The sequence below is a fragment of the Pseudarthrobacter sp. TE3704 genome (assembly GCF_056279405.1).
The window spans coordinates 172,273-226,929 of the sequence record NZ_JBWCCJ010000005.1 but is presented as its reverse complement, the minus strand read 5'-3'; the positions used below and the strand labels follow the sequence as shown (position 1 = coordinate 226,929).

At 64.2% G+C, this 54,657-nt stretch carries 61 protein-coding genes, 1 tRNA gene and 2 pseudogenes (2 of these 64 cut by a window edge); 43 read left to right on the top strand and 21 right to left on the bottom strand.

Annotation, left to right across the window (positions count from 1 at the left end; translation table 11 throughout):
• The 10 genes from ACZ9BC_RS15305 to pyk all read left to right on the top strand — a co-directional run.
• On the top strand, positions 1-1,137 hold the 3' portion of the coding sequence (locus ACZ9BC_RS15305) for an anthranilate synthase component I (RefSeq protein ID WP_476246690.1). The gene continues 426 nt to the left of window position 1, outside the view; only the last 1,137 of its 1,563 coding nucleotides appear in the window; its start codon lies off the left edge, out of view; the stop codon is at positions 1,135-1,137.
• Entirely contained in the window at positions 1,137-1,775 is a 639-nt protein-coding gene (locus tag ACZ9BC_RS15300; RefSeq protein ID WP_476246689.1) for a Trp biosynthesis-associated membrane protein, read from the top strand. The genes ACZ9BC_RS15305 and ACZ9BC_RS15300 overlap by 1 nt, the downstream gene beginning before the upstream one ends.
• 104 nt (positions 1,776-1,879) lie before the next feature.
• On the top strand, positions 1,880-2,167 hold the full coding sequence (locus ACZ9BC_RS15295) for an HGxxPAAW family protein (protein WP_476246688.1): 288 nt from the start codon (positions 1,880-1,882) through the stop codon (positions 2,165-2,167).
• Positions 2,167-2,988, top strand: coding sequence for an indole-3-glycerol phosphate synthase TrpC (gene trpC, locus ACZ9BC_RS15290; protein WP_476246687.1), 822 nt, complete (start codon positions 2,167-2,169; stop codon positions 2,986-2,988). Before ACZ9BC_RS15295 ends, trpC begins: the two co-directional genes overlap by 1 nt.
• A 120-nt stretch (positions 2,989-3,108) precedes the next feature.
• Entirely contained in the window at positions 3,109-4,428 is a 1,320-nt protein-coding gene (trpB, locus tag ACZ9BC_RS15285; protein ID WP_476246686.1) for a tryptophan synthase subunit beta, read from the top strand.
• A gap of 29 nt (positions 4,429-4,457) precedes the next feature.
• Complete coding sequence (trpA, locus tag ACZ9BC_RS15280) at positions 4,458-5,252, top strand: tryptophan synthase subunit alpha (RefSeq protein ID WP_476246815.1); 795 nt, start codon at positions 4,458-4,460, stop codon at positions 5,250-5,252.
• A 4-nt stretch (positions 5,253-5,256) separates the two neighbouring features.
• Entirely contained in the window at positions 5,257-6,423 is a 1,167-nt protein-coding gene (lgt, locus tag ACZ9BC_RS15275; RefSeq protein WP_476246685.1) for a prolipoprotein diacylglyceryl transferase, read from the top strand.
• Between the two features lie 261 nt (positions 6,424-6,684).
• Entirely contained in the window at positions 6,685-11,298 is a 4,614-nt protein-coding gene (gltB, locus tag ACZ9BC_RS15270) for a glutamate synthase large subunit (protein WP_476246684.1), read from the top strand.
• Positions 11,291-12,748 (top strand): glutamate synthase subunit beta, encoded by a 1,458-nt coding sequence (locus ACZ9BC_RS15265; RefSeq protein WP_079597062.1) that lies wholly within the window; start codon positions 11,291-11,293, stop codon positions 12,746-12,748. The genes gltB and ACZ9BC_RS15265 overlap by 8 nt, the downstream gene beginning before the upstream one ends.
• Before the next feature lie 70 nt (positions 12,749-12,818).
• Positions 12,819-14,309 (top strand): pyruvate kinase, encoded by a 1,491-nt coding sequence (gene pyk, locus ACZ9BC_RS15260; protein ID WP_476246683.1) that lies wholly within the window; start codon positions 12,819-12,821, stop codon positions 14,307-14,309.
• A 107-nt stretch (positions 14,310-14,416) separates the two neighbouring features.
• Here the strand turns inward: pyk and ACZ9BC_RS15255 are convergent, their stop codons facing one another.
• Positions 14,417-15,022, bottom strand: coding sequence for an ANTAR domain-containing response regulator (locus ACZ9BC_RS15255; RefSeq protein ID WP_009358190.1), 606 nt, complete (start codon positions 15,020-15,022; stop codon positions 14,417-14,419).
• A 203-nt stretch (positions 15,023-15,225) separates the two neighbouring features.
• Between ACZ9BC_RS15255 and ACZ9BC_RS15250 the strand changes: the two genes are divergently transcribed.
• The 7 genes from ACZ9BC_RS15250 (at position 15,226) to ACZ9BC_RS15220 (ending at position 20,518) form a co-directional block, all read left to right on the top strand.
• Positions 15,226-15,307, top strand: a tRNA-Leu gene (locus ACZ9BC_RS15250).
• Positions 15,308-15,394: 87 nt separating this feature from the next.
• Complete coding sequence (locus tag ACZ9BC_RS15245; RefSeq protein WP_476246682.1) at positions 15,395-16,525, top strand: tyrosine-type recombinase/integrase; 1,131 nt, start codon at positions 15,395-15,397, stop codon at positions 16,523-16,525.
• 127 nt (positions 16,526-16,652) lie between these two features.
• Positions 16,653-16,925 carry a hypothetical protein gene (locus ACZ9BC_RS15240; RefSeq protein ID WP_476246681.1) on the top strand — a complete coding sequence of 91 codons (273 nt, stop codon included), beginning with the start codon at positions 16,653-16,655 and terminating at the stop codon, positions 16,923-16,925.
• Between the two features lie 181 nt (positions 16,926-17,106).
• Entirely contained in the window at positions 17,107-17,820 is a 714-nt protein-coding gene (locus tag ACZ9BC_RS15235) for an HNH endonuclease family protein (RefSeq protein ID WP_476246680.1), read from the top strand.
• 319 nt (positions 17,821-18,139) lie between these two features.
• A complete protein-coding gene (locus ACZ9BC_RS15230; RefSeq protein WP_476246679.1) occupies positions 18,140-18,352 on the top strand; it encodes a helix-turn-helix transcriptional regulator in 213 nt (70 codons plus the stop codon).
• Between the two features lie 116 nt (positions 18,353-18,468).
• Entirely contained in the window at positions 18,469-19,605 is a 1,137-nt protein-coding gene (locus ACZ9BC_RS15225) for a tyrosine-type recombinase/integrase (RefSeq protein WP_476246678.1), read from the top strand.
• A 628-nt stretch (positions 19,606-20,233) separates the two neighbouring features.
• Positions 20,234-20,518, top strand: coding sequence for a hypothetical protein (locus ACZ9BC_RS15220; RefSeq protein WP_476246677.1), 285 nt, complete (start codon positions 20,234-20,236; stop codon positions 20,516-20,518).
• A gap of 131 nt (positions 20,519-20,649) precedes the next feature.
• Here ACZ9BC_RS15220 and ACZ9BC_RS15215 read toward each other — a convergent pair whose 3' ends face one another.
• From ACZ9BC_RS15215 to ACZ9BC_RS15205, 3 genes are read right to left on the bottom strand one after another with little or no spacing between them, the layout of a single operon-like run.
• Entirely contained in the window at positions 20,650-21,267 is a 618-nt protein-coding gene (locus ACZ9BC_RS15215) for a suppressor of fused domain protein (RefSeq protein WP_476246676.1), read from the bottom strand.
• The gene (locus tag ACZ9BC_RS15210; protein ID WP_476246675.1) at positions 21,264-21,662 is read right to left on the bottom strand and encodes a hypothetical protein; all 399 of its coding nucleotides are present in this window, start codon (positions 21,660-21,662) and stop codon (positions 21,264-21,266) included. Before ACZ9BC_RS15210 ends, ACZ9BC_RS15215 begins: the two co-directional genes overlap by 4 nt.
• On the bottom strand, positions 21,659-22,363 hold the full coding sequence (locus tag ACZ9BC_RS15205; RefSeq protein ID WP_476246674.1) for an SOS response-associated peptidase: 705 nt from the start codon (positions 22,361-22,363) through the stop codon (positions 21,659-21,661). Before ACZ9BC_RS15205 ends, ACZ9BC_RS15210 begins: the two co-directional genes overlap by 4 nt.
• 101 nt (positions 22,364-22,464) lie before the next feature.
• Between ACZ9BC_RS15205 and ACZ9BC_RS15200 the strand changes: the two genes are divergently transcribed.
• From ACZ9BC_RS15200 to ACZ9BC_RS15185, 4 genes are all read left to right on the top strand, one after another.
• Entirely contained in the window at positions 22,465-23,265 is an 801-nt protein-coding gene (locus ACZ9BC_RS15200) for a hypothetical protein (protein WP_476246673.1), read from the top strand.
• A 139-nt stretch (positions 23,266-23,404) separates the two neighbouring features.
• Positions 23,405-23,704: a DUF4193 domain-containing protein gene (locus ACZ9BC_RS15195; RefSeq protein WP_476246814.1), complete on the top strand. Its 300-nt coding sequence runs from the start codon at positions 23,405-23,407 to the stop codon at positions 23,702-23,704.
• A 202-nt stretch (positions 23,705-23,906) separates the two neighbouring features.
• Positions 23,907-24,092 (top strand): hypothetical protein, encoded by a 186-nt coding sequence (locus ACZ9BC_RS15190; RefSeq protein ID WP_476246672.1) that lies wholly within the window; start codon positions 23,907-23,909, stop codon positions 24,090-24,092.
• Positions 24,093-24,134: 42 nt separating this feature from the next.
• Positions 24,135-25,154 (top strand): NYN domain-containing protein, encoded by a 1,020-nt coding sequence (locus ACZ9BC_RS15185; RefSeq protein WP_476246671.1) that lies wholly within the window; start codon positions 24,135-24,137, stop codon positions 25,152-25,154.
• A gap of 307 nt (positions 25,155-25,461) precedes the next feature.
• On the opposite strand, the gene ACZ9BC_RS15180 is transcribed toward ACZ9BC_RS15185, so the two are convergent.
• Positions 25,462-26,532 carry a hypothetical protein gene (locus ACZ9BC_RS15180; RefSeq protein WP_476246670.1) on the bottom strand — a complete coding sequence of 357 codons (1,071 nt, stop codon included), beginning with the start codon at positions 26,530-26,532 and terminating at the stop codon, positions 25,462-25,464.
• Positions 26,533-26,735: 203 nt separating this feature from the next.
• Between ACZ9BC_RS15180 and ACZ9BC_RS15175 the strand changes: the two genes are divergently transcribed.
• Entirely contained in the window at positions 26,736-26,918 is a 183-nt protein-coding gene (locus tag ACZ9BC_RS15175) for a hypothetical protein (RefSeq protein ID WP_476246669.1), read from the top strand.
• Positions 26,919-27,277: 359 nt separating this feature from the next.
• Here the strand turns inward: ACZ9BC_RS15175 and ACZ9BC_RS15170 are convergent, their stop codons facing one another.
• The 3 genes from ACZ9BC_RS15170 to ACZ9BC_RS15160 all read right to left on the bottom strand — a co-directional run bounded on the left by ACZ9BC_RS15170 (position 27,278) and on the right by ACZ9BC_RS15160 (position 31,663).
• The gene (locus ACZ9BC_RS15170) at positions 27,278-27,703 is read right to left on the bottom strand and encodes a hypothetical protein (RefSeq protein ID WP_476246668.1); all 426 of its coding nucleotides are present in this window, start codon (positions 27,701-27,703) and stop codon (positions 27,278-27,280) included.
• A 109-nt stretch (positions 27,704-27,812) separates the two neighbouring features.
• The gene (locus tag ACZ9BC_RS15165; RefSeq protein ID WP_476246667.1) at positions 27,813-29,003 is read right to left on the bottom strand and encodes a hypothetical protein; all 1,191 of its coding nucleotides are present in this window, start codon (positions 29,001-29,003) and stop codon (positions 27,813-27,815) included.
• A gap of 188 nt (positions 29,004-29,191) precedes the next feature.
• Positions 29,192-31,663: a type IV secretory system conjugative DNA transfer family protein gene (locus ACZ9BC_RS15160; protein WP_476246666.1), complete on the bottom strand. Its 2,472-nt coding sequence runs from the start codon at positions 31,661-31,663 to the stop codon at positions 29,192-29,194.
• An 835-nt stretch (positions 31,664-32,498) separates the two neighbouring features.
• Here ACZ9BC_RS15160 and ACZ9BC_RS15155 point away from each other — a divergent pair.
• Complete coding sequence (locus ACZ9BC_RS15155; protein ID WP_476246665.1) at positions 32,499-32,927, top strand: hypothetical protein; 429 nt, start codon at positions 32,499-32,501, stop codon at positions 32,925-32,927.
• A gap of 191 nt (positions 32,928-33,118) precedes the next feature.
• Here ACZ9BC_RS15155 and ACZ9BC_RS15150 read toward each other — a convergent pair whose 3' ends face one another.
• The 3 genes from ACZ9BC_RS15150 to ACZ9BC_RS15140 form a co-directional block, all read right to left on the bottom strand.
• The gene (locus ACZ9BC_RS15150; protein ID WP_476246664.1) at positions 33,119-33,346 is read right to left on the bottom strand and encodes a hypothetical protein; all 228 of its coding nucleotides are present in this window, start codon (positions 33,344-33,346) and stop codon (positions 33,119-33,121) included.
• 100 nt (positions 33,347-33,446) lie between these two features.
• Complete coding sequence (locus tag ACZ9BC_RS15145; protein ID WP_476246663.1) at positions 33,447-33,575, bottom strand: hypothetical protein; 129 nt, start codon at positions 33,573-33,575, stop codon at positions 33,447-33,449.
• Positions 33,576-33,823: 248 nt separating this feature from the next.
• Positions 33,824-34,216 carry a hypothetical protein gene (locus tag ACZ9BC_RS15140; protein ID WP_476246662.1) on the bottom strand — a complete coding sequence of 131 codons (393 nt, stop codon included), beginning with the start codon at positions 34,214-34,216 and terminating at the stop codon, positions 33,824-33,826.
• Between the two features lie 153 nt (positions 34,217-34,369).
• Here ACZ9BC_RS15140 and ACZ9BC_RS15135 point away from each other — a divergent pair, with 153 nt between their 5' ends.
• The 10 genes from ACZ9BC_RS15135 (at position 34,370) to ACZ9BC_RS15090 (ending at position 42,124) form a co-directional block, all read left to right on the top strand.
• The gene (locus ACZ9BC_RS15135; protein WP_476246661.1) at positions 34,370-35,623 is read left to right on the top strand and encodes a hypothetical protein; all 1,254 of its coding nucleotides are present in this window, start codon (positions 34,370-34,372) and stop codon (positions 35,621-35,623) included.
• 592 nt (positions 35,624-36,215) lie between these two features.
• The gene (gene pnuC / locus ACZ9BC_RS15130) at positions 36,216-36,899 is read left to right on the top strand and encodes a nicotinamide riboside transporter PnuC (protein WP_476246660.1); all 684 of its coding nucleotides are present in this window, start codon (positions 36,216-36,218) and stop codon (positions 36,897-36,899) included.
• A gap of 1 nt (position 36,900) precedes the next feature.
• A complete protein-coding gene (locus tag ACZ9BC_RS15125) occupies positions 36,901-38,007 on the top strand; it encodes an AAA family ATPase (protein WP_476246659.1) in 1,107 nt (368 codons plus the stop codon).
• Complete coding sequence (locus ACZ9BC_RS15120; RefSeq protein ID WP_476246658.1) at positions 38,004-38,753, top strand: NUDIX hydrolase; 750 nt, start codon at positions 38,004-38,006, stop codon at positions 38,751-38,753. Before ACZ9BC_RS15125 ends, ACZ9BC_RS15120 begins: the two co-directional genes overlap by 4 nt.
• A gap of 27 nt (positions 38,754-38,780) precedes the next feature.
• A complete protein-coding gene (locus tag ACZ9BC_RS15115; RefSeq protein ID WP_476246657.1) occupies positions 38,781-39,203 on the top strand; it encodes a hypothetical protein in 423 nt (140 codons plus the stop codon).
• Between the two features lie 241 nt (positions 39,204-39,444).
• A complete protein-coding gene (locus ACZ9BC_RS15110; protein ID WP_476246656.1) occupies positions 39,445-39,597 on the top strand; it encodes a hypothetical protein in 153 nt (50 codons plus the stop codon).
• A 224-nt stretch (positions 39,598-39,821) separates the two neighbouring features.
• Positions 39,822-40,124, top strand: coding sequence for a hypothetical protein (locus tag ACZ9BC_RS15105; protein ID WP_476246655.1), 303 nt, complete (start codon positions 39,822-39,824; stop codon positions 40,122-40,124).
• The gene (locus ACZ9BC_RS15100; protein ID WP_476246654.1) at positions 40,117-40,875 is read left to right on the top strand and encodes a hypothetical protein; all 759 of its coding nucleotides are present in this window, start codon (positions 40,117-40,119) and stop codon (positions 40,873-40,875) included. The genes ACZ9BC_RS15105 and ACZ9BC_RS15100 overlap by 8 nt, the downstream gene beginning before the upstream one ends.
• Positions 40,868-41,608, top strand: a complete 741-nt coding sequence (locus tag ACZ9BC_RS15095) for a hypothetical protein (protein ID WP_476246653.1) — start codon at positions 40,868-40,870, stop codon at positions 41,606-41,608. The genes ACZ9BC_RS15100 and ACZ9BC_RS15095 overlap by 8 nt, the downstream gene beginning before the upstream one ends.
• 66 nt (positions 41,609-41,674) lie before the next feature.
• On the top strand, positions 41,675-42,124 hold the full coding sequence (locus ACZ9BC_RS15090) for a hypothetical protein (protein ID WP_476246652.1): 450 nt from the start codon (positions 41,675-41,677) through the stop codon (positions 42,122-42,124).
• Between the two features lie 275 nt (positions 42,125-42,399).
• On the opposite strand, the gene ACZ9BC_RS15085 is transcribed toward ACZ9BC_RS15090, so the two are convergent.
• Entirely contained in the window at positions 42,400-42,972 is a 573-nt protein-coding gene (locus tag ACZ9BC_RS15085) for a hypothetical protein (RefSeq protein WP_476246651.1), read from the bottom strand.
• Between the two features lie 168 nt (positions 42,973-43,140).
• On the opposite strand from ACZ9BC_RS15085, the pseudogene thyA reads away from it, so the two are divergent.
• A pseudogene (thyA, locus tag ACZ9BC_RS15080) lies at positions 43,141-43,464 on the top strand (thymidylate synthase); the annotation flags it as partial.
• Here thyA and ACZ9BC_RS15075 read toward each other — a convergent pair.
• The 3 genes from ACZ9BC_RS15075 to ACZ9BC_RS15065 all read right to left on the bottom strand — a co-directional run bounded on the left by ACZ9BC_RS15075 (position 43,461) and on the right by ACZ9BC_RS15065 (position 45,227).
• On the bottom strand, positions 43,461-44,144 hold the full coding sequence (locus tag ACZ9BC_RS15075) for a hypothetical protein (protein ID WP_476246650.1): 684 nt from the start codon (positions 44,142-44,144) through the stop codon (positions 43,461-43,463). The pseudogene thyA and the gene ACZ9BC_RS15075 overlap by 4 nt on opposite strands.
• A 362-nt stretch (positions 44,145-44,506) precedes the next feature.
• A complete protein-coding gene (locus tag ACZ9BC_RS15070; RefSeq protein ID WP_476246649.1) occupies positions 44,507-44,749 on the bottom strand; it encodes a hypothetical protein in 243 nt (80 codons plus the stop codon).
• A 10-nt stretch (positions 44,750-44,759) separates the two neighbouring features.
• Positions 44,760-45,227 (bottom strand): hypothetical protein, encoded by a 468-nt coding sequence (locus tag ACZ9BC_RS15065; RefSeq protein ID WP_476246648.1) that lies wholly within the window; start codon positions 45,225-45,227, stop codon positions 44,760-44,762.
• Between the two features lie 124 nt (positions 45,228-45,351).
• Between ACZ9BC_RS15065 and ACZ9BC_RS15060 the strand changes: the two genes are divergently transcribed.
• Both ACZ9BC_RS15060 and ACZ9BC_RS15055 read left to right on the top strand, forming a co-directional pair.
• Positions 45,352-45,813, top strand: a complete 462-nt coding sequence (locus ACZ9BC_RS15060) for a GatB/YqeY domain-containing protein (RefSeq protein ID WP_476246647.1) — start codon at positions 45,352-45,354, stop codon at positions 45,811-45,813.
• Complete coding sequence (locus tag ACZ9BC_RS15055; RefSeq protein WP_476246646.1) at positions 45,810-46,016, top strand: hypothetical protein; 207 nt, start codon at positions 45,810-45,812, stop codon at positions 46,014-46,016. Before ACZ9BC_RS15060 ends, ACZ9BC_RS15055 begins: the two co-directional genes overlap by 4 nt.
• Positions 46,017-46,179: 163 nt before the next feature.
• On the opposite strand, the gene ACZ9BC_RS15050 is transcribed toward ACZ9BC_RS15055, so the two are convergent.
• A complete protein-coding gene (locus tag ACZ9BC_RS15050) occupies positions 46,180-46,449 on the bottom strand; it encodes a hypothetical protein (protein ID WP_476246645.1) in 270 nt (89 codons plus the stop codon).
• Positions 46,450-46,616: 167 nt separating this feature from the next.
• Here ACZ9BC_RS15050 and ACZ9BC_RS15045 point away from each other — a divergent pair, with 167 nt between their 5' ends.
• From ACZ9BC_RS15045 to ACZ9BC_RS15035, 3 genes are all read left to right on the top strand, one after another.
• On the top strand, positions 46,617-47,276 hold the full coding sequence (locus ACZ9BC_RS15045) for a hypothetical protein (RefSeq protein WP_476246644.1): 660 nt from the start codon (positions 46,617-46,619) through the stop codon (positions 47,274-47,276).
• A gap of 156 nt (positions 47,277-47,432) precedes the next feature.
• Positions 47,433-47,894 (top strand): SOS response-associated peptidase, encoded by a 462-nt coding sequence (locus ACZ9BC_RS15040; RefSeq protein WP_476246643.1) that lies wholly within the window; start codon positions 47,433-47,435, stop codon positions 47,892-47,894.
• Positions 47,895-47,903: 9 nt separating this feature from the next.
• The gene (locus ACZ9BC_RS15035; RefSeq protein WP_476246642.1) at positions 47,904-48,050 is read left to right on the top strand and encodes a hypothetical protein; all 147 of its coding nucleotides are present in this window, start codon (positions 47,904-47,906) and stop codon (positions 48,048-48,050) included.
• On the opposite strand, the gene ACZ9BC_RS15030 is transcribed toward ACZ9BC_RS15035, so the two are convergent.
• The 4 genes from ACZ9BC_RS15030 to ACZ9BC_RS15015 form a co-directional block, all read right to left on the bottom strand.
• Positions 48,047-48,994, bottom strand: coding sequence for an ATP-dependent DNA ligase (locus ACZ9BC_RS15030; RefSeq protein ID WP_476246641.1), 948 nt, complete (start codon positions 48,992-48,994; stop codon positions 48,047-48,049). The two genes, ACZ9BC_RS15035 and ACZ9BC_RS15030, sit on opposite strands and share 4 nt — an antisense overlap.
• A 276-nt stretch (positions 48,995-49,270) precedes the next feature.
• Entirely contained in the window at positions 49,271-49,582 is a 312-nt protein-coding gene (locus ACZ9BC_RS15025; RefSeq protein ID WP_476246640.1) for a hypothetical protein, read from the bottom strand.
• A gap of 37 nt (positions 49,583-49,619) precedes the next feature.
• Positions 49,620-50,873 (bottom strand): Y-family DNA polymerase, encoded by a 1,254-nt coding sequence (locus ACZ9BC_RS15020; protein ID WP_476246639.1) that lies wholly within the window; start codon positions 50,871-50,873, stop codon positions 49,620-49,622.
• A 35-nt stretch (positions 50,874-50,908) separates the two neighbouring features.
• Positions 50,909-51,340, bottom strand: a complete 432-nt coding sequence (locus ACZ9BC_RS15015) for a LexA family protein (protein WP_476246638.1) — start codon at positions 51,338-51,340, stop codon at positions 50,909-50,911.
• Between the two features lie 360 nt (positions 51,341-51,700).
• On the opposite strand from ACZ9BC_RS15015, the gene ACZ9BC_RS15010 reads away from it, so the two are divergent.
• Entirely contained in the window at positions 51,701-52,630 is a 930-nt protein-coding gene (locus ACZ9BC_RS15010; protein ID WP_476246637.1) for an endonuclease NucS domain-containing protein, read from the top strand.
• Positions 52,631-52,662: 32 nt separating this feature from the next.
• Complete coding sequence (locus ACZ9BC_RS15005; protein ID WP_476246636.1) at positions 52,663-53,001, top strand: hypothetical protein; 339 nt, start codon at positions 52,663-52,665, stop codon at positions 52,999-53,001.
• 57 nt (positions 53,002-53,058) lie between these two features.
• Here ACZ9BC_RS15005 and ACZ9BC_RS15000 read toward each other — a convergent pair whose 3' ends face one another.
• Positions 53,059-53,268: a hypothetical protein gene (locus ACZ9BC_RS15000; RefSeq protein WP_476246635.1), complete on the bottom strand. Its 210-nt coding sequence runs from the start codon at positions 53,266-53,268 to the stop codon at positions 53,059-53,061.
• Between the two features lie 144 nt (positions 53,269-53,412).
• Here ACZ9BC_RS15000 and ACZ9BC_RS14995 point away from each other — a divergent pair.
• Positions 53,413-54,338, top strand: a pseudogene (locus ACZ9BC_RS14995) (ABC transporter ATP-binding protein).
• 228 nt (positions 54,339-54,566) lie between these two features.
• Positions 54,567-54,657, top strand: the 5' portion of a protein-coding gene (locus ACZ9BC_RS14990; protein WP_476246634.1) for an ABC transporter permease. It continues 920 nt past the right edge of the window; only the first 91 of its 1,011 coding nucleotides appear in the window; the start codon lies at positions 54,567-54,569; its stop codon lies beyond the right edge, outside the window.

The following is a 54,657-nucleotide window of genomic DNA, read 5'->3' as shown; positions in this document are numbered from 1 at the left end:
AGCCCGCCCGAGGACGACCTGCAGCTGCCGGAAATGGCGCTGAACCTGGTGACCGACATGGCGGTCCACGACAATGTGGACGGCACCGTGCTGCTCATCGCCAACGCCATCAACTTCGACAACAGCTCGGAGCGCGTGGACGAGGCCTGGCACGACGCCGTGGCCCGGGTCAAGGCACTCCTGGCCCAGGTCAGCACCCCGGTGGCGCAGCCTGTCTCGGTCCTGGCACCCGCTGCCCTGGACTTCGCCTCCAGCGTCCAGGAACGCTGGGACGAAGCCGAGTACCTGGCCGCCCTGGACCGCGGCAAGGAAGCCATCGTGGACGGCGAGGTGTTCCAGGTGGTCATCTCGCGGCGCTTCGAAATGGAGTGCAGCGCTTCGGCACTGGACGTCTACCGGGTTTTGCGGAACACCAATCCCAGTCCGTACATGTACATCTTCAGCCTCGAGGACGCCGACGGCCGGGAATACTCCATCGTGGGGTCCTCACCCGAGGCACTGGTCACCGTCACCGGTGAAGAGGTCATCACGCACCCCATCGCCGGCTCCCGGCCGCGCGGCAAAACCGTCGAGGCGGACAAAGCCCTCGCCGAGGAGCTCCTGGCCGACCAGAAGGAACGTGCCGAGCACCTCATGCTCGTGGACCTGTCACGCAACGATCTGTCCAAGGTCTGCATCGCAGGAACCGTGGACGTCACCCAGTTCATGGAAGTGGAGCGCTTCAGCCACATCATGCACCTGGTGTCCACCGTGGTGGGCGAGCTCGCGCCGCACGCGAAGGCCTATGACGTCCTGAAGGCCACGTTCCCGGCCGGCACCCTCTCCGGCGCACCCAAGCCACGGGCGCTGCGGCTGCTGGACGAGCTGGAACCGCACCGCCGCGGCATCTACGGCGGCGTGGTGGGCTACCTCGATTTCGCCGGCGACATGGACATGGCCATTGCCATCCGCTCTGCCCTGATCAGGGAGGGACGCGCGTACGTCCAGGCCGGCGGCGGCATCGTTGCAGACTCGGTGAACCCCACCGAAGCACTTGAAACCGTGAACAAGGCCGCCGCGCCGCTGCGGGCTGTCCATACGGCTGGCTCCCTGCAGAACATCTCGGCGGAATCCCTCCCCGGCGGGACGGACGCCTGATGCCCAACGCGGGACAGGCAGCAGGACAGGCGGCTGCCGCGGCCCAGGCGGCACCCGCCTGGGCCCGCAAGTCTTCACTGGTGCTGCTGATCGCTGTGCTGGCACTGGCCGTCTTCGGGGCCACCACGCAAACCTGGATGTCCGTCACCGTGAACCCCGACCAGGTGGGCCAGGCCGGGGCTGCACAGGAGGCGCTCGAGGTTCAGGGAAGCAAGGCTGCCACCGCCGTGACCGCCCTTGCCCTGGTGGCCCTCGCGGGCGGGCTCGCGGCCGCTATCGCCGGCAGGATCGCGCGCTGGATCATCACCGCCATCATCGTCCTTGCCTCGGCCGGCATCGTCGCCGCGGCGGCCACCGTCCTGGCCGACCCGCTCGCTGCGGCACAGGGATCCATCGCTGCCGCCACCGGCGTCACCGGCGCCCAGGCGCAGGTGGCGGTGACCGCGTTCCCCACGCTGGCCGTCGTCGCCGGCTGCCTGCTCGCCCTTGCCGCCCTGCTCATCATCCCGGCAGGCCGGTACTGGAAAACCAGGACCAAATATGACGCGCCCACAGCGGCAGGCAGCACAGCAACAGCAGGTCCCGTTGACGAAATCGATAGCTGGGACCGGCTGTCACGCGGTGACGATCCCACCTGAGCCCGCACTGGCCTTCACCGGGCAGCGGACGCGGCCGGCCGATGACCGGTAGCGGGCCAAAAAATGGCAGAATGTAAGCAGTATTCATCCTGAGGAGATTTTCCATGAGCAAAGCACCTGCGTCCGTTTCCAAGTCCGGCACCCGCACGGTAGCCCCCGGCGCCATCGACCACAGTCAGGAACTGGGCCACGGCAACAGCCCGGCAGCCTGGACCTGCGTCATTGTCATGCTGGTCGGCGCGCTGATCATGTCGATCGCCTTCGTCATCGCCAACACCCCCATCTTCATCGCCGGCGGCGGCGTCATGGTGCTCGGCCTGATCCTCGGCTACATCATGCGCAAGGCAGGCTACGGCGTCGAAGGCAGCAAGCTGAAGAACTCCGGCCACTGATGGCAACTGTTCTCGACGACATCAATGCCGGTGTCCGGGAGGATATGGAGGCCAGGAAACGGCTCGTTTCCCTGGCTGAACTGAAAGACCTGGCGCAGGGCGCTGCACCTGCCCGCGACGCCTGGGCAGCCCTCGGCGGCCCCTCGGCGTCCCGCGACCAGCTCAAGGTCATCGCGGAAATCAAGCGGCGCAGTCCCTCCAAGGGCGACCTCGCCAGCATCGGCGATCCTGCCTCGCTGGCCAGGCAGTACGCCGACGGCGGGGCTTCCGTCATCAGCGTCCTCACCGAGCAGCGCCGCTTCAACGGGTCCCTGGCGGACCTTGACGCCGTACGCGCCGCCGTCGACGTCCCCCTGCTGCGCAAGGACTTCACGCTCGACGAATACCAGATCTGGGAAGCCCGCGCCCACGGCGCGGACCTAATTCTGCTGATTGTTGCCGCCCTTTCCGACGCCCAGCTTGCCGATTTCAGCGCCCTCAGCGCCGAACTTGGCATGAGCGTGCTGGTGGAGACGCACACGGAAGAGGAAATTGAACGGGCCGCCGCGGCGGACGCGCGCATCATCGGAGTGAACGTGCGGAACCTGAAGACGCTCGACGTCGACCGTTCCGTGTTCGCGGCGCTGGCCGGGCAGATCCCGGCCGGGGCCCTCGTGGTCGCCGAATCGGGCGTACGGGACGTCCACGACGTCACCCACTTCGCCGCAAGCGGTGCCAACGCGGTGCTTGTGGGCGAGGCGCTGGTGAGCCACTCCACCCCCCGGGAGCGGATCGCGGAGTTCACTGCCGCCGGCGCTGCCGCCATCGCCGCACGCGGCTGACCGGCCGCCCTGTACGACGTGCGGCAGGGGTGCTGCGCGAAGAGCAATGGTGCCCGGGCATAACTCCCGGCTTCGGCCGGACCATACTTTTGACCGATCAACTTGAACAGGACGGGACTGATGGCCGACGCACCTTCAGGCAACGCTGACAACAACGCCGCGGAAGCATTCCTGCAGGGCGGCTCGCTCCGGCACGCCCCGGGACCGTACTTCGGAAACTACGGCGGGCGCTGGATGCCCGAGTCCCTCATCGCCGCCCTGGACGAACTAGAGGAAACCTTCGACAAGGCCAAGGACGATCCCGAGTTCCGGGCCCAGATCACCGACCTGAACAAGAACTACTCCGGCCGTCCCTCGCTGCTGACCGAAGCCAAGCGGTTTTCCCAGCATGCCGGGGGAGTCCGGGTATTCCTCAAGCGCGAGGACCTCAACCACACCGGCTCGCACAAGATCAACAACGTGCTGGGCCAGGCGCTGCTCGCCAAGCGCATGGGCAAAACCCGGGTCATCGCCGAGACCGGCGCCGGCCAGCACGGCGTCGCCAGTGCCACCGCCGCGGCCCTCATGGGCCTCGAGTGCGTGGTCTACATGGGTGCCGAGGACTGCCGCCGCCAGGCGCTGAACGTGGCCCGCATGGAGCTTCTGGGCGCCACCGTCATTCCCGTCACCAGCGGCTCGCAGACGCTCAAGGACGCCATCAACGACGCCCTCCGGGACTGGGTGGCCAACGTGGACAATACCCACTACCTGCTGGGTACGGCCGCCGGCGCCCACCCGTTCCCTGCGATGGTCCGCTACTTCCACGAGGTCATCGGCGAGGAAGCCCGCGCCCAGATCCTGGACCAGGAAGGACGCCTCCCGGACGCCGTCTGCGCCTGCATCGGCGGCGGGTCCAACGCCATCGGCATCTTCCACGGCTTCCTTGATGATCCTTCGGTCAAGATCTACGGCTTCGAAGCCGGCGGCGACGGCGTGGACACCGGACGCCACGCCGCCACCATCACGCTGGGCAAGCCGGGCGTCCTGCACGGCGCCCGTTCCTACCTCATGCAGGACGATGACGGCCAGACCATCGAATCCCACTCCATCTCGGCAGGACTCGATTACCCCGGCGTGGGACCGGAACACTCCTACCTCGCCGACATCGGCCGGGTCAGCTACGAACCCATCACGGACAGCGAAGCCATGGATGCCTTCCGGCTCCTGTGCCGCACCGAGGGCATCATCCCCGCCATCGAGTCCTCGCACGCCCTGGCGGGCGCCATCAAGGTGGGCCAGAGGCTCGCCGCCGAAGACGCGGCTGCCGCAGCGGACAAGATCGTGATCGTGAACCTTTCGGGACGCGGCGACAAGGACGTGGCCACCGCGGCCGAATGGTTTGACCTGCTGGACAAGGAATCCGCGGAATCGGAAATCGGCAAAGAGGGGGAGCAGCTGTGAGCAGCGCACAGACAGCCGGCAAGGCACAGATGACCAGCAAATCGGCGGCAGCCATCGACAAGGCACGCGCCGAAGGCCGTGCCGCCCTCATCGGTTACCTGCCGGCGGGCTACCCCAGCGTGGAAGCGACCATCGCGGCCGGCATCGCACTGGCCGAGAACGGTGCCGACCTGATCGAGATCGGCATTCCGTACTCGGACCCCGTCATGGACGGCCAGGTCATCCAGGCCGCCACCACCGAGGCGCTGGCCAACGGCTTCCGCGTCAGCCAGGTGTTCGACGTGGTGGCCGGCATCACCAGCAAGACCGACGCCGCAGTCCTGGTCATGACCTACTGGAACCCCGTGGTCCGGATGGGCGTGGACGAATTCTCCCGCCGCCTTTCCGAAGCCGGGGGAGCAGGCCTGATCACCCCCGACCTCATCCCCGACGAGGCCGATGAGTGGATGACGGCCTCCGACAAGTACGGCCTTGACCGGGTGTTCCTGGTGGCGCCGTCGTCCACCGCCGAGCGCATGCAGCGCACCGTGGATGCGAGCCGCGGCTTCGTGTACGCCGTGTCCATCATGGGCGTCACCGGAGCCCGTTCCTCCGTCAGCACCGCCGCGAAGGACGTTGTGGCTGCGGCACATGCCGCCGGTGCTGAACGCGTGTGCGTGGGACTGGGCGTTTCCACTGCAGACCAGGTGCGCGAGATCGCCGCCTACGCGGAAGGCGTCATCGTGGGCACGGCCCTGGTGGCAGCAGTCCGTGACGGCGGCGTGGACGCCGTCGCTGCCCTCACCAAGGACTTGAGCTCCGGCCTGACACGGGAAGAAGCCTAACCCGATGCAGACCATCCTTCAGGCGGCCGCCATGGTCCCTGCCCTGGTGCCCGCCAGCATTCCGAGCCCGGACTGGTCCGGATTCGACATTCCCCTGCCGTGGGGAACGCTGCGCATCCACGCCTACGCCCTGTGCATCCTGGCCGGCATCGTGGTGGGCCTCTGGCTGACCTCCGCCCGCTGGGCAAAACGCGGCGCGCCTGAAGGAAGCGTCTGGGACATCGTGGTCTGGGCCATTCCGTTCGGCATCATCGGCGGCCGGCTTTACCACGTGTTCTCGTCGCCGGACGCCTACTTTGGGCCTGGTTTCGACGGCACCGGCGACCTCTCGCTGATCCCGCAGATCCAGCGCGGCGGCCTCGGAATCTGGGGCGCCGTGGTGCTCGGCGTCGTGGGCGCCTGGATCGGCTGCCGCCGCAGCGGCGTCAAGCTCACCGCTTTCCTGGACGCCGCCGCACCGGGCCTCCTGCTTGCCCAGGCTGTAGGCCGCTGGGGCAACTACTTCAACCAGGAACTCTTCGGCAGCCCCACCACCCTGCCGTGGGGCCTGCAGATCGACGCCGACAACCCCAACTTCCCGGCCGGCGTGCCCGCCGGCACCCTGTTCCACCCCACATTCCTCTACGAGTCCCTGTGGAACGTGGCGGGCGTCCTGATCCTGCTCGCCCTGGACCGGAAATTCAATTTCCGCCGGAGCAGGCTCTTCTGGCTGTACGCCATGTACTACACCCTGGGCCGGGTGTGGATCGAAGCCATGCGCATTGACGATGCCGAACAGATCTCCCTCTTCGGCATCACCACCAGGCTGAATGTCTGGACCAGCATCCTGGTCTTTTCCGTGGCCCTGGTTGCCTTTATCCTGTTGGGCAGGAAGGGCCGTCCGGAACCGGACAGCGTGTACCTGCCCGGACGCGAACCGGCGAAAACGGTCGCCGGAAATGCTGCCGGAAACAACGCCGATGAAGTCCGTGATCCGGACCCCGTTGTCTCAGATAGTGAAGCGCGTGATAATCTCCCTGATAACCAAAGCGGTTCCAGGCCCACTTCCGCCCCCACGGAAGAGGCCGCGGCAGCACCGGCGGGCACCAAGCCCGGCACGGATGCAACGGCTTCCGGACACTCCGGCAGCACAGCCACAGGAGCCGCACCCGAGGCCGGCACCAGCAAGTAGCCGCCGGCCACGCAGGGCAGCAGAGCCACCGCTCGGAGCTCCCGAAACCACAACGTCGTGGCATGGGGCCCAGTCTTTCAGCATAGAGCTGCTGCCGGACGAGGCCCTGGGCAGGGGCCTGCGTAACCGTTAGTTCAGCAGGCCGGGCTGACCTACAATTTCCAGTAAGTAACACTTTGTTGTGCCCATGTGAGCGGTGCCCGACGAGTGGGGCCAATGGTGTCCCTTCCATACGCACGATCAGGAGGAAGGACGTCTCCCATGACCCAAACTCTTCACACTCCCAGCTGGTCCGAACCGGATCAGCCTGAGGCTGCCATGTCGCCGTTCAAGCGCTTCGCAGCCCTGCCGGAGGCCGTCGGGCTCTACAACCCCGAGCAGGAGAAGGACGCCTGCGGTCTTGCGATCATCGCAACACTCCGCGGCGAACCCGGGTACGACATCGTCGACGCCGCCCTCACCGCCCTGCGCAACCTTGAGCACCGGGGTGCCGTGGGCGCCGACGAGGGCACCGGTGACGGCGCAGGCCTCCTGATGCAGATCCCGGATGAGTTCTTCCGGGCCGTCACCGAGTTCGAACTGCCCGCGCCCGGCCAGTACGTGGCCGGAACCGCGTTCCTGCCCGCCGAGCAGCGCGAAGCCGACGCAGCGAAGGCAGGCATCGAGGGCCTCGCCGCCGATGAAGGACTTAAGGTCCTCGGCTGGCGCGAGGTGCCCGTCGTCGCCGACCTTGTCGGCGCCATGGCCCGCGCCTGCATGCCCTACTTCTCCCAGCCCTTCCTTGCGTCCGCCACGGGCGAGGAACTGGACCGCAACGAACTCGACTCGCGCGCCTGGCGGATCCGCAAGCGCGCCCAGAACAAGTTCGGCGTGTACTTCCCGTCGCTGTCCTCGCGCACCATCGTGTACAAGGGCATGCTCACCACCGCGCAGCTGGAGCCGTTCTACCCGGACCTCTCGGACAAGCGGTTCAAGACCAAGCTGGCGATTGTCCACTCACGGTTCTCCACCAACACCTTCCCGTCCTGGCCGCTCGCGCAGCCGTTCCGGACCATCGCGCACAACGGTGAGATCAACACGGTCAAGGGCAACCGCAACTGGATGCGCGCGCGCCAGTCCCAGCTCGCCAACCCGCTGCTGGGCGATGCGCCCGAAGAGCTGTACCCCATCTGCACCCCCGGCGCGTCCGACTCCGCGTCCTTCGACGAGGTGGCGGAGCTCCTCTGGCTGTCCGGCCGGCCCATCACGCACTCGATCATGATGATGATCCCCGAGGCGTGGGAAAACCACGCCACGATGGATCCGGCCCGCCGTGCCTTCTATGAGTACCACTCCCTGCTGATGGAACCCTGGGACGGCCCCGCAGCTGTCTCCTTTACCGACGGCAACCTGGTGGGTGCAACCCTGGACCGGAACGGCCTGCGCCCCGGCCGCTTCTGGATCACCGAGGACGGCCTGATCGTCTTCGCCTCCGAGGTGGGCGTCATCGACGTCGAACCCTCCAAGGTGGTCAAGAAGGGCCGTGTGTCCCCGGGCAAGATGTTCCTGGTGGACACCGAGTCCGGCCGCATCATCGACGACGAAGAGGTCAAGGCAGAGGTTGCCGCCGCCAACCCGTGGGCGGAGTGGGTCAAGGACAACCTGATCGACCTGAACGACCTTCCCGAGCGCGAGCACGTGGTGCACACGGCTGCGTCCGTGAACATCCGCCAGCGCACCTTCGGCTACACCACCGAGGAACTGAAGATCCTCCTGGGCCCCATGGCCCGTACCGGCGCCGAGCCGCTGGGCGCCATGGGATCCGACACCCCGGTGGCCGTGCTGTCCAAGCGCCCCCGCCTGCTGTTCGACTACTTCGTGCAGTCCTTCGCGCAGGTCACCAACCCGCCGCTGGACGCCATCCGCGAAGAGCTCGTCACGTCGCTGACGTGCGCCATCGGCCCCAACGGCAACCTCCTGGACACCAAGCAGGTCCGCCAGCCCCAGGTCCAGCTGCCCTTCCCGGTGATCAACAACGACCAGCTCGCCAAGATCGCCAACATCGAGGACGCCGACGGCAACCGCGTGGCCATGAAGGTCCGCGGCCTGTACCGCCCCGAAGGCGGCGAGAACGCCCTGCGCGCCCGGCTCACCGAGATCTGCGAGCAGGTGTCCGGTGCCATCAACCGCGGTGTCCAGTACATCGTGCTCTCGGACCGTGACTCCAACGCGCAGTGGGCACCCATCCCGTCGCTGCTGCTGGTCTCCGCCGTGCACCACCACCTGCTCCGCAGCGCCAACCGCACCAAGACCGCCCTGGTGGTCGAGGCCGGCGACGTCCGCGAAACACACCACGTGGCCGTGCTCATCGGCTACGGCGCCTCGGCCGTGAACCCGTACCTGGCCATGGAATCCGTGGAGCAGCTGATCGCTGCCGGCGACGTCACCGGCGTCACCCCGCAGGACGGCGTCTACAACCTCATCAAGGGCCTCGGCAAGGGCGTCCTGAAAATCATGTCCAAGATGGGCATCTCCACGGTCGCTTCCTACACCGGCGCCCAGACGTTCGAGGCCCTGGGCCTGGGCCAGGAACTGGTGGACGAATTCTTCGCCGGAACCCACTCCCAGCTCGGCGGCGTGGGCCTGGACGTCATCGCGGCCGAGGTCTCGGCCCGCCACCAGATGGCGTACCCCGAGGGCGGCATCGAGCAGCCCCACCGCCCGCTGCTGGGCGGCGGCGAGTACCAGTGGCGCCGCGACGGCGAACCGCACCTGTTCAACCCGGAGACGGTCTTCCGGCTGCAGCACGCAACCCGCGAACGCCGCTACGACATCTTCAAGGCGTACACCAAGGGCGTGGACGACCAGTCCACCAACCTGATGACCCTGCGCGGCCTGCTCAAGTTCAAGAATGAGCGTCCGGCTGTTCCCCTTGAGGAAGTGGAGCCCGTCTCCAGCATCGTCAAGCGGTTCTCCACCGGCGCCATGAGCTATGGCTCCATCTCGCAGGAAGCCCACGAGACGCTGGCCATCGCCATGAACCAGCTGGGCGGCAAGTCCAACACCGGTGAAGGCGGCGAGGACGTGGACCGGCTCCTGGACCCGAAGCGCCGTTCCGCGGTCAAGCAGATCGCGTCCGGTCGTTTCGGTGTGACCAGCCTCTACCTGACCAACGCCGACGACATCCAGATCAAGATGGCGCAGGGCGCAAAGCCCGGCGAAGGCGGCCAGCTGATGGCGCAGAAGGTCTACCCGTGGGTGGCCCGCACGCGGCACTCGACTCCCGGCGTCGGACTCATCTCCCCGCCCCCGCACCACGACATCTACTCGATCGAGGACCTCGCGCAGCTCATCTACGATGCGAAGCGCGCCAACCCCTCGGCCCGCGTGCACGTCAAGCTGGTGTCCGAAGTGGGGATCGGCACCGTGGCGTCCGGCGTGACCAAGGCGAAGGCCGACGTCGTACTGGTCTCCGGCCATGACGGCGGAACGGGCGCCTCACCGCTGAACTCGCTCAAGCACGCCGGTGTCCCGTGGGAGCTCGGCCTTGCCGAGACCCAGCAGACCCTGATGCTCAACGGCCTGCGCGACCGCGTTGTGGTGCAGGTTGACGGCCAGCTCAAGACCGGCCGCGACGTTGTGATCGCAGCGCTGCTGGGCGGCGAGGAATTCGGCTTCGCCACCGCTCCGCTGGTGGTGGAAGGCTGCATCATGATGCGCGTCTGCCACCTGGACACCTGCCCCGTGGGCGTCGCCACGCAGAACCCTGAACTGCGTGCCCGCTTCACCGGCAAGCCCGAGTTCGTGGTCAACTTCTTCGAGTTCCTTGCCGAAGAAGTCCGCGAAATCCTGGCCGAGCTGGGCTTCCGCAGCCTGGAAGAGGCCATCGGCCACGCCGAAGTCCTGGACACCCGGGAAGCGGTGGACCACTGGAAGGCCGACGGCCTGGACCTGGACCCGATCCTGCACGGGCTGGAGTTCGACGACGATGCGCCGCTGCGGAACATGACCGGCCAGAACCATGAGCTGGACAAGCACTTCGACCAGCGCCTGATCACCATGGCCACCGAAGCGCTGACGGACCGCAGCCCGGTGAAGATCGCCGTGGACGTCATCAACACGGACCGTTCCGTGGGCACCATGCTGGGCCACGTCGTCACGAAGACGTTCAGCACCGACGTGCTGGCCACGGACACCATCGACGTCACCCTCAACGGCACCGCCGGCCAGTCGCTGGGCGCGTTCCTGCCCGCCGGCATCACCCTGCGGCTTTACGGTGACTCGAACGACTACGTGGGCAAGGGCCTGTCCGGCGGCCGGATCATCGTCCGCCCGGACCGGACCAACGTCTTCAAGGCGGAGACCAACGTCATTGCCGGCAACGTGATCGGCTACGGCGCCACGAGCGGTGAAATATTCCTGCGCGGCCAGGTGGGCGAACGCTTCCTGGTCCGTAACTCCGGTGCCACGGCCGTCGTCGAAGGCATTGGCGACCACGGCTGCGAGTACATGACCGGCGGCCAGACGCTGATCATCGGACGCACCGGCCGCAACTTCGGCGCCGGCATGTCCGGCGGTACCGCCTACGTCCTGGACCTGGATACTGCCAAGGTCAACAAGGATGCCCTGCAGTCCGGCGAACTCCAGCTCCGCGAGCTGGACGCCGAGGACCGCGACATCGTGCATGGCCTGCTGGTCAAGCACGTGGAAGAAACTGACTCCCAGCTGGCTGCGCGCCTCCTCGAGAACTTCGACGACACCGCAGCCCGCATTACCAAGGTGCTGCCGCGCGACTACGCGGCCGTGCTGCAAACCCGCCTCGACGCCATTGAAGAGGGCCTTGACCCCGACGGCGAAGAAGTGTGGTCTCGAATCCTGGAGGTAACCGGTGGCTGATCCACGCGGATTTTTGAAAGTACGCCAGCGGGAAACCCAGCCACGGCGTCCCGTTCCCGTCCGCATCATGGACTGGAAGGAAGTGTACGAAGCTCAGGAAAAAGGCACCCTGAAGGCCCAGGCCGGCCGCTGCATGGACTGCGGCGTGCCGTTCTGCCACCAGGGCTGCCCGCTGGGCAACCTCATTCCCGAGTGGAATGACCTGATGTGGCGGGACAAGGGCGAGGAAGCGATCGAGCGCCTCCACGCCACGAACAACTTCCCCGAGTTCACCGGCCGCCTGTGCCCCGCCCCGTGCGAGGCATCATGCGTCCTGGGAATCAACCAGCCTGCCGTGACCATCAAGCAGGTGGAAGTCTCCATCATCGACGAAGCCTGGGACAACAACTGGGTCCACCCGCTGCCCCCGACGCGCCTCACCGGCAAGACCGTCGCCGTCGTGGGCTCCGGCCCCGCCGGCCTGGCCGTGGCACAGCAGCTGACCCGCGTGGGCCACACGGTTGCCGTGTACGAGCGCGACGACAAGATCGGCGGCCTGCTGCGCTACGGCATCCCCGACTTCAAGATGGAAAAAGAGCAGGTGGACCGCCGCGTCGAGCAGATGAAGGCCGAAGGCACCCGCTTCCGGACCGGCGTTGCCGTGGGCACCGACGTGACCTGGGAGCAGCTGCGCCGCCGCTACGACGCCGTCGTGGTCTGCACCGGAGCCACTGTCCCGCGCGACCTGCCCATCCCGGGCCGCGACCTTGACGGCATCCACTTCGCCATGGACTACCTGGTGCCGGCCAACCGCGTGGTGGCGGGGGAGACGGTGGAGAACCAGATCAACGCCCAGGGCAAGCACGTGGTCATCCTCGGCGGCGGCGACACCGGAGCGGACTGCCTCGGCACCGCGCACCGGCACGGCGCCGCGTCCGTGACCACCCTGGCCATCGGCAAGCAGCCGCCGGCAGAGCGTGCCAGCCACCAGCCGTGGCCGACGTTCCCCACCCTCTTCGAGGTTGCCAGCGCCCATGAGGAAGGCGGCGAGCGGACCTACCTCGCTTCCACCGTGGAATTCGTTGGCGAGAACGGCAAGCTGACCGGGGTGAAGGTTGCCGAGACGGAGTTCGTTGACGGCAAGCGCCTGCCCAAGGCCGGTACCGAGCGGATCATCCCCGCGGACCTGGTGTTCCTGTCCCTTGGCTTCACCGGCGCCGAGCCGGCGGGCATCACCGAACAGGTGCACGCGGAATTCGACGGCCGCGGCAACGTGTCCCGCGACGGCTACTACATGACCAACACCGAAGGTGTGTTCGTGGCTGGCGACGCCGGCCGCGGCCAGTCCCTGATTGTGTGGGCCATCGCCGAAGGACGTGCCGCCGCCGCAGCCGTTGACAAGTACCTGATGGGAAGCACCATCCTGCCGGCTCCCGTCGCGCCGACGGACCGTGCCATCGCCGTCCTCTAATGCAGCACCGGGGGCTTAAGTTCACCCCCGCGACAACTTAACCAATGCAAGAGACCAATAGGGTAGGTATATGAGACGCGCAAAAATTGTGGCTACTTTCGGCCCGGCAATTGCCAGCTATGAGAACACCCTCGCGGTGCTCGAAGCCGGCGTTGACGTCGCCCGGATGAACATGAGCCACGGCGATTACTCCGTGCATGACAACACCTATGACAACGTCCGCAAGGCAGCGTCTGACCTCGGCAAGCCGGTGGCGATCATGGCCGACCTGCAGGGTCCGAAGATCCGCTTGGGCCGCTTTGTGGACGGCCCCCACGCCCTTGCCGAGGGTGACACGTTCACCATCACCACCGAAGACGTTCCGGGTACCAAGGACATCTGCTCCACCACCCTGAAGAGTCTCACCGAAGACGTTAACGTGGGCGATGCTTTGCTGATTGACGACGGCAAGGTGGCCCTGCGTGCCACGGCTGTGGACGACGTCAAGGTTGTGGCCACGGTGACCGTAGGCGGCATGGTGTCCAACAACAAGGGCATCAACCTGCCCGGCGTTGCCGTCAACGTCCCCGCGCTGAGCGAAAAGGACGAGGACGATCTGCGTTGGGCCATCCGCCGCGGCGTTGACCTGGTTGCCCTGTCCTTCGTGCGTGACGCCACGGACATCAAGCGCGTGCACGAGATCATGGACGAAGAAGGCCGCCGCGTGCCGGTCATCGCCAAGATCGAGAAGCCCCAGGCTGTGGAACAGCTGCACGAGATCATCGACGCGTTCGATGCCATCATGGTGGCCCGTGGCGACCTGGGCGTGGAGCTTCCGCTGGAGGAAGTGCCGATCGTGCAGAAGCGCGCCATCGAGCTGGCCCGCCGCTGGGCCAAGCCGGTTATCGTGGCAACCCAGGTGCTGGAGTCCATGATCGACAACCCGCGCCCCACCCGTGCAGAAGCTTCCGACTGCGCCAACGCCGTGCTCGACGGTGCGGACGCCGTGATGCTTTCAGGTGAGACCAGCGTTGGCAAGTACCCGATTGAAACCGTCAAGGTCATGGCCCGGATCATTGAATCCACCGAGGTCCACGGCCTGGAGCGCGTCCCCCCGCTGGGGACCAAGCCCAAGACCCGTGGCGGCGCCATCACGCGTGCCGCCGTCGAAATTGCCGACCAGCTGGACGCCAAGTACATCTGTGCGTTCACGCAGTCCGGCGACTCCGCACGCCGCCTCTCGCGCCTGCGTCCCATCAAGCCGGTCTTCGCCTTCACCCCGGTGGAGCAGGTCTGGAACCAGTTGGCCCTCACTTGGGGCATCCAGCCGGTGCTGGTGCAGATGGTGGACCACACCGATGCCATGACGGCGCAGGTTGACCGGAGCCTGATGGAGATGGACCTCGTGCAGGACGGTGACCTGGTGGTCATCGCCGCCGGTTCCCCTCCCGGAAAGGCCGGTTCCACCAACTCGCTGAAGGTGCACAAGGTGGGCGACCTCGCCGACTCCACCCGCGCGGGGGAAGTCACCAGCAACAAGGAAAAGCTCGGCCCCTGGCCGGAAAAGAAGAAGAAGGCCTAGCCTTTCCAGCAACGAAAAGGACCCCTGCCGATTGGCGGGGGTCCTTTTGGGTCCGGTGACTGAGCCTGTCGAAATCCGTGGGCTTCGACAGGCTCTATCCGCAGCGGCTAGTTGACCTGGTTGATGATGGTCTCGGCCACTTCGCGCATGCTGAGGCGGCGGTCCATGGAGGTCTTCTGGATCCAGCGGAAGGCTTCCGGCTCCGTCAGGCCCATCTTGGTGGTCAGGAGGCTCTTGGCGCGCTCCACGAGCTTGCGGGTGGCGAACTGTTCCTGGAGGTCGGAGACCTCGCTTTCGAGGGCTTTGATCTCCTCGTGGCGGGAGAGGGCGATCTCGAGCGCGGGGATGAGGTCGGCGGGGGTGAAGGGCTTGACCACGTAGGCCATGGCGCCGGCGTCGCGGGCGCGCTCCACGAGTTCCTTCTGGCTGAACGCGGTCAGCAGCACCACGGGGGCGATCCGGGCCTTGACGATCTTCTCGGCTGCGGAGATGCCGTCCATAACGGGCATCTTGACGTCCATGAGGACCAGGTCCGGCTTCAGTTCCTCAGCGAGCTGCACGGCCTTTTCGCCGTTGTCCGCCTCACCCACAACGTCATAGCCTTCGCCGCGCAGGATCTCGATGATGTCGAGGCGGATGAGGGTTTCATCCTCGGCCACAATGACGCGGCGCGCCGGCTGGGACGTGGGTTTTGACTCCGTCTGTTCAGTCACGGGATCTCCTTGGAAAGGTACGGCGGGGACATCACTATCTTAGGTGCCCCCGGTCCTGTACTTGATCTGCATGGTCGGTTGCGGCGTCGGCGGCGCGATTCTGGAATTCAGCCTATCTGCATGTAGAGTAATTCCGCGTACGTGAAGCAATCGCGTTGCTCACAGTCGACTGTGGGCGTACTCTTTGGCTCCATGTATTCCGCGCCCGAGTGGCGGAATTGGCAGACGCGCCGCACTCAAAATGCGGTATCGAAAGGTGTGTGGGTTCGAGTCCCACCTCGGGCACAGTGTTTCCTCAGGTCAGGGGCCTGTTGGACGGTGGAGTGTGTACAAAACCACCAAAAGTGTGTACACGAGCGTACCGTTTTTCGTATGGCAAGCATCGCTACTCGCACCAAAAAGGACGGTTCCAAGTCCTACATGGTGCGCTGGCGGGATCCAAAGACCCGCGCTTCACAGGGCCTCACCGTAGCCAGCCTCACTGAAGCAGAGACGCTGAAGCGTCTGCTGGACGCCAACGGCCAGTCGTTCGAAATCGCGCAGCATGCCATCCTCTCCAACGAGAAGCGCACACCGACCGTGGCTGAAGTCATCCAGGAACACATCGACCTGCTGATCCGTCCATCCAGCGGAACTAGGAAGACGTACCAGACCATGCTGGACCTGCATATCCGGAGCATCATCGGCCATGTACCGGTGGATAAGCTCGACTATCGATTGATCGCACACTGGGTGAAGTCGATGATGGCGAAGGGCAAGGCCCCCAAGACCATCCACAATGTCCACGGCCTGATTTCTGCCGCTATGAACACGGCGGAGATGCTCGGCTACATCACGCGGAACCCCTGCCGTGGGGTTCAGCTACCGGGCATTGAGAAGGCCGAGGACGAGGCGATGTTCCTCACCCATGCCGAGTTCAGCCTCATCATGGAGGGGATGGGGGAGCGTTACAAGGCCTTCACCAACTTCCTGGTCATGACCGGTACCCGCTTCGGGGAGGCAACCGCCCTTACCGTCGCCGACGTCGACCTGCTCTCGAAGCCGCCCACCGCCCGGATCAATAAGGCGTGGAAGCGGGACGGCCAGAACCAGTACTACATTGGGGCGACGAAGACCGGCGCCGGTAAGCGGACGATCGGGCTGAACCCCGCCCTGGTGGAGCTGCTGATCCCGTTGGTGGCGAGCAGGCCAGGAAAAGAACTGGTGTTCACGACGCCCAAGGGCGGGCGCATCATCCACAAGCTCTACTGGCACCACTACTGGGTCCCTGCCGTTCGCACCGCCCAGGCTGTCGGCCTGACCAAGAACCCGCGCATCCACGACCTTCGCCACACCCACGCATCCTGGCTGATCCAGGACGGCGTGCCCTTGTTCACCATCTCGCGGCGGCTGGGGCATGCCTCTACACGGACTACTGAGCAGGTGTACGGGCACTTGATGCCGGAGGCGCTTCAGGCTGGTGCTGACGCCACTGAGCGGTCGATAACGGCACTCCTGCGGTAACGGTCTTGCTACTCAGCATCGCGGAATGTGTGTCCCCGGTTCGCTTGCCTGACGCAACGCCGGTCATGTCGGTGGCCCTGCAAGCCGTCATGGAAGTGGAAAGCAACGCCTTCTTTTTGGAGATCCCGTGGATATTGAATTTTTTGAGCCCTCCGAAGCTGCCGCGCTGATGCGCTGCACAGAGTCATGGCTCCGCGACGGCGCCACAAGTGGACGCTTCCCCCATGCATGTTGGGGAAAGGGGAAGATCATCTTCACGTCCGAGCACATTCTGGAAATCGCGAAGTTGAGTGAGATTCTCCCCGGCAGCACTGGTTCCTCGATCTCCGGCAGTGGGCCAGTGACGAGAGAAAGGCTCATCGGTACTCGGTCCAAAGTCAGACTGGCTGCGGCGCATTGAGTGAGCGTGACGTTTTCGTATGGGGCTATGGTTTGAAAAGTTGAGGCAACCAGTGGCATCCGAAGCGGACTTCCGGACAGACCTATGGGCGCTGACGTGTGGCAGGCACCACGGACTCGGTTACCTGCGGCAGATGGCGGTCGAGGCTAGCGTAGAACAGCTCCACTGAACCAGAAGGACCATGAAGACCACCTGTTCTCCCGCCAAAGTCCTGACCGCTGTCACCGCGATGATGCTGGCTGGGTCATTATTAGGTTGTGACGCCCTAGCCAATGATTTCGAAATCATTGGGGCCGCTCCAGAAGTCGCCGCCGATGAGCCGGCCCCTGCTGGTGACGCGGCCAACGCCCTTGTACAACTGGAGAGCATTCCGGTGAAGGGTCGCGCCTCAAAGACTGGCTACACTCGCACCGAATTTGGACCGGCTTGGGCTGACGTTGATCGCAACGGCTGCGACAGCCGGAACGACATCCTCGCCCGCGACATGACGAACGAAACTTTCAAGCCAGGCACCAACAACTGTGTGGTCATGGCAGGAACCCTCACCGATAAGTACACCGGCACCACGATTACCTTCACGCGTGGCCAGGACACCAGCTCGGATGTCCAGATCGACCATATCGTTGCCCTCAGCGATGCGTGGCAGAAGGGTGCCCAACAGCTCAACGCCGACCAGCGCAAGGAACTTGCTAATGACCCGCTCAATCTCATGGCCGCCGACGGCCCCACCAACAGTGCCAAAGGCGATAAAGACGCGGCCACGTGGCTGCCGCCAAACAGAGCTTTCCGATGCGAGTACGTCGCCCGCCAAACTGCTGTTAAGGCCAAATACAGCCTTTGGGCCACCCGCACGGAGCACGACGCGATTGCAAGGACGCTGAAGGGATGTAATTGAGTGAAAGAACAAAGTTGCCAGAGCTGCGGTCCACCGACTGTTGAGCCTTCTCATACGCCGACGGTTTCATAGAGCCTGAAATGGCTCGTCCGCTTCCAAAAATACACTTGTTGACCTTTTCTCTCCAGTTCATTGGTTCACAGGAGGTCCCGGCAGTTCCCGTGCACCCATAAATCCCCGGATTCTCAGGACTTTTGCGGCTTGGAAGGTTCCCGCACGTCACTGGTCGTTACCGTTCAAAACGTGCCCCAAAGTGTGCCCTGAACCTTTTCATGCGACGCAGGGCGCCCGTGGCGGCCACTCGTGCATAGAAGCCTGCATGACCACTAACTCAGTCGATCCGCTTGTGGCAGCTACATGGCTGACCCGCAAGGAAGCAGCTGCCTTCCTCCGTCTCTCGCCAGCAACCTTGGCGAACTGGGCCTCGATGGATGTGGGCCCCCCTTTTACGCGTCTGGGTGGCGGTCGCACCCTCTACCGGCAGGAAGATGTTGATTCCTGGATGCTGTCCCAGAACGAAAGGGCGGCCTAATGCCAAGGGCCAAAATGCTGCCCTGGCAGCCAGGCACCTTCAATTCCAAAAGGGATGAGACCACTGGCCGTTGGGTAGCTCGAACGCGATACCGCGACGGTTCCGGGGAAGCCGTGATGATTAAGCGCCAAGGGAAGACCAAGGGCGCCGCGGAGCAGGCTGTCCGTGCCGCAATCAGAGAGGCCGAGAAAAACTGGGGCGTCGCGGACAGCCTAGGCGTACTGACGGTGGCAAGGTTGGTGGCAGAATGGCTCGATGTACGTCGGCCAGCGACCGTTGTGATCGATCAGGTGTCCCAGACTGGGAACACCCCCACGGCCGGATTAAGAATGCAATCGTGGCTGCAATACGAGCAGAAGCTCACCGGTCATGTGATTCCGGTTCTTGGCGACGTCCCAGTTGAAACCCTCAGTACTCCCCAGTGCCAGCGTGTCCTCCACGGTCTTTACGACATCGAGGCCGGAACCGGCTTCAGAACGGCCGCCCTCACGAAACAGGTGCTTCAGCAGGTCATGGATTTTGCTATCCAGCAGGGATACAGGACGGATAACCCGGTAAAGAGTGTCTCCAAGATTCCGCGGAAAAGGGCAAAGCCGAAGACCATGACGCCATCGACGGTCCGCAAAGTTCATGCCGCCGTCGCCGAACGGCAGGTTGAACCAGGAGTCGGCGGGCCAAAGCCGACGAGCCGTTTAGCGGATGCCGTGATCTTGCTTGCGGCGACGGGTATGCGTGTCGGAGAAGTTCTTGCTGTCCGATGGGAAGATGTAGATCTCTCCTCCACAGTTCCGACCGTCACGGTGAGTGGCACATTGGTGGAAGGCCCCTCCTTCTATCGCCAGGATTTCGGAAAAACTGATGAATCCTTTCGTACGTACCCCATCACCGTCGCTTGGGCATCGGGGATGCTCCTGAGGCGCAATGCCAACGCCCCCGCGACATCGACGGGAGCCGTTTTCGGAACTAGGAACGGGACGTTCTGGCGGCCGTCGAACTTCCGTAAAGACCTCGCCAAGGCACTTGCGGCGGCAGGGATTTCCGAACCCATCACGCCGCATACATTCAGAAGGACAGTTGCCAGCCAGTTGGCAGACGAGTTTGATGACGAGTCCGCAGCCATCATGCTTGGCCATTCGTCACCTGAAGTCACCCGGCGCTCCTACATAGCTCGACCCAACCTGATTCCGGACTTCGGGCAGGGACTGGCAAACTTGGCACCACCAGAGCGGTCCTCGAAGCACACTTGCGGATAGTGCCCCGCGTTCTTCTGTAGTTCCCCGGGAGGGACAGCAACTGCGCTGTCTCTCCCGGTTTCGTGATGAGCCGACAGCGATTAGCGCCGTATGCCTGGGACTCCAACAGCAGCTGATTTACAGTGCGTTCACCACAGAACCCCTATTCCCTGTCATTTCAAAGGCGAGCAGGGAATCCGAAATCCCAAGTAATCCCATCGAGTCCTGTGGTGCGTGACCACATGGTGCTCACAATGCCCAGTCGCTGCAGGAGCCAACCATAACGAAACGGTGAGCAGCTCGCGGAGCTGCCTCACATCATTTCGCAGCCCTTCTGTCTCCGCTGCAAAACGCTCTAGGTCATCCCCGCGGGCCATAGCGCCTCCAGTCAGTGGCACGGGCAACAGCAACGCGCCGTCGCCGTCAAGTACTCATAATCGGGCTCCAGATCCTCGTACCTGGACGCTACGGCTTCCGCCTCATCCTCCGCGGCTATCCGCCCCATCATCTGCGCGGAACCTTCCGGATCAAACTTCACCATCTGCGCAGGCTAAGGGTAGGGCCCGACAGCCGTAGGGTACCCCCGTCACATAGGCATGGTCTCCAATCCTGGCTGTAATCTTCCACTAGTCATCTAATTGGGGGAATCATGCAGTTTAAACCTGCCGCCGGGATCTTCGTAGGCGGCGTCACAATGTCTATCTGTGGTCCGCTCCTCAGCAGCGCATCGGGTTTCTTCGCGACCACGGCATTCGCTCGGGGCGATCAGTCCCTGGCAAGCATCTTTATCGCCATTGCCGCACTCGGTGGCATCCTGGCCCTGATCGGGTTCATCATGCTCATAGTTGCTACCCACCGAGCCTTGGTGAAGATCGACGCGCTCCCGACAACCCCGGCAGCAAGTCCGCGAGAGCACTGGCCAACAGATCGTTAGCCGTGGTGAGCCGACTTGAGGTCAGCTCGTGTCGCCACGAGCCCCGCGAACCATGTGCGCCTTGTTCTGGCGAGAAAGTCTCCGAGGGTAGGTTGGTAGGGCTGCTGCATCGAAGGCCGCTCGTTCCTCGCTCATCCGCTCCTAACCTTGCCTACGGCACGCCTCAGCCAGGCGGCAGGACCAGTGCGACGTGGCTCGATCCCTGCAGGCAATGCGCGGCTCAGGTCCCAGGACTTCACTTCCTCGGCCTCCCAGATCTCGAACAGGTCGTCGGCCCGGTTGCCGTGCCTGTACTCCGCTTCCTCCCAAAAGACGGGCAGCGCGTCTAGAAAGACCACGTGCCCGCCATCGGGCAGGTCCAGTTGAGGGATCAGGTCATCGGGGCGCTCGGTCAGGACCCAGCCGGTGAAGTCCCGGCCCTTGATGACCTTCCAGTCACCGGCAACGAAGACGCCGTGCCGCGGCACCGTGCCGCTCTTCAGGACGCTGAGGGCCATGTCGGCGAAGCCTTCCAGGACCGCCTCGTCGCCGTGCTGTACACCGACGAACAGCTCGACAGCGTGGTGGCGGGCATCGGGGCCATACTGGCTGGCCCCCGCGGAAGCGTAGAAGTGGACGCCCAGGCGGCTGGTGCCGGCCGGCCATTCGAAGACTCCCACGGCGTGGCCGTCCCTGGTCCGCATCTCCCGGTAGGCAGGCTCCGTGCCGACGACCTGCGTATAGTGCTCGCGCAGTTGCTCAACGATCACGATATGACCTCCCCGTCGATGTCCGGGCACTGGATGTGGATCCGCTCCGGCTGCCCGGGATCGTCACCCCAGATGCTGATGGCCGCCTCGGTGGAGCGGGTGCGGAAGCTGGCTACCCGGCCGATGTAGACCGTCTCAATACCTATCAGCCGCCGGCTGGAATGCAGGACGCCCTCATGCAACAGGATAAGGGCCGGATCACTGGGCGGGCTATCGCTGATGCTCACCACGACTTCGCCGTCGGCGTCGTGCAGGACGGCAATGCCCCAGGCATTGGAGCTGGTCCAGAAGTTGGCCACGCCATCAACGTCCGGGATCACCAGCTCCTTGGTGTCCTCGGACATGAGCCACATCAGCCCATTCGGAAACCGGACCGTGGCCTGGAAGTTGATCACTCCGCCGGCTCCAGGAGCTCGGGCCCGTTGTTGCGGACGCTGTTGACCCTGGCGCTGACGATCCGCGGGGTTAGAGTTGGTTCCGGCAGGGAGTCCAGCAGGTGCTGGACATCCGCCTTGTCGGTCAGGTCGGGGTCCAGCCACTCCGCGAATCGGTCCCTCGGGATGACAACGGGGCTGCGGTCGTGCACGTGCCCCAACGCATCCTGGGTCGTTGTGGTCAAGACCGTGCAGCTGAGCAGCCACCGCTCCGGGTCATCCTCCGGCAGGGAGGGGTCAGCCCACCATTCGTAGAGGCCTGCGAAGCCGAGCAGGGGCTCTTTCTCTGAGAACAGGTAGTTGGGGATCTTCTTGCCGTCCTCGGTCTTCTGCCACTCGTAATACCCCTCGGCCGGGACGATGGCCCTGCGCTTCACGGCCGCCTTCCTGAATGAGGGCTTCTCCAGGATCGACTCGCTGCGCGCGTTGATCAGCTTGGAACCGATCTTGATGTCCTTGGCCCAGGACGGCACCAGGCCCCAACGGGCTATCAGCAGGTGACGGTCGAGGGTGCCTTCGTCCAGTCGCTCGGCCACGATGGGTACGCTCTGCGTCGGCGCCACGTTCCAGCTCGGCGAGGGCGGGGTGCCCTCTACCTCCTTGGCGTCAAAGTAGGACAGCAGATCGCCGGTGGCCTTGGACATCACGTATCTTCCGCACATGGGCCCATTCTGCCCCACCTAAAACGGGATGCTTACGTCCGCGCTGCCCGTGGCCTAAGAAGCTTCTTGACGAGGGAGAGTGGCTGGAGGACTCTTTGCCCATGAACGAGGAGGAGGAGCGGCGCCGGACGATCCGGTGGATCAGCTGGATCGCAGGACTATTCGTATTGCTGCTGTTTTTCGGCCTCGTCGACCTGAGCGTCCCGCTGCTCTTCCAGTCCCGACCGGAGTTCTACGAGGGCTATCTGCTGGAGAGGGGCTGGGGCGTCCTGTTCACGTTCTTCGTCGGAATACCGCTGTGCGTCCTCGGTGCGCGCCCCGAGAGCGCCTCTGCGGCCTTGCTTCCGGTGGCAGCAGCGACCGCTGTGCTTGCTGCCGCTGTAATATCCATCCGGCCCGGGCACCTGCTGATAGTCGCAGGTCTTTTGGTCCCGTCCGCCGTTGTACTCCTACCGGAAGGTAATAGAGAACTCAAGGCACTCCGTAGGGCCGGCAGATTCCATTGGCCCACCCTTGCCATATCGGTACTCGCGCTTCCCGTCGCCGCTTGGTTCGCCTCCGACATGGCGACAGCAGCACGAGAGGGGCGGGATCCTGTCGACCTCACCTGGGACTTCGACCACTGGCCGATACAAGCGGCCGCGGCACTGGTGAACCCTGTGGCTGGAGCGGTGCTTTCGCTCAGGCTTCCTGGATGGCGTCCCATGGTGTTCATCGTCGCTGCGGGTGCTGCCTGGTTCGGAACCGTGAGCATCATCTACCCGGACCATGCGGGAAGCCTTGGATCGGTCACCGGCTGGGCCTCTATCATTTGGGCGGCAGGACTCGCCGGTTTGGCTTTTCACAAATGGGCAGAGCCACGCTCCACCCGCCCCGGGGAAACCTCTCCGAGGCCCAGTTAGTCCCGCCCAGACTCCCAAGCGAGGCGGAGCTTAGTGTGCCTCCGCCTCGGCCCCCAGTCTGCCCGCTGTGGAATAGGGTCAACATCCTGTACGTTGCATGTCGGACAAACCCGAATCAACAGAAAAGGGAAGCACCTTCGTGGCAGCCGATTACGACGAACTGCGCACTGACGTCAAGGAATCCCAGAATGACTCCCTGGAAGCGCTGCAGTCCGCCAAAGCTCTCGACGCAAAGTCCGTCGTCCTGGAGCTCGACGAAGCCGACGTATTCGATGGCCTCACCCCAGGCGGGGAGTTCATCGCCGAGGAGCTCGTCGTCGAGGTCGTCCCGCAGGCCGATGACGAGTTCGCCTGCTACTCCTGCTTCCTGGTCCGCCACCGCTCCCAGGTCGCCAAGGAGAAAAACGGCCACGCCTACTGCATCGAATGTGAAGGCTGAGCCAAGGTTCTGGCCAGCGGTAGGTGACGATGTCTGGGACCGAATAAGGCCCGAGTTTGGTCTGGAGCGGCATGCGGATGCGACCGCCAGATTCCGCGCCAGCTCGGACCGGCCTTTGCCGCAGCTTATGCGGGGGTGCATTTGCGACGGCACCTTCTGTCCCGGCTTTCAGGTCCGCGACGGCGAACCTGATCCTGCCGTGATGAGGCTCTCCGACGTGGCGCTGGACCTGAAGGTCCCGCACAACGTACTCGCGGCCTGGATGGTCGCTCCCTTGCGTTCCCTCGGAGCATCCAGATACGTTGACGCCCTCCGCAAGGGTCAGGAACTGGAGCTCGAACTGGCTGCTTTCGCCGGCTGGCACAGGCCCGTCCCGGTCAAGCGCTGAACCGTTCCAAAAGGGGCGGTGCCTGCCTGTACGGTTGAGTCCATGGTGACCCAGAGTGCGATTTTTGTTGATGCCGGCTTCCTCCTCGCGGTGGGCGGTACGCACGTCGCGGGCACCTCCCTCCGGTCGGCCTTCAAGGTCAACTACGAGAAGCTCATCCAGGGCATCCTGAAGCGCACCGCGGAGCACTCGGGCCTCGATGTTCTGCGGGTTTACTGGTACGACGCGTCCAAGGATGCGCTGTTCACCGAAGAGCACAAGCGCATCGGGCTGCTGCCGGATGTGAAGGTCCGCTTGGGCCGGATCTCCTTCAACGGGGAGCAGAAGGGCGTGGACCTCAAACTCGGGCTGGACCTGGTTGGCGTAGCCCGGAACCGGGCCGCCTCCGTGGCCTTCCTGATGTCCGGAGATGACGACCTGGCCGAGGCCGTTGAGGAGGCCCAGGACCTGGGCATGAAGGTCGTTCTTGTGGGCCTGGACAACCCGAACCACCGGCTGGGTGTCACCTCCGTGGCCGAACACCTGGCGCTGCGCGTAGACAGCATCATCACCCTGCCGACGGCGCTCATCGAGGAGTGCTTCACTAAGACCATCGCCGAGGAGCCCCGGCCCACCCCGGCGCTGGCCGTCCGGCCGGCAACGTCTCCGCAGATTCCCGCATTGACCGCGCCTGCCCCCGGTCCCCGCCCGTCCGACCTTGCAGCCCGCCCCGGCCCTCCAGCACGGGAGCGGATGGTTCTGCCGGCGCCGCGGACACACAAAACCGAGGCTCACCTCGTCTATAGCTCCGGGGGATCCGGACCCACCATCCTTCCCACCGAGGACAGCGCCATGGACGTGGCGCACGACGTTGGCGAAAGTGTCGCCGCCAGTTGGTACGGCACCATCACCCAGGGTGAACTCAACGAACTCCTGGCCGACCGGCCCATCCTTCCCGCCGACATCGACCGGGTGCTCCTAAAGGACTGTGCCCAGCGGATCGGCGAATACAAGACTGACCTCCAGGGCATCCGTCGGGCGCTGCGGGAAGCGTTCTGGAGGAAGCTGGACCAACTCATCTAGGCGCCAGCCGTGGGCACCCGCGTAATTCTGATTCAGCAGAAGAACATGCTGGGCTCAGGAGGGGCCGATGTACCCCTTGGCCATTCGGTAGTAGCTACCTCGCCGCATGTGCACCTAGCTCCACAGGACTTTCAACCCTTTCGGGCCGATTCCATAGAGGATCGCTTGGCGGCGGCGACACCTGCCCCCATGGAAAAGCCGTCCCGTTGGCACGGGACGGCTTCTCTATGGCCAAAGACTTTCAGATGGAACCGCGGCGGTCCCCACCTTCTGGTGCATCCGGGCCGGCGGTTCCATCTGAGCGTCGTTACTTCAAAGTCGCTGACCAGTCTCCGTCAGCAGTCACCTTGTACAGCCCCGGAGCCCAGACGACAGTGCCGGTGTAAGCACCGATCTCATTGATGAGCAGGTCCGGGCGGGTCCCGTACGTGTGCACCGCAATGTTGGACGTGCCGTTGTGCGTGAACGTCGCCGGCTTGGCAGCACCCTTGTAGTAGAAGACATCGTCCCCGTGGCCGGTCATCGGCGTTGAACCGTCGAAGGACCGGACGCTCGTCAGGGGAACAAGCTTGACCGTCCACCCGCCGCCGGCGGTGATCTTCAGGGCCGTCGTCTGGTCCCGGCTGCGGGCATCGAACAAAACGGTGCCGCTGTAGTTGCCGATCTCGTTCACCAGCAGGTCGGTCGTGTCCATCGTGGCGTCCAGGGTGTGGACGGCGAAGTTACTGCCGCCGGTGTGCTGAATGATCGCAACCTGGGCGCCGGTGCCGTGCTTGGTGATAGTGACAACGTCGTCCCCGAAGCCCGCGTACTCCTTCGGCGCGGCTGCAGCCTCAGCGGCGGCCTTCGCGGCGGCTTCCTCCGCTGCCTTCCTGGCTGCAATGTCGGCCTCTGCCTTTTCCAGGGCCGCCTTGGCAGCCTTCTCGTCGTCGTACTCCTTGGCCTGCTTCGGGCACATCTCGACGACCTTGCTGGCGGCCGCCTTGAACGGCTCGGCGACAAACTCGTAGCTGGCCCCTTGCGCGGCGGCCAGGTCGTTCAGCGGCTTGGACATGTCGGTGATCAGGGGCTTCAGCTCGTCATTGGCGGTGTTGCCGACGAACTCGAGATCGGTGGCGAAGATCTTCGCCTTGGTCTGATCGGACGCCGTTATGGCGTCGGGGAGATTGGTCAGGAAGGCGACCGCTCCGAACATCCGGCCCTCGTCACCATTGGCGAAGAGCTGGTGGCAGGTCTGGTCTGCGGTGAACGCAGCCTTGGTAGTTTCGGGTGCGGCTTCCGGTGATGATCCGGCGCTGGATCCGCCGCCGCAGCCGGTCAGCGCCAGGACGGCAGCCGCTGCGGCGGCCGGGAAAAGCTTATTCAATTGGTACCCCATGATTCGATGAAATAACGGAATCGTACGTCACGGCCCGGCATGTGACTTGCCGGGCCGCGTCATAATCCGATACGGAAGCTCAGCGCTGGATTTCCGGGGGCGTTGGGTGCCTGGCACTTCCCAAGAGAAGAGTGACCAGCGCCACCATGCGGGGCCGCGGGAGCGGTGAAAAAACGTCGGATGAGTATGTAAAAGTGAAGCTCATGAAGAAACTCATCGCACCCCTAGTGCTTGCTGCTGCCCTTGCCCTGACAGGGTGCGGCGGAGCAAGCACCGCCCCGGCAGGTGCTGCCGATTCCAAGACCACTGAAGAAGCACCCAAAAAGGCTCCTGACCTGACCGGGGTATGGAAACAGAGCAACCCCAACAGCGAGAAGTCCTACTAGCAGGCCACGATCACCGCCGAAACCATCACCGTCGAATGGGTCAGCGACGGCGGCAGCACGACCTCGATCTATTGGGTTGGAACGTTTGCTGCGCCGACTGACGCCACGGAACCATACACCTGGACCTCACAGAGGGACGCGGCGGCAACCGACACGGCGCTCCTGGCATCCACTGACGACGCCAAGGAGTTCAAGTACGAAGGCGACACCATCAGCTACAAGGTCAGCGCCCTTGGTACCACGACGACGGTAAATCTCAAGAAGAACTGATCCCCGGCACGAAGAACGCCCCGGCCAGCATTTGCTCGTCGGGGCGTTTTTGAACGGCTAATCGATCTCCGGAAGCCGCCGCAGGCAGGTTACGCCTTGCCCTGCCTGATGGCTTCGGCTTCCATCATGGCCACGTACTGCTTCACGCCGAGGATTACTTCGCGGTCACTCAAGCTGTCCTTTAGCATCCCGAGGCTTGTGTTGATCCTGATGATCTCGATCTTGTACCACCCGTTATCGGTCATGCCCGGCTTGAGTGCAGGCTCGGCCTGCCGGTATAGGTCTTCCATCGCGCCGACTGCAGCGATGGGCTCGGTGTGTTCCTTGTTGGCAATCGCCAAGGCTTCCTTCAAGGTGGTTGGCTCGAGGGGGACGGTTGGCGTGGGCGTGGCGCTTTTGGTGACGACCCCAGGTGATGAAGCAGTGGCAGTGGCAGCAGTCGTGGTAGCCGCAGGGGCGGAACACGCACCCAAGGCAGCAGCCAGCAGGACGACGGGCAGAACTGAGAGTTTCATTGGATCCAATTGAAGAAATACGGTTAATAGCTCACTGAGAATAATCGATTGTGTCTTAGACAAGGGCACAAGGCTGATTGGCTGGACGAGTTACGAAGGGCTGCTCGCGTCAGAGCCGAAGCCGGGGAGGGAGCTTCGCGTCGCCGGCGGTGCCGGTTCCTTTGCCGAGTGCGCGGCCACGGGAGCGCTCGGGCCGGACAGGTCCGGGCACGGGAGCGGTTGCTCCGTTGCGATCCATGGGTGATCCGATCAGGTGGGTCCGGTCGCCTTCGCGCATCCAGTGCGGGGTGGCCGCGAGCAGTGGGGCATGGTCAACAACGGCTGTGGCGTCGAAGGTTTGCCAGGGCGTGAACTTGTAGTCGCCGAGCAGCTCGCGCTTCACCCACTTGCCGGGGCCGTGAACGTTGTTGAGGGCGAAGTCGGCGGCCAGGGTGAAGAAGTCCTCGGACAGTTCATGGCGGGCGGGGAACCACTCATCCCACGCGGCGATGCCGATGCGTGCAGCAGGGGAGTCAGTGCCTGTGCCGGGGAATTCCTTCAGGACTGCGGCGACGCGGCGGTAGATCTCGTGACGCGGATCGCCGGACCTGTCCTTGGGCCGGTCGGGGTGGGGTGCGGCGATGAAGACGACGGTGAGACCGGAGGTTTCCAGGGGGCGTTCGCTGATCAGCTGTGCCCAGCGCCGGACCTTGTTCTCCAGGGATCGGGACGCGGTGGCGGTGAGTTCGTACGCGATGCGCAGCCCGTCGGTGCGGACGATGGTGCCGTCGGCCCGGCGGTTGTCCGGGTTCTTCACCTTCTTGCCCAGGCCTGTGCCGGCGAGCAGGTCAACGGTGGAGAACTTCTCACCCAGGACCGCGCCGATCGGCAAGTACTCGGCGGCGCGCAGGGCCAGCTCGGTGGAGAGCAGGTTGTGCCGGTCGTACTGGCCGCCGCCGGACCAGGGGTAGCCGCCGGTAACAGAGATCCACTCGGGCCAGGTCAGCTCCGGGGCGATCAGCTTGTCGAAGGTCTCGGAGTTGGACGGCCGGTACAGGGAGTTCCGGTCCAGGGCTGCGTCGGAGACTCCGGGCGCGGAGTAGGTGCCGACGTCCAGCAGGTGCAGGGAGATGGACGCGGCCAGGTTGGAGGAGGCGGAGTTCAGGTACAGCCGGGACCCGGTCATGGCTGCCAGCTGCTCGGCGGAGACGGTGCGCCAGGAATCGATGACGCCCCAGGCCGCCAGGCGTTCGCGCCGTCCCTGGTTGATGGTGAGCAGGCGCATCGCCTCGTCCTCGCCCATGAGGTAGCGGGCGTTCACCGACGAGGGTTTGGCTTCCTTGCGCTGCTGAAGCAGCGGCCGGTTGGACCAGGCCGCCTGGGAGCCGGGCGCCCACAGCCGGTCCCAGTACGGGTCGCGGCGGGAGTGGGTGGCCAGTTCATCGTCCGGGCAGGCGGAGGGGACGAGGGATGCGTGGACCGAGTCTGTGGCTGCGGTGCGGCGCGGGGTCAGCGTGGCGATGGGACTGCTCCTGCAGGAAGGGGCCGGGCGTAGCCCTGGGCGACGGGGTAGTTGGAGATGGTGGCTTCGAAATTGGGGAGCTTGACGATGAACGCGGCCTGGCGGCGCTGGTCCACGGAGGTGCGGACAACGACGTGGTACGGCTCCAGGTGCTGGATGTCCTCGACGCTCCAGTCACCGGTACCGACGTTGGAGGCCACCTCGCCGGCGGTCGTGACGTCCGTCTGGGCGAAGGAGATCAGGGTCGTGTAGGTGAGGAAGTTGTTGCGCAGCGCGGCACCGAGCTGCTCCGGCCGCTGCGTGGCGAGGATTGCGCGGATGCCGTAGGACCGGCCCTGGTCGCGGATCCAGCTGATGATCTCCGGCGAGGTGCCAGCCAGGAGGGAGAGCTCGTCGGCGAAGACGGTGACGGAGCGGCCCAGCTCCAGCCAGCCGGAGCAGTGGCGGACCATGGCGTTCTTCAGGGAGAACATCAGCATGGAGGAGATCATCTGGTTCTGGTTCTCCTCCAGGACGGCGCCCGAGGGGGAGGAGCCGGTGTTGATGACGACGGAGCGGTGGCCTTCGAGTACGTCAGCCCAGGTGACTTTGCGGCGGGCCGGTGACCACCAGGACTCGAGGTCGAGCATGGCGCTGACCTTGTTCCGCGGTGCTTCAAGGAAGGGGCGGCGCGCTGACTCGGTGCGGCCTTCGTACAGCGAGGCGATCGCCCCGTACGCCTGCTCCAGGACCGCGCTGGGGGTGTCGCGTTCGCGCATCTTCACGGCCAGAGATTTGATGGCGGCGGCCAGCTCGACACCGATTGCGTCGCCGCGGCCGCCGAGCAGCAGGTAGGCGTAGTAGATGGGGGAGCGGTTCGCTTCGATGGCGCGTTCGTCCCGGTCCTCCATGGAGTCCAGCAGTGCCTGGTCGATGGCGAGGGCTGCGGTGAAGACGCCGGTCAGTGTCTCGAAGGAGCGGTCGCCGATGGCTTCGCGGCCGAAGGTGTACTTCATGGCGTTGACGAAGAAGACCGCGCGCTGGGCGTGGTCGCCGGGGACGGCGAACATGTCGATGCCGGGGGTGGTCGGGTCCGCGGCGTCGATGACAAGGACCTTGTCGCCCAGGGTGTGGGCCCACTGCACGTACTTGGCCACGCCGTCACCCTTGGACTCGAACGCGATGAGGGTGTTGTGGCGGCCGGGGTATCCGGGCCGGCCGGAGGGGCGGACCCGTTCCAGGCAGTGCCAGCCGAAGAGGGAGCGAACCAGCAGGGACTTGCCTGAGCCGGGCTGGCCGACGATCGCGGTGCCGAAGAGCAGGGCTGCGGCGGACAGGTGCCGTGAGCCGTCGTCATTGCTGCCGAGCAGCGGGCCGATGTCCTGGAGGAGGTCCGGGGGTGTGGCGCGTGCGCGGGTGGCTGCGACACCGGAGATGGCGCCGGCGTGCGGGGAGACCATGCCGACGACGACGTTGGGTCCGACAATGAAGGCGTCCGGTGCCAGCGGGTAGTCACCGTCGGACGCGGCGATTCGCTTCTCGTAGGACTGACCGTTGGAGCCGGTGCGCTTGATGGTCTGTTCTTTGCGCGGCGGGTTGGGCTTGCCGCGGCGCGCGGGCGGCTCGGGGAAGGACGCCGTCTCCAACTTGGTGCGCAGCTTGGTGTCGGGGGAGACCAGCTTGCCGGTGAACGCACCTGCGGCGAGGATGCCCGCGATGACAGCCAAGCCGAGCAGGACCGGGGTGAGAAATCCGAAGGCGGCCGGTGCAAGTGCGACGACATCGGCGGGGATGAACGGGACACCGATGAGCGCTGCCGCTGCAAGGGCCGGGGCGATGAAGGCGCCAATGGCTGCGCGGTGCCGGGTGGCGGGGAAGGCGACTTCGGAATCGAGGTCGAAGCCCGGGAGCCCCGCGGTGACCTGGGCAAGGACGGAGCGAACTTCGTCCTTCGAGGACCCGCCGGCGGTGATGGAGACCACCATTGCTGCGGGGGAAGTGGAGTGGTGGACCGGGGTGGCGGTGCCGAGGCGGTTGGCCAACCAGGGCGAGTAGCGTTTCCGCTCCTTGTTCGACGGCGCGCGCATCGAGACGGCGACCCAGGAGTCGGCCGGAAGGGCGTTGGCCAGGATGCGGGGAAGCTCGGTCGGGTCAATGCCCGACTGGGTCTCGCGCAGTGCGGGGGAGTTGCGGTAGATCAGCTGTCCGATGGCGGGGGAGTCGGCCAGATCCGTGGGCAGCTCCGCCTCTTCGGCGCGGGCTCCGACGGTGTGCGCCAGGTGGATCGGCGCGTTGGCGGCGACCGTTTTGCCGTCGAGGATGACGTAGCCGTGAAGGCCGGTGGCCTCGCGGCGGGTGAGCAAAGTGGCTGCACCGTTCTGGGCGACGGCGGAAGCGAAAGTCCCGGCACGCTGCGTGAAGGTGGTGGGGTTGGTGTCGATGCCGCCTGCGCGGGCGAGCCGGAAAATCTTCAGGTCCATGCCCTAGACCATGCGTAGAACCAGCCCCTGGCCCTGAGAAACCTCATACCCCGGATAACCGCGATTCTGAATCACCGTTTTGGTAATGGAAAACCCGGTTATCCCCGGAAGCCGGGATCGGGCCCCTCACCCCCGCTTCAGGCCTATCCCACGTGTGGTTTGTGTAGGATAGAAGCCCTCATCTTCTCGGATCCCGCCTGTACTTGCTAGTGTGCGGCATCCCTCGCAGAGGAGCAGCCCTGCGGGCCGCTGGCCTTCGTCCCATTCGGTGGCCGGGCTCCGCCCTTGGCCTCACCCATCATGGCCCTCCGGCCGACCCCCAATCCGGCGGGACTGCGTCCCGGCCCGTCAGCCTGGGGCCACCAGGCAAAGGGGCTTCGCCCCAGGATGAGCCACTCATCACCCAGCCTCGGCTGTCAGTGAGCCGGTTGTGTAGCGCTGCGCGCGGCCACGTCGTGGAACAGCAGGTGGCTTGTCCTGCAGGAGGCTCGTGGTGTTAGGGGCTGCGCCCCGGGAAGGCAGGGGTCAACGACGAGTGCAAGCGTCAAGTCATCGATGAGTCATCGCGCTGCGCGAGCAGCGAGGAGCAACGCAAAGTCATCGAGCCGCGGCACGAACAGCTCGACGATCCGTGCAGCCAACGAAAAGTCCCCCGGACGGACGAAGTCCGGCTCCAGGCCGAAGGCCCCGTCGTTGCAGGCAGGCCATCCAATGAGAAGCCCCCGCTGCGAAGCAGCAGGTCAACGGGCCGGCAACGAGAAGCCCAACGGGAAGGGAAAGGGCCGGCGGCAGCCGGACCGGGAACACTCAACGGGGAACGAGCAGACAACGATTCGTGACACGAGACGCCATCCTTTCGGAGGACGAACCCCGCTGGGACGGTCCCGACGAGCCGGACCCTCTCAGCCCTGAAGACCGGAAGCAGTGGGATGAAATGCACCGGTTCTCGTACAACTTCGCCAACCCCGCCTATCTTGGGCTCACCGGCTTCGAGACACGCGACGACATCGAACAGTTTGCTGAATTCGCAGCCAACGCCTACATGGAGTTTGGCTGGAACCTGAACATGAGTCTGAACGACGTGGTCGACGACTGGCTACAGCAGGAACGGCCCTCGGCTAGAACCTGGAAGGCCCAGCCCTGTGGGGGCTGGGCCTTCCAGGTTCTAGCCAGTTATCAAACTGCTACCGGTACGCTCGGTCTTTCTTCCTGGGACCACTTGTCCGTCGTTGGCGAACTTCACCGACCTCCGTTGCGCATCTGACAACAAGATGAGGTCCCCTCAGGTATCGGCGTTCAGATGGCCTCGGGGAGCAGCTAACTGACAACCCCCGCACACATGCGTCCCATGCCTATCCTCGACACTGACTTCATGTTCGGCCGCCCCGTCAAGCACCACGTCACCCTCCTTGAGGACGCCAACGACGTCCACAACTTCAGCCAAGTCACCGACTGCTATCCAGGGCCGGACGGAACCTTCCGGCGGGACCCAAGGATTTTAGTCGTGACGACATCCCGCTGCTTGGGTCCTACTTCGTCGAAGAACTCGATGAGGACGGCGACCGCACCGGACGCTTCTACGTGCTTACTCCTGACGAGTTCTGCAGCCAGCCCGAGCACAGCGAACCCCGCCGACAGCACGGCATCCAGTGGCTGGTAACGCCCGAGCAGGTCGCCCCGCACCTGTCGGTAGCCTACGCGGAGGACAGCTACCGAGGAGGCATTACCTTCTAGAAATCGGAAGGACCCGGCGCCGCTAACGTGGCCGGGTCCTTCCCGTCGCTTACCGGAACTGGTAGTCCGCGTCCCAACCAGGGGCCTCTTCGGCTCCCATGGCTTCGGCAAGGGTGGAGGTCAGATCCTCGAAAAACTCATCCCAAATTTCCAGCAGCTCGCCGAGCGTAAACACCATAGGAGACGTCCGGTGTGATTCCGGAGAGGACGCCTCCATTTGTTCCACGAGGGCTTCCAGGTGTCGTGTGCATACCCCGCAGACTTTCACCGAGGGATGGTCGGCGTCCTCCACATCCCCGAGCCCAAAGCCTTTGGGTGCGATTCCAACGACAAATTTTGAGGGCCGCCGTGAACAGCCGACCAAGATGCCTCCGACAACATCCCCGACACAGGCAACGGCGTCCTTGCTGGACGGTTTCGGGGGGATCATGCCCGGGTCCTTCTGTGGGCCTGGTGAGCCAGCCCGACCTGTCGTTGCCAGAACTCGAGCTCAGGCTCCTTGTCCGGGTCGTACAGACCTTCCTGCTGTGCGAGGGTGAAGAAGCCCTTCCCGGGGTAGTTCTCGCCGGAGAGTTTCACCAGGGCAGTCAGCATGTAATCACTGCCTGCTTCCCGGTCGAGCTCGTGGATCCTCACCAAGAGGCGGCTGATGTCTGCGCGGCCGGCCTCGGTCCCAAGATTGCATGCCGGGAGCCCGGTTGCTTCGGCCAGCTCCTTGTTGAAGTTCCCGTAGTCGATCAGGCTGGCCCTTCGGGCCACATCCTTGAGGATCCGCCGGCCCTCCACCGTCAGCTCCTTCCATTCAGCGTCGCTATACATGTCGTCCCCTCGTCGTTTTGCTCGAAGCCTAGCAGCGAGCAAGCTCAGGTCTTCGTGCCCTAGCCGCTGGACATCCGACTGCCTCCTCTTCCCATGGCGAGAGCAACGGCTCATTATCGATTGAAGTGGAAGCCGGGGAAAAGGTGGCAGAGAATGTTTCGACTCACCATGAAGCCCAGGCCTGGCGATGTGTTCCGACTGCTGGCCGGAAGGCTTGACGTAGACGACACTCTGCGTGCGGTCTGGCTGCGGCGCGGACGTGCATTTCTACAACCGGTGATCGACCTCGAATCCTCCGGCCCGTTCGCTGGCTTGGAGGGCCACGTGAGATCTATTGACGTGGAGGACCCGACACCCGTGGACATCCGTGAATGTGCCTATCGTGTGGAAGCCCGGCGCTGCCTCTTGTCGTCCCTGGCAAGCTGGTCAATTGCGGCCCTCATAGCGATCGCGGCCGCTTCTGTGCTGACAACTTTCCTATCAGGGCTTCTGGGAGGCATCATAATCGCGGCTGTCGGCCTGTTAGCAGTACGTTTCATCCATGCCAGGGGTCTAAGGATGTGCAGGAAGGCAGTAGAGCTTCATCAGGGTCTTGAACCTTTAGCGTGGGCCCTCTACTACCCCGTCCAGCTTGCCCAGGGTGTTCTCCGCACCGATGAGTACCTCTGTACCAGCAACGACCCACCGCTCGTTGTCCAGCTGAAGGAAGTGCAGACACCCATTCGGAGGGCGGAAGATGGCCATGCCCTGCCTGGTCAGGACGAGCAGGTGCGTAAGGCCGCCCTGTTCTTAGGTCATGTCGCCCCGTCTATATTTGGGACTGTAGATGTTGGCAGGAGTATGGCGGGCAACTTAGGTCGAAGCGCCGAAGCAGCCAGAGAGCTCATTGCTCTTGAATACAAGGCCTCCCTTTGCAACCCCGCTCTGTGGGAACCTGCACGAAGAACACGCGCAACGGACGCCATCGCGGAAGGGGTTGCCGGCCGTGCTTACAACTTTCTGATGGATGAGGCGAGGACCCTTGCCAGCGTTCCCCGACCCCGTATCGGGGAGGCAGAGCTGTCGCTGCCACTGCATCAGCTGGCGAGGCTCCCGGCGTTCCAAGAGATGGTAAAGGAGTCCCAAGCCATCCTGGCAACAGCGGAGCGCGTAGCGGGCGGAATGCACCCCGCCGCGGCAAACGATTGGAGTCCGCCTGCCCATCCAAACCTGCTTCACCAGATCCTGGCAGCAGTTTGCATAGGCGCAGCTGCCATCTTCTACCTCCAAGGATTCCCGCCGCAATTTGCGGAGACCGCACTAAACATTGGGGCCATACTTATTCCGGGAGTGGTCGGACAGGTTATCAAGGAAGGTTCGGCACTGGCAGGTGTTACTCCGTCGCTGGTTAGCGCCGACGCCAAATAGAAGGCCCGTCGAGCCTCCTGGGCATCTGCGTGCGCCTCTCCGTACACATAGGGTCCATGACCAGTGACCTGACTCGATATGCCAAAGCCGCCCAGCACCTGCCCATGGCATGGCTGACGGAATCAGAGTTTCCGCCAAGGACCTCGTTAAGCAGTGCTTTGAGGACGCCATCGCCGAACTTCCGGGGCCGAAGGGCTACGACGACAATCCGGTCCACTCCGCCCTGTCAGCCATCGTCAGCGGGCGCGTCCTTGTAGTCGCCGTGGTCCCCAAGGGAGCCATGAATCCTCGGCCTGAGCTTCTACTTCCGTTTCCGCAACGACTACGCCTCGCTAACAGTAGGTGTCTCCGAACCGGTCGGAGCCGGCGGGGTGACCGGCGATCCCTATGCCGGCTCACTCCCCAGCGACGAGTTCGAAGACCTCTTCCGCAGGCTCCTCAAGCGCTACCTCCGAGCACTCGCGCTCTGACGCAGCCCAAGGGCTTGGAGAGGGGGCCATCTGTTCCAGCCGTGGGGAGGCGCAGCTCACGTCGCTAGTTCTTGTCAGTCTGATCATCAAAGGGGTAGCTTGTAATTGTCAGAGTGATAATAATGAAGATCGGAACGACGATGACAGCCCTGCTCGACTGGATGAACTCCGCAGCTATCCCCAACCTCCTCGGCGCTCCAGTGAGCTGGATCGAGATCATCGGCTTCGTGACCGGAGCGGCCTGCGTCTACGGGGTCGCCAAGCAGAAGCTGTGGAACTGGCCCATCGGCATCCTGAACAATCTCGCGTTCATCATCCTGTTCCTGGGCGCCGGCCTCTACGGCGAGACCGTCCTGCAGGTCATCTTCGCCGCCGTCGCCGTCTACGGCTGGTACAACTGGCTTCGCGGCAAGGCCAGCACCGACAGCAAGAACGACCTGCCCATCCGGGACGCCGGTCGCAATGAGATCCTCGTGGGCATCGCCGCCACCCTGGCCGGCACGGCCGCCGTCGCAATGGTCCTCACCCACGGCACCGACTCCGAAGTTCCCTGGCCCGACGCCTTCGTCCTGACCGCGTCCCTGGTGGCCACGTACGGCCAGGCCAAGAAGATCTTCCAGCACTGGTACGTCTGGATCCTCATCGACGTCGTATCCATACCGCTGTACTTCAGCCGCGGCCTGACGCTCACCGCCATCCTCTACGTCGGCTTCCTTGCCCTGTGCATCTACGGCCTCATCGACTGGAAGCGCACCCGCAGCCTCGCGACACCGACCACCCCCGCGACCGTCACGGCAGGAGCCTGAGATGTACAAGCAGTCCATGGTCATCGGCAAGTTCTACCCGCCTCACGCAGGCCACGCCCACCTGATCGCCTCCGCCGCCGCACAGTCCGAAAAGGTCGCAGTCCTCGTCCTGGGCAACCGCTTCGAATCCGTCACGGTCGCCGAGCGCGCCAAGTGGCTGGCAGCCGAGTTCGAGGACACCAACGTCCAGGTCATCGCCATGCGCAATGACTGCCCCGAGGACTACCACTCCGACGAGATCTGGAAAGCCCAGAACGAGCTCATGCGCCTTGCCCTGAAAACCCACGGCATCGCGAAGGTCGACGCGGTCTTCAGCTCGGAGGAATACGGCACCCAGCTGGCTGCCTACTTCGGCGCCGAGCACGTCCTCGTGGACCTGTCCCGGACCACCTACCCGATTAGCGGCACGCTCTGCCGGGACGACCTCGGTGCGGCTTGGCCCTACATCATCAGCCCGGCCCGGCAGGAGCTGGCCACCCGGATCATCATCGTCGGCGCCGAATCCACCGGCACCACCACGCTCACCAAGGCGCTCATGGAGCACTACCGGCCCCGCTTCCCGAAGCTGGCCGACGTCCCGGAGTACGGCCGCGACTACACCTACGAGAAGTTCGACGCACTGCGCGCCGAGAAGCCGGACGCAGTGCTGGCAGAGATGGAATGGACCGCACAGGATTTCAGCCGCATCGCAGCCCGGCAGAACGAGCTCGAGAACGCTGCTGCCGATGTCTGCCCACTGGTTATCGCTGACACCGATACCCTGGCCACCACTCTCTGGGAGCGGTTCTACGTGGGGGAGCGCAGCTACGGCTCCTACCACGCCATGGACAACCTGCCTCGCCGGGACCTGTACCTGATCACTGACCATGAGGGCGTCGACTTCGAAGACGACGGCTGGCGCGAAGGCGAACACCGCCGGGCCGAAATGACCGAATGGTTCAAGGAGACCCTGACGGAGGAAGGCCACTCATGGATACTGGTCAGTGGTGACCACGACCGCCGGATGAAGACCGCCGTCGAGATCATCGACCTGATCCTCGCCCAGAGGGCCGACTTCACCTCCCCGCCCTGGGCCACCCGCACCGTCCTGGAAGGAGCAACGGCATGACGCCTGAAGCGAAGGCCGAGAAGGACTTCCTCGAGTCCTACCAGCCCAAGGACTACCCTTCCATCGCGCTGACCTCGGACCTGGTGGTCTTCGCCGTGACCGGGGGAGTGCTGAACGCGGCCCTGGTCCGCAGGGGCGGCCACCCGTTCAAGGACGCTCTGGCTCTGCCCGGCGGCTTCGTCGGGCCTCAGGAATCAGCCGAGCAGGCCGCCTACCGTGAGCTTGCCGAGGAGACAGGCCTGGATCTCGGGCAGCTGCCGGTCCACGTCGAACAGCTCGCCACCTACACCGCCCCGGACCGGGACCCCCGCATGCGGGTTGTCTCCGTCGCCCACCTGGTCCTGCTCGCCACCGACGGACAGTCGCTGCCCGAGATCTCTGCCGGCACCGACGCCGCAGCCGCCGCCTGGCATCCCGTCCACGACACCCTCCGCACCAATGAACTGGCGTTCGATCACGCCACCATCCTCCGCGACGGCCTGGACCGGCTGGCCGGCAAGATGGAATACACCATGATGTCCGCCCGACTGTTGCCCGACGAGTTCACCATGACGCAGCTGCGCACGGTGTACGAGGCGGTCTGGAATGTCCCATTGGCCCCCGGGAATTTCACCCGCAAGATGACACCCCAACTGGAAGACACCGGAAAGAAGACTCGAAAAGCAGGAATCGGCGCGCCGGCAGCCCTGTTCACGGCCACCGACCGGCCAATCCACCCACCCCTGGCCAAACCCCGTGCAGCCTGAGTTCAAAGGAGTCGAGGGAGAGCAACCATGGTAGAGAAGAATCCGGACGCTGGCTCAAACACAGGGCGTCCTAAAGAGCTGACTGAGGAGGACCTGCGCCTGGGTAGGCGTGCGGTAAAACTCAAAACACAATTATGCGTCCTCGCATTCTTTGCCTGTGCGGTGATTGCCGTTTTTGTCTTCGTGAACGTTCCGTTGGAAACGAGAATGCCGTATGACGGGAAGTTCAATAGGAGCGGAACTGGCATACCGATGCCGATTGCGATGCTCCCAGCTCTGATCATGCTGTTTCTTCTGTGGCGCTCGGGAGCCAAGCCTGATGCTCATCACATGGGAAAGGCTTCGCGTGCTGCATACTATGTCCTTGCCCCCGTATTGATTCTCGGCTGTGTAGTCGGACAATGGACATTTGCCAAAGCACTTCTTGAAGCTGGCGGATTTTTTGGCTGAGGTGCCCCGTTGCTCGACATGGGTTGATGCGCTGGTGAGCTTGCCCCCTGTAACCGTCTGACCAGCACATATGGAAATGGCGAGGCTCGGATACGCTATCCCTAGCCGGTCAACTTCCGGCGAACACATGGGGGAACAATGCGCATCAACACAGGGGCCGGACTATGCCTCGCCATCCTTGCCGGACCACTGCTCCTGGCCGCGCCTGCTCACGCCAAAGAGGTGTGCTGGACTGCCGGTAATGGCCAAGTGGTCTGCCATGACGACGGCACCGGCCCCGGCACAGGCGGAGGCAACAACGGAGGAGTCGGCAACGTTGGCGGAGGTGGGGGGACGTCCCCTGGCGCAGTTCCGCCTCCACCGCCTGCCCCAGCTCCAGCACCTCCAATCGTAGCTCCGGCTCCGCCCCCGGCTTATGTCCCAGCGCCTGCAGCTCCCGCTCCAGCACCGGCGGCTCCGGCCCCTGCTGCCCAGCACAATGCGCAGCCGCAGGCCCCCGCCGCCCGGCCCCAAGCTCCTCTTGTCGGCCAGGCACCAGCCGCCGCTGCTCCCGTTGCCGCTCAGGCCCAGGCTCCTGCCGGAACGGTTGCCCAGCAAACGCAATCTGAGAGCGGTGCGGTGCCCAAGGCCGACGTCCCGGCAGGCGTCGCAACACCGGCAGCAGATGGTGGCACCGGAGCGCCGACAACTACCCCCTCAGCAACGTCTTCAGCCGCACCGTCGGCGAAAGCCACTGAGTCCGCCGCTCCCACCGTCATTCGTGCTGAGAGCGCTTCGTCCTCCGGAAGGCTGTCCCCGGCTGTCATCATCGGAATCGTCGTCGGTGGCATCCTGATCGCCGGTGCCGCTGCGACCGCCTACATCTTTGTCCTGCGCCCCCGACAGCTCGGCCGCCGGAGCATGGGAGGCTCACGTGCATAGACAGCTCCGCGCATCAGCCGTCATGCTCGCGGTTCTCAGCGGACCGCTGCTCCTGGCCACCCCCGCCCCGGCCGCACAGGTCTGCTATACGGCGCCCAATGGAGCCACTGACTGCTACGACGATGGCTCCGGTGGAGTGGCTCCTGGCACAGGCAGTGTCGGGGGAGGAGGCGGCATCTACACTCCGCCTGCTGCTCCTGCTCCGGCCGCCCCGCCGGCTGTGGCACCCGCACCCGCTCCTGCTCCCGTTGTCGTCCCGGCTCCTGCAGCGCCCGCAGCCCCTGCGCCCGCACCTGCCCCGGCAAACGTGCAGCTGAACATCGAGCCGGTCGCCCCGGCTGCCCAGGTGCCAGCACCGGGAGTGGTCCGGGCTCCGGCTCGCGCCGATGTTGCTGGTGCGCCTGCCGTCGACCAGCCACCTGCCGGGCAAATGCCCGCGGCCGAGGCTGGGGTTCCAGCTGGCGCACCAGCGGAAGTAGTAGCAGAGTCGACCGTTGAGACGGCGGCGGCCATTGCGACAGCATCCGGATCGGCCACACCATCACCTAGCTCGTCAGCGACGGCTTCCGAGAGCGCCGCGCGGATCGCGATCAAGGTGGACACCGCATCGGCATCAGCCGAAGCACCAACCGGGCTCGTCCTAGTCCTGTCCACAGCCGGGCTTCTGATCACTGGGCTCGCGGCGGCCGCCTACCTGTTCATCATCCGACCACGCCGGGCCGGCCGCCGGACAGGAGGTGACCGTGCGTAGGCGGACTTCTGAGGCTGTTGCCGGCGTCGTCCTGTTCGCAGCTCTGTCACTCGGTTCGGTAGGGTCCGCCCAGGCCTCCTGCACGAACACGGTTATCAACGGGGTCACCATATGTGTCCCCAACAGCGATGGCGGTGTTGCCGGCGGCGGGGGAGATGTTGTCGGCGGCGGGGGAGGGTCCGCCGTCCCAGGCGCAGCGGGCACCATTGTTGTCGGCGGAGGCGGTGGGCCCATGCCTGTGCCGCAGGCTCCGGCGCCTGCAGCCCCGTACGTTCCCCCGGTCCAGGCTCCGGTCCAGGCTCCTGCCCCCGCTGCGCCAGCTCCCATTGCTGTCACGGCAGCGCCTGCCGTGGGCCAATACGTCGCCCCGAAGAATTTCGCGGAACCGCAACGCGAAGTGACCGCCGTGGTGCCGCCCGTTGGCCAACCAGTCCCCGGCACTCAAGCTGCCCCGGCTAAAGCCGTCGCCGAAGCGCCCGCAGCCGAGGCCGAGGCCCCAGTAGAAGCAAAGCCTGTCGCCGGAGAGACGGCCGGCGCCACTGCGGAGCAGGCGCCTACAGCCCAGGAAGACGCTGCACCTGCTGCAACCCCTTCCAGTGGCGCCCTTGACGGTGTGCCGACATCCGATGCGGAAACCACCGCCGGTGGGTTCATCGCAGGCGTCCTCGGTGTGCTCGTTGTGACGGGTGCGGTCCTGTACTGGCGGAAGGGGCGACCAACCGCCCAGCAGTGAGGGCCAGTGCGTGGCCCTGACCGCCGGCTGGTGACGAGGTCGGGGGCCACCGCACGCATGGGCTCCATGGACGCAAAGGAAAGAGCCGAAAACCTCCGCGCTGCCCGCTGGGCAAGGGAACAGCTGGCCACCATCGACGGGGTCATCGCCTACATGGAGGCCACCGCGGAGGCGTCCTGGCGGGTGAAAACCGTCCGTTCCAAGGACGGCACCACCAACTGCTTCTTCGGGCACCTGTTCAACATGGGAGCCAACGACACCGAGGGTAGCGCCCTGTGGCACACCTTCGAGGACATCTGGTCCACGACCTACCGGATCTACCCGATCAACGACGGCGAGAACCCGTCCTACCCGCAGGCGACCCCGAAGCAGCGTGTTCTTGCGTTCCTCCGCGACCTTCGGGATGGCAAAGCCCAGACCACGGAGGAATCCATGGAGGCCTGCTACCAGCTCCACCTGGCCGCGGAAGCCGAGGAGAAAGCCCGGCTGGCGGCCGTGGCGGCAGTTGCTGCATAGAAGCTTGCATGACCAGGCATAAGCCCGACCGAGGGAAGCCGTCCGACCAGGGCTCCCGGGAAGCATACTGGCCGGTCGTGGTGGATGGTGCCACGGAAAGCCGGACACAGGACCGTAGTGGTGCCCAGCCCGGAGCAGAGGTTCGGTGCTGCCACCGTGCTGATCCGCACACCACATGCCTCGGTAGCTCATTTGGAAGAGCACCAACCCCACGAGGAGGTAGTAGGTTCGAATCCTGTCCATATGGCACAACAGAAGTACGGCCGCACGCCCGACTATCTCTCAGCGCGGGTAAGAGCGGACAGCGGTTCGCAACTGACGCTGTCCAGCTGGTTCCTGCCGTTGTTGAGTACTACCAGCCGATCTTGTGAAAGCGACATCCCTTCGGCTTCTGAAGGTACGCCCGTCTGGAAAATGTTCTCCGGTCTGCCATCGTGGCCGGACACCGTCTGTCCATTTTGGATAACCATGCGGGTATGAGAGGTGATGCCTTGGTTCGCATAGAGGTAGTCAAGGCCCAAGGCTGCACACTCCGTCTGAAATACTTCCACGTGGGTGTAAAGATCTACCAGCGCGGTGTTGGGAATGCCGTAGATCTTGAGCTCTGCCTTCCAGAGGCCGTCATCTGCGATGCCAGGTAGGCCGGTGGACCCACAGCCTTGAATGAGGTAATTCTGCGGCTGGTTATCTCCTATGCGGACTGGCTTTCCGTCCGCATCTGGATGCTGCTTTCGACATTCTGCAACCGGATCAGATGGCGGCGGGGCAGGCGCCGAACGGGGAAACAGCCAGGCAGCTAGGCCAATGACTACTGCAAGAATGCTAGCGAGGGAGACGGCCAGCGCCAACCGCCCTGACCCTCTAGTGCTGCTGCCCGAGTCGCTGCCGGGATGCGACACGCTTCGCCTGGTGCCCATACGTGGAGTATCCGCTTAGGCCACCGACCCGTCAACGACCCAGGGCGTGTACCCGTCGGAATGAGCATTTCCATATCGCCGCCGCAGCGCAATCCCTGGAAGCTGAACTGCCAGCTCTACCAGCGCTCGGGAGACCTCTTCCTGGGTGTTCCCTTCAATATCGCCTCCTACGCGATCCTCACGCACATGGTCGCCCAGCAGGTCGGACTCGACGTAGGGGAATTCATCCACAGCTTCGGCGACGCCCACATCTACGAGAACCACATCGAGCAGGTGGAGCTGCAGCTCTCCCGTGAACCGCGGCCCTACCCGCAGCTGAAGATCACCCGGAAGCCCGTCAGCATCTTTGACTACCGGGTCGAAGACTTCGAGATCATCGGTTACGACCCGCATCCGAAGATCGAAGCCCCCGTCGCGGTTTAGGACGTCTTCGAAGCGTTGGCCAAGGCCCTCGTCCCGGTCCGGTACATCAACCTGGTGTCCGGATCGCTGACGGGGACTTCTGCGTGCTCGAAGTCAGCCCTGAAGTCGAGGCCGTCGATGGTTTCCACGGTCGAGATCCTGATGAGCGCGCCGAGGAGCGGCCCGTCCGCGAAGCGGAATTCGGTGCCGAAGTGTTTGGAATTCAGACTGGCGGCCGAGAGGTACGTCCAGGCTATGGTCCTTGCCGGCTTGTCCAGAAAGTCCAGGTCCAATGCACACAGCGGGCAGGCGGTTCGCTTGGACAGGCTTTCAATCTGTGCTCGGGTCCGCAGGATAGGCCAGACCGGGATGGGGTCTTCGTCCGGGCCGTCCCCCAGCAGGCGACCTGGGAAGCGGAAGTTCGTAAACCAGGCAGAGTCCCGGTCGATGAACCGGCGCATGCTGTCGCACGTGGGCAGATGGACCTTGCCGGCCAGGGAGATGATGTAGCAGTCGCCGGATTCCAACCACGCCTTCATGGCCGCCTTCTCCAACGTCACGGTTTCGCTCATCAGTTCCCGGAGTTCGTCATCGCTGAGACCTTCCAGGCTTCGGACGAAGTCCTCCTGCTTGTACAGCGCTCGGGATGCCTTAGCCGCCCGCTCCGCAGGCGAATCAGCAATGCTCGTCGTTCCCGTCATGCCGATGAGCTTATCCGAGCCGGCAGTTGCATCCGGCTAGTGCCATCCGCTGTATGGGTCCGCATTGTGGTTCGTGGAGGGCGGATCCTTGTAAACCCGGCCGCGCTGGGACTTGGGCTCACCCTGATGCCGCGGCGGCTTGGTCCGGCGGTGCTTGCGTTGCCAAGTGGGCGTTCAGCAGCCGCAGCGCCACCATGAAGACCACAAGGCAGCCAAAGCCGATCAGATACTCCATCAGTGCTCTTGCCCTGCGTTGCTTCGCTGAGCCCGCAGCCAGCGCCGGCGCCTGGAAGCGGTTTTGAAGGCCTGCACCGACATCAGCAGTCCGCCCGCACTGACACCGAACCCCAGGAGGATGGTGGTCAACTCTTCACGGCCCGTATGGCCCAGACCCCTAGCACCAGCATGCCGAGGGACATGACCGTGGTGAAGAATGCGAGGGCAGTGATCAGCCCCGGGCTCTGGATGGGCGTGGTGGCAGCCATCGACCATCCCTCCGGCACCCCGCCGGGCCCGTACTGCTCCTCGAACTGGCGCACATTGAAGCTGCTTGAGTCGTAGAGGGTGCCGTCGGGCCGGCGGAACTGCTTGTCCTGGTGAAACATGGGTCGATTCCTATCGAGGTGTGCCGGGCCGGTCGGGACGTTCCTGGCCCAGTTCCAGAAGGTTGACGTCAACGCGGCCGGAGGTGCCCGGCTTCGGCGAGCCCCGCAGGTTGCGGAGCTTGGTGCCCCGGTATTCGTCACGGGACAATCCGAAGGTGTACAGGGTGCCGAAAGCTCCCAGAAGGATGGGAAACAGCGCGCCCCACTCTCCGCGCCCCTGCATCAGGGTCACGGTCAACATGACCAGTGACCCGAGGAACAGCAGTCCCAGGACGGAGCAGACAATGGCCATGCCCCACCATGTGCTGACCTGGGCCTGGCCGCGGCCGGGCGTAAACCCGATTTCATCGCCGGGGTAGCTGTGCAGCTCTCCGGTGCTGGTCGTCCGCAAGACTCGATTCTCACCGGCAGCGACGGCCTTCTTGTGCTCGGCGTACACGGCATCATTGCGCCGCTCCTGCTCGCTGTAGAAAATCATGCGGTCCCTTCCCTTCCCGACTCTATGTGTGCGGGGCCAGTAAGCTCCTGTCGCAGGCTCCGGTGAAACCCCGCGGCGCCGCCGCACACATAGCCCTCACCCTAACGAAGAATGAGGCAGAACCATGTCCCTGAAGGAACAGCTCAAGGGCGACGTCGTCGTCCATATGAAGGCCGGCAACAAGGTCGCCCTGACCACCGTCCGCAACGTCCTTGGCGAGATCGAAACGAAGGAGAAGTCCGGCAAGACCCCCGTCGAGCTCGACGACCTCCAGGTCACCTCTTTGCTGCAGAAGGAAGCCGCCAAGCGCCGCGACACCGCAGCCACCTACGAAGCTGCCGGTCACACCGACCGGGCCCACGCGGAGATCGCCGAAGCGGAAGTCATCGAGGCCTACCTGCCCAAGGCCCTCACCCGCGAGGAAGCCCAAGCCATCGTCGATGAGGTCATCACTGGCCTGAAGGCTGACGGCGCCGAACTGTCGCTGCGCTCCATGGGTGTCGTCATGAAGTCCGTGACGCCCAAGATCGCCGGCCGCTTCGACGGCAAAGCAGTCAGCGAGATAGTGAAGGCCCGGTTGGCATGACCGAAGTGAGGCAGGGCGGAGAGATCCGGGCCGAGACATTCCTCCAGGACCAGCACTGGATCGATGCCGCGGGGCGGGAGCGCCAGTTGGTTGACATGTCCAAGGACTACCTTGCGAACGTACTGCCCTATTGCATCGATCGGGCCGAGTACCTGTATGCCCTGGACAATGGCAGGCGCCTGTCCTGGGCTTGGTGTGGATGACGCTGGCTTCGGATACTTTGCCGAACCTTACGACTGGCTGGAGTCGACCCCACTGATCCAGGCCATCAAGGCCAGGCTCGCGCAGCCGTAGGATTAGCAACTCCTGTCAGGCAAAAGGCCCGCACAGCAACCACTGTGCATGCCTTAGTCGTTGGGTTGTCGGCTAGCCGTACGTCGGCGGGAGAATGTCGCGGACGTTTTCTCGCCGGTATTTGACTGGGTCTCCGAAGGCAGCGAAGCCTCCGAAAGGGTTGTTGGCCATGGTCGCCTGAATGGTCTCGCCGTGGTCCGCGGTGATCTTCGCCCAAAGACCCTCGCCGTGGGTGACGACCTTCGCCATCGTCCCAGGGGCGAACTTCTCAGGCCAGTCGGCCGGTTCATCGCCGGTCGTGATGACGAAGTCTTCCGGTGCCAATACAGTGTCTTTGCTCATGCCTCTAACGTGTGCGGAAGGCACCCTAAAGCTCTCCTTAGGGGGAGTCCGGTGCCCGGCATTTGGTACTCTCTCGGGCAGCGCGAACAAAGGGGCCTAAGACTCTGGAGAACTCCCTTCGACACGCGCACAATGGCCCTGTCACACCACGCAGACAGGAGACGACAGTGACGGATCAAGTTGCAGCGACAGAGCTTAGCCTTGAAGACCTGACGCTGGAAGACGCTATTGAGGACCTCAAGCACCCCCCTTTGGTGGAGGCCGCACTTCCGGGTCTGGCCATCACCAGGTACCGCCTCTACGACATCCAGGAGTGGTCTGGGTGGCAGTATATGGCGGAGCCCTACCTGTTCGGAATCGCCGTGGACAGCACTTTGAAACCCGTAAAGATTCCTTGGGGGTTGGAGGTGGTTGATCCGAAAATTTTCTCACTTCCCAAGGTCGCACCCGGCACCAACGTCACCTTCGGCAACGCAGATGGGGCGCCCTTGGTCCTGCCGCCGGTCCACGACTTCCTGGCACTCGTGCTAATGGTCGCCGACAGCGATAACGCGAAGGCCACCGCCGAGGTCCTCAAAGCCATCTCCGGACTGGCGACCAACGCCGACCTCATCAAGGCCGCCGCCGGGGTTGACCCAAGGGCTGGAGCACTCCTTGCCCTCATTGGGGGAATCATCAACGTCACGGTTGCGGGCATCGAGAACAACAGGGATGACGTCATCGCTACCTTCGCTGCCTACTTTGGTCCTAGCAAGCTCACTTCGGGCGCGAAGTTCAAGCTCAGTCGTCCCGGTGCAGATGCATGGCTCAAGGTTTTGGAAGACTAAGGAGGGCCGGACAGCCGGCAACGCGTGCGTGAACGGGCGCCTCCGCACACATAGAAAACATGCCCAAGAAGACCAAAGCGCCTGCGCCCATCCGCCCCGAACTCATCGCACCCCTGACCGAGATCCAAACTGATCAACGCCCGCAGCGAATCCATCTTGGAGAAGCCTTCCTTCCGGAAGGCTGCTGTAAAGCGCCGTGCCATCGTCCCCGCCGTAGGTTATTTTGAGTGGCAGAAGACCGAGGACGGGAAGAAGATCCCGAACTACCTGTACTCCGAGAAGGAACCGTTGCAGGGCTTCGCCGGACTGTATGAGTGGTGGGCAGACCCATCCCTGCCTGAGGATGATCCTGAAAGGTGGCTGCTCAGCTGCACGGTGCTCACTACGACGACACAGGACGCGCTGGGGCACGTCCATGACCGTTCTCCGGTCATCATCCCGCGGGACCGTTTCGCTGAATGGTTGGACCCCGACCTGACCGACAAGGACGGCATCCAGCACCTGCTGGACTCCCTGCCGGAACCGACCCTGACACCGCGGATTGTCAGCCCTTGGGTCAACAGTGTGCGGAACAATGGGCCGGAGCTCATCGAGCCCGCCGAACCTGCGGAGAAATAGGCTCGTGCAGTGAGACTCACCGGCACCATCACTAAGCCGGACGGCAGCTACAACCACATCGAGGATGAAGGCGACACCTACGAAGAAGCACGGGAAAACCTCTACGCGCTTCTGGAAGAGGGCCAGAATCTCATAGTGATCCGCGCGGATCGCTAATTCGCCTGAAGCCGGTCGGGCAGGACGACATCGGCAGGGGTTAGCTCCGGCCTGGCCCTGAGGATCCGCAGGGAATGTCGGAAGGACCTCCCGGACCATGCGGCGTCGGCGGAGACCTCAACAACCACCGGTTCCACGAGCGTCAACGCCACGGGTTCCTTGTCCCGGTTGAACCTGTCCAGGGCCGTACCTTTCACAGTGACCGGCCAAGGATGCTGATCCTTCGGCGGTTGTAGCCAACGGGCCAGTTCCCGGCTTTCCCTTGTTTTCAGTGGCGTGGAGCGTCCGACGATTCGCAGCTCGCCGTCCAGGATCAGGCCGGCGACGACCTCGGAGGGTTGGGTGATCGGCCCGATCACGGCGCCGCAGATGATGTCCAGGGTTTCCCTGTGCTTGAGCTTCAACCAGGAACGGACGCCGGGCATGTATGGCTGGTTCAGGCTTTTAATGACCAGCCCTTCGATCCCGGTATGGGGCAGCTCTTCGAGCCACTGTTCCGCCAGGCTGCGGTCAGTGGTGGTGGGGGAGAGGGACAGCGGCGGTTGCCAGCCCGTCGCGAGTTCTTCCAGGAGCGCACGCCGGTCGCTCAGCGGCAGGTCCCTTGCGTCGTGCCCGGCCACGGCCAGGACATCGAAGGCAACATAGTTGGCTGGCGCTGCCATGACCAGCCCGGGCAGGATTTTTGTTCCAGCACCCAGGCGCTGCTGCAGGGCGTCGAAGTTCAGCCTGCCCTGGCTCCAGATCACGGCTTCGCCGTCGATCACACATCCCGGTGGGACGGCCGCAGCGACCGCTGAGCAGAGTTCAGGGAAGCACCCGGTCAATTCCTTCCCTTGCCGGGACCACAGGGTGGCGCCGTGGTCATCCCTGACTGCAACACATCTGTACCCGTCCCATTTGGGTTCAAACAGAAGCGCTCCGTGGGCTCCGTCACCGCGTGGCATTTTAGTGATGGCCCGTGCGAGTGCGACTTGTACTGGAGGTGCAAGGCCTGCCGGCAGCCCCGCCCCAGAGTGGATTGTCGGTCCCATAGCCTCAGACTACGCACAGCCGGGCCGGCGGATACCAGTGATTACCAAGGGCGGGGCCGCTTGTTGAGAGGATAGTGCCACACCCCCAGTTGGCTTCGGCCGCTGGTTAGAAGGCCCCGAGCAATCGGGGCCTTCGGAATTTAACAGCCGGGTCCCTGCCCGCAGCCGCTCTGCTTGGGAAGGTGGACGTCAGATTTCGGTGATGGACTCCAGCAGCCACCTCTCGGAGAGGGGATCACGGCGCAGTTCAAAGGTCCGCAGCGGCGAGTCCGACGTGTAACGGACCTGTACCCGCCAGTGTTCGATGTCCACGACATTCCCGACTCCTACGGGCACGTTCCTTCGGGTTTCCCACCAGGAGTCCCTGGTAAACCAGTGGACAGGTTCTTCAGCAACGACCCAGATGCGCCCGTCGTAGCGGACGGCCAGGGGAATGCCTGCGGCGGTGCAGCGGACGTCCACCGACGCGTTAAGGGTGGGGGCTTCTGTGGTGACGCTCATGAGAGTTCGTTCCTTGGTGGTGCTGGGTTTTGATGAATTAGGCGGCTTTGACGAGGGGGAGTTCGTCCCAGTGGGTGGTGTATCTGGGGGAGAGCATGTCGCGTTTCATGGTCCAGTCCGGCCCGCCCCGGATCCCTCCGTGGCCCAGGCCGATGGACCCGCGCCCGTACCTTCGGGTGACGTCCTCCAAGAGGGTTCCGATGTGGCGTTCCTCGTGCGGGTTTTCGAACAGTGACAGCGGGGCCTGGTTGCCGGTGGGGCGCAGGTCGGTGACCATGATCCCGGCACGGGCGTACCGGACGCCCTCGACGATCCGGGGCAGGAGCGCGTGGCCGGCTTTGGTCAGGATTACCGGGTCGGCCGTGGGCATCGGCAACGGCACGCAGACCGAGGGGTAGGAGGTGTCGTTGGGGTTGAAGTGCGAGGTGCCGGCGAACGCGGTCAGGACCTTGGCCTGCAGCCCGTGTTTGGCCAGCCGCGCCGAGGCCTGCTGCCCGTAGACGCTCATGACCTGCCGGATCCCTGCGGCCGTGGTGATGGGTTTGGCGAACGAGCGGGAGAAGATCAGCTGGTCCCGCCCGATCCGTTCCTCTTCCATAGGGATACAGGGGGTGCCCTGCAGTTCCAGGACGGTGCGCATCATCACGACCGAGAACTTGTCCCGGATCGCGACCGGGTCGGCCCGGACCAGGTCGGCGATGGTGAAGATGCCCATCACGTTCAGCCGCCTAGTTAGTCGGCCTGCGATGCCCCACACTTCCTCAACGGACAGCCGGCCCAGCAGGGCCTCCCGCTCCGCGGCGGGGACGGAGTCCCAGTGGCACACGCCGGCGAAGGCCTTGTTGTTCTTCGCCCACTTGTTCGCCAGCTTCGCCAGCGTCTTCGTCGGTGCGATCCCGACGCAGGCCGGCACCCCGACGTGCCGCCGGACGGCGGCCTTCATCGACCGGCCCATCACAGCCAGCTCGGCCGGGGTGCCTTTGATACCGAGGAAGGCCTCGTCGATGCTGTAGACCTCCAGCCAGGCCGAGTACCGGCCCAGCAGCTCCATCACCCGGGTGCTGATGTCGCCATAGAGTTCGTAGTTGCTGGACAGAGCAACGAGACCCCACTCCTTGGCCCGCGGTGCGAGCTTGAACCAGGGGTCGCCCATGCCGATGCCTAGGGCTTTGGCTTCGGGGGAGCGGGTGACCGCGCAGCCGTCGTTGTTGGACAGCACGATCACGGGTTTGCCTTCCAGGGAAGGGTCGAACGCCCGTTCCGCGGAGGCGTAGAAGCAGTTCACGTCCACGTGCGCGATCTGGCATGTGCCGCATCAGCGCCGGCTTAGACATGATGCAGACACCTGGTCGCTACGCCCCAGATGGTCAGGTCCGACAGTGCCGGGACCTCGATGTCCGGGTACGCCGGGTTTTGCGCCTGCAGCACCACCCCTTTCGGGGTGATCCGCAGCCGCTTGATCGTCAGCTCCCCATCCAGGACCGCGACCACCACACATCCGTCATGTGGTTCCAGCGCCCGGTTCACGATTAGCTCGTCCCCGTCGCTGATCCCGGCACCTTCCATGGACTCCCCGGACACCCGCACTACATAGGTGCTGGTGATGTCGTTGATCAGGTGCGCGTTTAGGTCGATCCGGCCATCGAAGTAGTCCTGCGCCGGCGACGGGAAGCCCGCCGCAACTGGCACCGGAGAGACCAGCACCGACAACAAGGAAACCCCCGCATCTATCACGCGGGGACCGACAATAATGCTCACGACACACCTTCAATCGAATATATGTTCGAGTTAATCAGTGTACTCCGGTGCACAGACATCCGCGTCTCATCGGTTTTTGGCAAACAAACCCGGGACGGTCACACGCCAGTCACGGCACCAGACCGGCCTGAGACCCTGTCTATGGGACCCTCTAGCGCGTGGTGCGGAAAAATGGGGACTGCGGGCTTTGTTGATAAGAGGCGCAAACTCTTCACTGCCGTGTCTCCGGCGGTGAAGCGAGCATAAGCTACAAAAATCTTGCAAAGGGGCAGGCGGGAACCGGACTTCAGAGGGTAGCAACTCATTTCGGAAAGAATGACTTCAATGCCGCCAAGCAGCGGTCGAAACGTCGGGAGAACAATGACGACAGCATGGGTGGTCCGACAGGGCCGCGGCGGCCAGTTTGCCGAAGAGATGGTTCAGGCCGGATACCTGGGCGTTGACTTCATCGGGGATTACGACATCCGGCCGCACCTGGGAGGGGGAGCGGAGGTGTTCCGCGGCGCGATGAACAGCGTGTACCTGGGCATGTACCCGGAGAAGACGAAGGTCGCCGCGGGCCTGGCCATGGGCAACCTCTGGGCCGCCAGCGAGGGCATCGCCGACGGCGACCTGGTCCTGGCCCCGAAGCCGGACCGGACCTACCAGTACGGGATCGTCACCGGCGGATACGAGTACCATCCCGGTACGGAGCTGCCACACAGGCGCCCGGTGGACTGGAAGGGCTCGATCAACCGGGACGACATGAGCCCGACCCTGGCCTCCACGGCTGGCGTGCCGATGACGGTGTTCCAACTGGAGGCACACACCAGCGAGCTGGCCACGCTCACGCAGCTGGCCGACCCGGCACAGCCCGTCGTGAAAACAATCTCGGCCGAGGTGCAGGAACAGCTGGCCTTCCAGATGGAAAAGCAGCTCGAGGACTTCCTGGTCCACAACTGGGCGAGTACGTCGCTGGGGCGCGAGTACGACATCTACACCGAGGACGGCCAGCCGGTTGGGCAGCAGTACCCCACGGACACAGGACCGATGGACATCCTGGCCATCAGCAAGGACCGGTCCCGGCTGCTCGTGGTGGAGCTGAAGCGGGGTCGTGCAAGCGATGCCGTGGTCGGACAAATTCAGCGGTATATGGGTTTCGTCAACGAGGCGCTGCTCGAACCCGGCCAGAGCGTCGAAGGGGTCATCATCGCCCAGGAAGATGACCTGCGGATCCGGCGGGCACTGTCCATGGCACGGAACATCCGATTCATGAAGTACCGGGTCGAATTCCACCTGGAGTCGGTGTAGGGGTAGCTCAGGTGATGCGGGGGTTTGAAAGGTTGCAGAAGCCGAAACCGGCCGGGTTCTGGCTGAAGCTGAGCGCGCTTTCGGCGTTCCTGGCGTTCCTGGTCTTCGTCCAAGGCCTTGCCGCCAGCGGACTCGACGTCGGCGAGGCGTGCGGTCAGGCTGGTCAGGCGTACGACCATGAGTACCGCAGCCAAAACGCACATGAGCAGCTCCAGCTGTTCCCGCTGACCACCAAGTGCAACGCCGAGTACGACTTGGTGCCGGCGTGGACGAACCCGGCCTTGGCGATCTTGGCCATCCTCACAGTATCCTTCTTCGGGGCTATGCTCGCTGCCCTGTTCACCCGGTCCAAGGGCCAATTTCAAGGGTGATGCATAATTGCCCGGCGGGACCAGCACCTCGAAATGCTCAAGGGGTAGGGGCGGCTATCACCTGCTGATTCTTTCCCTGATCCACTCGTAGATACTGACGAGGATACAGACGAGCCCGACTGCCAGGATCAGCACACCAACCAGTGAGAGCAGCGTGTAGAGGTCCTCATCGCTACGGTACTGCTCTTGGCTTGACCGCCCGCCAAGGACCTCGAAGAGCACCCACCCGATGGGCAGCATCCCCAGCCCGAGCAGGAAAGCCCCCATGCGCGAGTCTTGCATTCGTCCCCCAAATTGGATTGGTCTTCAGCGTATCTGCTGTCTCAAAACTTGGTTCGCATTGGCCGCTGGCCGGCACCCTACGCATGTCTACAGGCAAGAAGCATTCCGGGCGACAGCTAGGCTGGCAGGATGACGTTGGGGGACGCGGCGGAGCCGCTTGTGCACATCAAAGACTTTCGAATGGATTTCGGGGACAAGACGGTCATCAAGGACCTGTCCTTCGATGTCCGGGCCGGGGAGACCTTCGGGTTCCTGGGCAGTAACGGATCCGGAAAGACCACGACACTGCGGGCGCTGCTGGGCATCTATCAGCCGACCGCCGGGACGCTCCACATTGGCGGGAAGGTCTTCGAGCCCCGGGACGGGGCACGCCTCGGCTACCTGCCCGAGGAGCGGGGCCTGTACAAGAAGGAAGCCGTCCTGGACGTCATGGTCTACTTCGGCCGGCTCAAAGGCCTATCCAAAACCAACGCCAAGTCCTGGTCACAGGACTATTTGGAGCGGGTCGGGCTGGCGGACAAAGCCACCGTCCGGCTGGACAAGCTCTCCGGCGGCCAGCAGCAGAAGGTCCAGCTGGGGGTGACCATCATGAACGACCCCGAGCTGCTGATCCTGGACGAGCCGACCAAGGGCTTCGACCCGGTGAACCGGCGCCTGCTGGTGGACATCATCGAGGAGCAGAAGCTGGCCGGAGCAACCGTCATCATGGTCACCCACCAAATGGAGGAAGTGGAGCGGCTCTGCGACCGGGTCATCCTGCTCAAGGACGGAACCGCCCGCGCGTACGGGACAGTCGAGGACGTCCAGGAGCAGTTCGGCGGCACCGTCTACAAGGTCAGCTACGAAGGCATCCTGCCCGCGTCCGGGCTCTATGACGCCGTCACCGACATTGGCGGCCGGGCTGAACTGGCATGCGGGTTGGGGCCACCGAGGCGGGAGTCCTCCGCGATCTGGTCGAGGCCGGCGTTGCGGTGCGGTCCTTCACCACGGCACGGGTCTCCCTCGAGGAGATCTTCATTCAGGTGTACGGCGAACAGCAGATGGCAGAGGTCTAGCAATGGCATTCACACAGCACAACCTGGGCACCGTCATCGGGTTCGAATTCATGCGCACCATCAAGAAGAAGGGCTTCGTGGTCGCCACCCTCGCGATCCCCATTGTCCTGGTGGTCGTCTTCGCCCTGATCTTCGCGTCCAACTCCAGCACCGAGGCCAGCGCCGACGCGCAGAAGAACTCCACGATTGCCTTTACGTACACGGACGCCTCCGGCATCCCCGCCTCAAATGGCCCAGGCCGCCGGCGGGAAATCCGCTGGCGACACGGATGCTGCCCTGGCCGCGGTCAAGGACGGCAGCTCCGAGGCGTACTTCGCCT

Coding starts and splice junctions, on each gene's coding strand:
- ACZ9BC_RS15220 (WP_476246677.1), top strand. CDS start 20,234: ATGCAGTTTAAACCTGCCGCCGGGATCTTCGTAGGCGGCGTCACAATG.
- ACZ9BC_RS15115 (WP_476246657.1), top strand. CDS start 38,781: ATGGTAGAGAAGAATCCGGACGCTGGCTCAAACACAGGGCGTCCTAAA.
- ACZ9BC_RS15230 (WP_476246679.1), top strand. CDS start 18,140: ATGACCACTAACTCAGTCGATCCGCTTGTGGCAGCTACATGGCTGACC.
- ACZ9BC_RS15065 (WP_476246648.1), bottom strand. CDS start 45,227: ATGATTTTCTACAGCGAGCAGGAGCGGCGCAATGATGCCGTGTACGCC.
- ACZ9BC_RS15300 (WP_476246689.1), top strand. CDS start 1,137: ATGCCCAACGCGGGACAGGCAGCAGGACAGGCGGCTGCCGCGGCCCAG.
- ACZ9BC_RS15170 (WP_476246668.1), bottom strand. CDS start 27,703: ATGAAACTCTCAGTTCTGCCCGTCGTCCTGCTGGCTGCTGCCTTGGGT.
- ACZ9BC_RS15295 (WP_476246688.1), top strand. CDS start 1,880: ATGAGCAAAGCACCTGCGTCCGTTTCCAAGTCCGGCACCCGCACGGTA.
- ACZ9BC_RS15050 (WP_476246645.1), bottom strand. CDS start 46,449: ATGAGCAAAGACACTGTATTGGCACCGGAAGACTTCGTCATCACGACC.
- trpC (WP_476246687.1), top strand. CDS start 2,167: ATGGCAACTGTTCTCGACGACATCAATGCCGGTGTCCGGGAGGATATG.
- ACZ9BC_RS15110 (WP_476246656.1), top strand. CDS start 39,445: ATGGCCAAGTGGTCTGCCATGACGACGGCACCGGCCCCGGCACAGGCG.
- pnuC (WP_476246660.1), top strand. CDS start 36,216: ATGAAGATCGGAACGACGATGACAGCCCTGCTCGACTGGATGAACTCC.
- ACZ9BC_RS15070 (WP_476246649.1), bottom strand. CDS start 44,749: ATGTTTCACCAGGACAAGCAGTTCCGCCGGCCCGACGGCACCCTCTAC.
- ACZ9BC_RS15225 (WP_476246678.1), top strand. CDS start 18,469: ATGATTAAGCGCCAAGGGAAGACCAAGGGCGCCGCGGAGCAGGCTGTC.
- ACZ9BC_RS15160 (WP_476246666.1), bottom strand. CDS start 31,663: ATGGACCTGAAGATTTTCCGGCTCGCCCGCGCAGGCGGCATCGACACC.
- ACZ9BC_RS15145 (WP_476246663.1), bottom strand. CDS start 33,575: ATGGTGTTTACGCTCGGCGAGCTGCTGGAAATTTGGGATGAGTTTTTC.
- ACZ9BC_RS15090 (WP_476246652.1), top strand. CDS start 41,675: ATGGACGCAAAGGAAAGAGCCGAAAACCTCCGCGCTGCCCGCTGGGCA.
- ACZ9BC_RS15140 (WP_476246662.1), bottom strand. CDS start 34,216: ATGTATAGCGACGCTGAATGGAAGGAGCTGACGGTGGAGGGCCGGCGG.
- pyk (WP_476246683.1), top strand. CDS start 12,819: ATGAGACGCGCAAAAATTGTGGCTACTTTCGGCCCGGCAATTGCCAGC.
- ACZ9BC_RS15175 (WP_476246669.1), top strand. CDS start 26,736: ATGAAGAAACTCATCGCACCCCTAGTGCTTGCTGCTGCCCTTGCCCTG.
- ACZ9BC_RS15030 (WP_476246641.1), bottom strand. CDS start 48,994: ATGCCACGCGGTGACGGAGCCCACGGAGCGCTTCTGTTTGAACCCAAA.
- ACZ9BC_RS15190 (WP_476246672.1), top strand. CDS start 23,907: ATGAGGCTCTCCGACGTGGCGCTGGACCTGAAGGTCCCGCACAACGTA.
- ACZ9BC_RS15180 (WP_476246670.1), bottom strand. CDS start 26,532: ATGGGGTACCAATTGAATAAGCTTTTCCCGGCCGCCGCAGCGGCTGCC.
- ACZ9BC_RS15125 (WP_476246659.1), top strand. CDS start 36,901: ATGTACAAGCAGTCCATGGTCATCGGCAAGTTCTACCCGCCTCACGCA.
- ACZ9BC_RS15055 (WP_476246646.1), top strand. CDS start 45,810: ATGACCGAAGTGAGGCAGGGCGGAGAGATCCGGGCCGAGACATTCCTC.
- ACZ9BC_RS15135 (WP_476246661.1), top strand. CDS start 34,370: ATGTTTCGACTCACCATGAAGCCCAGGCCTGGCGATGTGTTCCGACTG.
- gltB (WP_476246684.1), top strand. CDS start 6,685: ATGACCCAAACTCTTCACACTCCCAGCTGGTCCGAACCGGATCAGCCT.
- ACZ9BC_RS15200 (WP_476246673.1), top strand. CDS start 22,465: ATGAACGAGGAGGAGGAGCGGCGCCGGACGATCCGGTGGATCAGCTGG.
- trpA (WP_476246815.1), top strand. CDS start 4,458: ATGACCAGCAAATCGGCGGCAGCCATCGACAAGGCACGCGCCGAAGGC.
- ACZ9BC_RS15235 (WP_476246680.1), top strand. CDS start 17,107: ATGAAGACCACCTGTTCTCCCGCCAAAGTCCTGACCGCTGTCACCGCG.
- ACZ9BC_RS15120 (WP_476246658.1), top strand. CDS start 38,004: ATGACGCCTGAAGCGAAGGCCGAGAAGGACTTCCTCGAGTCCTACCAG.
- ACZ9BC_RS15205 (WP_476246674.1), bottom strand. CDS start 22,363: ATGTGCGGAAGATACGTGATGTCCAAGGCCACCGGCGATCTGCTGTCC.
- ACZ9BC_RS15010 (WP_476246637.1), top strand. CDS start 51,701: ATGACGACAGCATGGGTGGTCCGACAGGGCCGCGGCGGCCAGTTTGCC.
- ACZ9BC_RS15060 (WP_476246647.1), top strand. CDS start 45,352: ATGTCCCTGAAGGAACAGCTCAAGGGCGACGTCGTCGTCCATATGAAG.
- ACZ9BC_RS15025 (WP_476246640.1), bottom strand. CDS start 49,582: ATGAGCGTCACCACAGAAGCCCCCACCCTTAACGCGTCGGTGGACGTC.
- trpB (WP_476246686.1), top strand. CDS start 3,109: ATGGCCGACGCACCTTCAGGCAACGCTGACAACAACGCCGCGGAAGCA.
- ACZ9BC_RS15000 (WP_476246635.1), bottom strand. CDS start 53,268: ATGGGGGCTTTCCTGCTCGGGCTGGGGATGCTGCCCATCGGGTGGGTG.
- ACZ9BC_RS15185 (WP_476246671.1), top strand. CDS start 24,135: ATGGTGACCCAGAGTGCGATTTTTGTTGATGCCGGCTTCCTCCTCGCG.
- lgt (WP_476246685.1), top strand. CDS start 5,257: ATGCAGACCATCCTTCAGGCGGCCGCCATGGTCCCTGCCCTGGTGCCC.
- ACZ9BC_RS15245 (WP_476246682.1), top strand. CDS start 15,395: ATGGCAAGCATCGCTACTCGCACCAAAAAGGACGGTTCCAAGTCCTAC.
- ACZ9BC_RS15075 (WP_476246650.1), bottom strand. CDS start 44,144: ATGACGGGAACGACGAGCATTGCTGATTCGCCTGCGGAGCGGGCGGCT.